This window comes from Actinomyces stomatis, assembly GCF_031292835.1.
Classification (GTDB): Bacteria; Actinomycetota; Actinomycetes; order Actinomycetales; family Actinomycetaceae; genus Actinomyces; species Actinomyces stomatis.
The window spans coordinates 1-57,671 of sequence record NZ_JASPEP010000005.1 but is presented as its reverse complement, the minus strand read 5'-3'; the positions used below and the strand labels follow the sequence as shown (position 1 = coordinate 57,671).

At 68.2% G+C, this 57,671-nt stretch carries 42 protein-coding genes and 1 tRNA gene (1 of these 43 running past the window's edge); 15 read left to right on the top strand and 28 right to left on the bottom strand.

Annotated elements, in window-relative coordinates; all coding sequences use genetic code 11:
• Both RIV12_RS04775 and RIV12_RS04770 read left to right on the top strand, forming a co-directional pair.
• Positions 1-405, top strand: the end of a protein-coding gene (locus RIV12_RS04775) for a ParA family protein (protein WP_003788519.1). It extends 498 nt beyond the left edge of the window; only the last 405 of its 903 coding nucleotides appear in the window; the start codon falls outside the window, past its left edge; the stop codon is at positions 403-405.
• Positions 405-1,991, top strand: coding sequence for a ParB/RepB/Spo0J family partition protein (locus RIV12_RS04770; RefSeq protein WP_309322537.1), 1,587 nt, complete (start codon positions 405-407; stop codon positions 1,989-1,991). Before RIV12_RS04775 ends, RIV12_RS04770 begins: the two co-directional genes overlap by 1 nt.
• A 3,597-nt stretch (positions 1,992-5,588) precedes the next feature.
• Here RIV12_RS04770 and RIV12_RS04765 read toward each other — a convergent pair.
• The 8 genes from RIV12_RS04765 to RIV12_RS04730 all read right to left on the bottom strand — a co-directional run bounded on the left by RIV12_RS04765 (position 5,589) and on the right by RIV12_RS04730 (position 18,424).
• Positions 5,589-6,536 carry a D-alanine--D-alanine ligase family protein gene (locus RIV12_RS04765; RefSeq protein WP_309322535.1) on the bottom strand — a complete coding sequence of 316 codons (948 nt, stop codon included), beginning with the start codon at positions 6,534-6,536 and terminating at the stop codon, positions 5,589-5,591.
• Between the two features lie 8 nt (positions 6,537-6,544).
• Positions 6,545-7,858, bottom strand: coding sequence for an aminotransferase-like domain-containing protein (locus RIV12_RS04760; protein WP_309322533.1), 1,314 nt, complete (start codon positions 7,856-7,858; stop codon positions 6,545-6,547).
• 226 nt (positions 7,859-8,084) lie between these two features.
• Positions 8,085-9,524 (bottom strand): threonine synthase, encoded by a 1,440-nt coding sequence (gene thrC / locus RIV12_RS04755; RefSeq protein WP_309322531.1) that lies wholly within the window; start codon positions 9,522-9,524, stop codon positions 8,085-8,087.
• 222 nt (positions 9,525-9,746) lie between these two features.
• Positions 9,747-10,073, bottom strand: a complete 327-nt coding sequence (gene trxA / locus RIV12_RS04750; RefSeq protein ID WP_309322529.1) for a thioredoxin — start codon at positions 10,071-10,073, stop codon at positions 9,747-9,749.
• An 83-nt stretch (positions 10,074-10,156) separates the two neighbouring features.
• A complete protein-coding gene (gene trxB, locus RIV12_RS04745; protein WP_309322527.1) occupies positions 10,157-11,083 on the bottom strand; it encodes a thioredoxin-disulfide reductase in 927 nt (308 codons plus the stop codon).
• Positions 11,084-11,169: 86 nt separating this feature from the next.
• On the bottom strand, positions 11,170-15,456 hold the full coding sequence (locus RIV12_RS04740; RefSeq protein ID WP_309322525.1) for a lipid II flippase MurJ: 4,287 nt from the start codon (positions 15,454-15,456) through the stop codon (positions 11,170-11,172).
• Positions 15,453-17,918, bottom strand: coding sequence for a DUF6049 family protein (locus RIV12_RS04735; RefSeq protein ID WP_309322523.1), 2,466 nt, complete (start codon positions 17,916-17,918; stop codon positions 15,453-15,455). The genes RIV12_RS04740 and RIV12_RS04735 overlap by 4 nt, the downstream gene beginning before the upstream one ends.
• Complete coding sequence (locus RIV12_RS04730; protein ID WP_075417924.1) at positions 17,915-18,424, bottom strand: NUDIX hydrolase; 510 nt, start codon at positions 18,422-18,424, stop codon at positions 17,915-17,917. The genes RIV12_RS04735 and RIV12_RS04730 overlap by 4 nt, the downstream gene beginning before the upstream one ends.
• A gap of 201 nt (positions 18,425-18,625) precedes the next feature.
• Here RIV12_RS04730 and RIV12_RS04725 point away from each other — a divergent pair, with 201 nt between their 5' ends.
• The 3 genes from RIV12_RS04725 to RIV12_RS04715 all read left to right on the top strand — a co-directional run bounded on the left by RIV12_RS04725 (position 18,626) and on the right by RIV12_RS04715 (position 22,991).
• The gene (locus tag RIV12_RS04725; protein WP_309322521.1) at positions 18,626-20,116 is read left to right on the top strand and encodes a CCA tRNA nucleotidyltransferase; all 1,491 of its coding nucleotides are present in this window, start codon (positions 18,626-18,628) and stop codon (positions 20,114-20,116) included.
• A gap of 10 nt (positions 20,117-20,126) precedes the next feature.
• On the top strand, positions 20,127-21,344 hold the full coding sequence (locus RIV12_RS04720) for a Gfo/Idh/MocA family protein (protein WP_075417922.1): 1,218 nt from the start codon (positions 20,127-20,129) through the stop codon (positions 21,342-21,344).
• A 138-nt stretch (positions 21,345-21,482) separates the two neighbouring features.
• Positions 21,483-22,991 carry a glycoside hydrolase family 36 protein gene (locus RIV12_RS04715; RefSeq protein ID WP_075417921.1) on the top strand — a complete coding sequence of 503 codons (1,509 nt, stop codon included), beginning with the start codon at positions 21,483-21,485 and terminating at the stop codon, positions 22,989-22,991.
• A gap of 398 nt (positions 22,992-23,389) precedes the next feature.
• On the opposite strand, the gene RIV12_RS04710 is transcribed toward RIV12_RS04715, so the two are convergent.
• On the bottom strand, positions 23,390-24,973 hold the full coding sequence (locus RIV12_RS04710; RefSeq protein ID WP_309322519.1) for a DUF4832 domain-containing protein: 1,584 nt from the start codon (positions 24,971-24,973) through the stop codon (positions 23,390-23,392).
• A 253-nt stretch (positions 24,974-25,226) separates the two neighbouring features.
• Between RIV12_RS04710 and serC the strand changes: the two genes are divergently transcribed.
• Together serC and RIV12_RS04700 are read left to right on the top strand one after the other, a co-directional pair.
• Entirely contained in the window at positions 25,227-26,306 is a 1,080-nt protein-coding gene (gene serC / locus RIV12_RS04705) for a 3-phosphoserine/phosphohydroxythreonine transaminase (RefSeq protein WP_309322517.1), read from the top strand.
• 84 nt (positions 26,307-26,390) lie between these two features.
• Positions 26,391-27,581: a phosphoglycerate dehydrogenase gene (locus RIV12_RS04700; protein WP_309322515.1), complete on the top strand. Its 1,191-nt coding sequence runs from the start codon at positions 26,391-26,393 to the stop codon at positions 27,579-27,581.
• 225 nt (positions 27,582-27,806) lie between these two features.
• Here RIV12_RS04700 and RIV12_RS04695 read toward each other — a convergent pair whose 3' ends face one another.
• On the bottom strand, positions 27,807-28,562 hold the full coding sequence (locus tag RIV12_RS04695) for a DUF4352 domain-containing protein (protein ID WP_309322513.1): 756 nt from the start codon (positions 28,560-28,562) through the stop codon (positions 27,807-27,809).
• 618 nt (positions 28,563-29,180) lie between these two features.
• On the opposite strand from RIV12_RS04695, the gene RIV12_RS04690 reads away from it, so the two are divergent.
• Both RIV12_RS04690 and RIV12_RS04685 read left to right on the top strand, forming a co-directional pair.
• Entirely contained in the window at positions 29,181-30,650 is a 1,470-nt protein-coding gene (locus RIV12_RS04690; protein WP_309322511.1) for a sensor histidine kinase, read from the top strand.
• Between the two features lie 134 nt (positions 30,651-30,784).
• Positions 30,785-31,546 carry a response regulator transcription factor gene (locus tag RIV12_RS04685; protein ID WP_309322509.1) on the top strand — a complete coding sequence of 254 codons (762 nt, stop codon included), beginning with the start codon at positions 30,785-30,787 and terminating at the stop codon, positions 31,544-31,546.
• A gap of 210 nt (positions 31,547-31,756) precedes the next feature.
• On the opposite strand, the gene pknB is transcribed toward RIV12_RS04685, so the two are convergent.
• Genes pknB through RIV12_RS04650 form a run of 7 tightly spaced genes read right to left on the bottom strand, consistent with a single transcriptional unit; the run spans position 31,757 to position 40,737 of the window.
• Complete coding sequence (gene pknB, locus RIV12_RS04680) at positions 31,757-33,811, bottom strand: Stk1 family PASTA domain-containing Ser/Thr kinase (RefSeq protein WP_309322507.1); 2,055 nt, start codon at positions 33,809-33,811, stop codon at positions 31,757-31,759.
• A complete protein-coding gene (locus RIV12_RS04675) occupies positions 33,808-34,935 on the bottom strand; it encodes a serine/threonine-protein kinase (protein WP_075417913.1) in 1,128 nt (375 codons plus the stop codon). The genes pknB and RIV12_RS04675 overlap by 4 nt, the downstream gene beginning before the upstream one ends.
• Entirely contained in the window at positions 34,932-36,434 is a 1,503-nt protein-coding gene (locus RIV12_RS04670) for a peptidoglycan D,D-transpeptidase FtsI family protein (RefSeq protein WP_075417912.1), read from the bottom strand. The genes RIV12_RS04675 and RIV12_RS04670 overlap by 4 nt, the downstream gene beginning before the upstream one ends.
• Positions 36,431-38,128: an FtsW/RodA/SpoVE family cell cycle protein gene (locus RIV12_RS04665; RefSeq protein ID WP_309322505.1), complete on the bottom strand. Its 1,698-nt coding sequence runs from the start codon at positions 38,126-38,128 to the stop codon at positions 36,431-36,433. The genes RIV12_RS04670 and RIV12_RS04665 overlap by 4 nt, the downstream gene beginning before the upstream one ends.
• 1 nt (position 38,129) lies before the next feature.
• Complete coding sequence (locus tag RIV12_RS04660; RefSeq protein ID WP_075417910.1) at positions 38,130-39,560, bottom strand: PP2C family protein-serine/threonine phosphatase; 1,431 nt, start codon at positions 39,558-39,560, stop codon at positions 38,130-38,132.
• The gene (locus RIV12_RS04655) at positions 39,557-40,033 is read right to left on the bottom strand and encodes an FHA domain-containing protein FhaB/FipA (protein ID WP_003788599.1); all 477 of its coding nucleotides are present in this window, start codon (positions 40,031-40,033) and stop codon (positions 39,557-39,559) included. Before RIV12_RS04655 ends, RIV12_RS04660 begins: the two co-directional genes overlap by 4 nt.
• Positions 40,030-40,737 (bottom strand): FHA domain-containing protein, encoded by a 708-nt coding sequence (locus RIV12_RS04650; RefSeq protein ID WP_003788601.1) that lies wholly within the window; start codon positions 40,735-40,737, stop codon positions 40,030-40,032. Before RIV12_RS04650 ends, RIV12_RS04655 begins: the two co-directional genes overlap by 4 nt.
• 257 nt (positions 40,738-40,994) lie before the next feature.
• On the opposite strand from RIV12_RS04650, the gene RIV12_RS04645 reads away from it, so the two are divergent.
• A tRNA-Leu gene (locus RIV12_RS04645) sits at positions 40,995-41,078 on the top strand.
• A gap of 287 nt (positions 41,079-41,365) precedes the next feature.
• Here the strand turns inward: RIV12_RS04645 and RIV12_RS04640 are convergent.
• The 3 genes from RIV12_RS04640 to RIV12_RS04630 all read right to left on the bottom strand — a co-directional run bounded on the left by RIV12_RS04640 (position 41,366) and on the right by RIV12_RS04630 (position 44,669).
• Positions 41,366-41,911 (bottom strand): VanZ family protein, encoded by a 546-nt coding sequence (locus tag RIV12_RS04640; RefSeq protein ID WP_309322503.1) that lies wholly within the window; start codon positions 41,909-41,911, stop codon positions 41,366-41,368.
• Between the two features lie 83 nt (positions 41,912-41,994).
• The gene (locus tag RIV12_RS04635) at positions 41,995-42,282 is read right to left on the bottom strand and encodes a YbdD/YjiX family protein (RefSeq protein ID WP_309322501.1); all 288 of its coding nucleotides are present in this window, start codon (positions 42,280-42,282) and stop codon (positions 41,995-41,997) included.
• Positions 42,279-44,669, bottom strand: coding sequence for a carbon starvation CstA family protein (locus RIV12_RS04630; protein ID WP_309322499.1), 2,391 nt, complete (start codon positions 44,667-44,669; stop codon positions 42,279-42,281). The genes RIV12_RS04635 and RIV12_RS04630 overlap by 4 nt, the downstream gene beginning before the upstream one ends.
• 263 nt (positions 44,670-44,932) lie before the next feature.
• Between RIV12_RS04630 and RIV12_RS04625 the strand changes: the two genes are divergently transcribed.
• Positions 44,933-46,516, top strand: a complete 1,584-nt coding sequence (locus RIV12_RS04625; RefSeq protein ID WP_309322497.1) for an aspartate:alanine exchanger family transporter — start codon at positions 44,933-44,935, stop codon at positions 46,514-46,516.
• Between the two features lie 260 nt (positions 46,517-46,776).
• Here RIV12_RS04625 and RIV12_RS04620 read toward each other — a convergent pair whose 3' ends face one another.
• Together RIV12_RS04620 and RIV12_RS04615 are read right to left on the bottom strand one after the other, a co-directional pair.
• Positions 46,777-47,205 carry a carboxymuconolactone decarboxylase family protein gene (locus RIV12_RS04620; protein WP_309322495.1) on the bottom strand — a complete coding sequence of 143 codons (429 nt, stop codon included), beginning with the start codon at positions 47,203-47,205 and terminating at the stop codon, positions 46,777-46,779.
• Positions 47,202-47,732 (bottom strand): MerR family transcriptional regulator, encoded by a 531-nt coding sequence (locus RIV12_RS04615; protein ID WP_309322493.1) that lies wholly within the window; start codon positions 47,730-47,732, stop codon positions 47,202-47,204. Before RIV12_RS04615 ends, RIV12_RS04620 begins: the two co-directional genes overlap by 4 nt.
• Before the next feature lie 88 nt (positions 47,733-47,820).
• Between RIV12_RS04615 and RIV12_RS04610 the strand changes: the two genes are divergently transcribed.
• Complete coding sequence (locus RIV12_RS04610) at positions 47,821-48,120, top strand: thiamine-binding protein (RefSeq protein ID WP_075417904.1); 300 nt, start codon at positions 47,821-47,823, stop codon at positions 48,118-48,120.
• 108 nt (positions 48,121-48,228) lie between these two features.
• On the opposite strand, the gene RIV12_RS04605 is transcribed toward RIV12_RS04610, so the two are convergent.
• On the bottom strand, positions 48,229-49,095 hold the full coding sequence (locus RIV12_RS04605) for an NmrA family NAD(P)-binding protein (RefSeq protein WP_309322491.1): 867 nt from the start codon (positions 49,093-49,095) through the stop codon (positions 48,229-48,231).
• A 65-nt stretch (positions 49,096-49,160) separates the two neighbouring features.
• On the opposite strand from RIV12_RS04605, the gene RIV12_RS04600 reads away from it, so the two are divergent.
• A complete protein-coding gene (locus tag RIV12_RS04600) occupies positions 49,161-49,508 on the top strand; it encodes a winged helix-turn-helix transcriptional regulator (protein WP_309322489.1) in 348 nt (115 codons plus the stop codon).
• A 124-nt stretch (positions 49,509-49,632) separates the two neighbouring features.
• Here RIV12_RS04600 and mtnN read toward each other — a convergent pair whose 3' ends face one another.
• The 3 genes from mtnN to RIV12_RS04585 all read right to left on the bottom strand — a co-directional run bounded on the left by mtnN (position 49,633) and on the right by RIV12_RS04585 (position 52,667).
• Positions 49,633-50,376 carry a 5'-methylthioadenosine/S-adenosylhomocysteine nucleosidase gene (gene mtnN, locus RIV12_RS04595; RefSeq protein ID WP_309322487.1) on the bottom strand — a complete coding sequence of 248 codons (744 nt, stop codon included), beginning with the start codon at positions 50,374-50,376 and terminating at the stop codon, positions 49,633-49,635.
• Positions 50,377-50,587: 211 nt separating this feature from the next.
• Positions 50,588-51,688, bottom strand: a complete 1,101-nt coding sequence (locus tag RIV12_RS04590; RefSeq protein WP_309322485.1) for a hypothetical protein — start codon at positions 51,686-51,688, stop codon at positions 50,588-50,590.
• A gap of 355 nt (positions 51,689-52,043) precedes the next feature.
• On the bottom strand, positions 52,044-52,667 hold the full coding sequence (locus RIV12_RS04585; protein ID WP_309322484.1) for a TetR/AcrR family transcriptional regulator: 624 nt from the start codon (positions 52,665-52,667) through the stop codon (positions 52,044-52,046).
• Positions 52,668-52,796: 129 nt separating this feature from the next.
• Between RIV12_RS04585 and RIV12_RS04580 the strand changes: the two genes are divergently transcribed.
• Positions 52,797-55,136 carry an MMPL family transporter gene (locus RIV12_RS04580; protein ID WP_309322482.1) on the top strand — a complete coding sequence of 780 codons (2,340 nt, stop codon included), beginning with the start codon at positions 52,797-52,799 and terminating at the stop codon, positions 55,134-55,136.
• 243 nt (positions 55,137-55,379) lie between these two features.
• Here RIV12_RS04580 and RIV12_RS04575 read toward each other — a convergent pair whose 3' ends face one another.
• Positions 55,380-56,348, bottom strand: a complete 969-nt coding sequence (locus RIV12_RS04575; RefSeq protein ID WP_075417898.1) for an AlbA family DNA-binding domain-containing protein — start codon at positions 56,346-56,348, stop codon at positions 55,380-55,382.
• A 394-nt stretch (positions 56,349-56,742) separates the two neighbouring features.
• Positions 56,743-57,225, bottom strand: a complete 483-nt coding sequence (locus RIV12_RS04570) for an S-ribosylhomocysteine lyase (protein ID WP_075417897.1) — start codon at positions 57,223-57,225, stop codon at positions 56,743-56,745.
• 40 nt (positions 57,226-57,265) lie between these two features.
• On the opposite strand from RIV12_RS04570, the gene RIV12_RS04565 reads away from it, so the two are divergent.
• The coding region (locus tag RIV12_RS04565; protein ID WP_309322480.1) for an alpha/beta hydrolase at positions 57,266-57,671 on the top strand (406 nt) is incomplete at its 3' end.

Below are 57,671 nucleotides of genomic sequence, written 5' to 3'. Positions count from 1 at the left end.
AGCCTCGGCATTATGACGATTAATGCCTTCGTCGCTGCGGATGAGGTTCTCATCCCCATGCAGGCCGAGTACTACGCTCTCGAGGGACTTGCCCTGTTGACGCGCTCCATTGACAGGATCGCACGCATTCACAATCCGGGACTGGGAGTCTCCATGATTGTGCTCACCATGTTTGACGGACGGACCACCCTGGCACGTGAGGTGGAGTCCGAAGTTCGTTCCTATTTCCCTGATGCGACGCTGGACACCAAGGTGCCACGTTCCATCCGTGTTGCCGAGGCCCCCTCCTTCGGTGCTCCCGTGGTGTTCTGGGATCCCCGGTCCACCGGCGCAATTGCGTACAAGAAAATGGCTCGTGAGGTCGCTCTGCGGGGCGCTCCCCGAATTGAAGGCGAGGAAGCCTGATGGCTCAGAAACGGCGCGGACTCGGACGGGGTCTGCAGGCGCTGATTCCAGAGGCGCAGAAGGAGAAAACGCCTGCTGCGTCTCGTCCTTCCGATGTGTTCTTCCCTGAATCGCGGAAGGACGAGTCGCGTCATGACGATGCGGCTGCTCATACCGAGCATGTCGCCCCGGAGCCTGAGCCGGCTTCGGAAGCACGGAGCACTCACGATCTGACTGCTGCTCTTCTGGCTCCTTCTCAGCGGAAGCGTGGATCCAAGGGTCGCTCGGCCCGTTCGACGACCGCATCCAAGACGACCGCACAGAGCAAACAGACGACGTCGGTTTCACGTGAAACCACGCCGAATTCGAAGGCTGCGACTCAGACGGAGGAGAAGAAGGCCTCGAAGGCATCGTCGTCGGCCAGCTCCGCGAAGCGGACTCGTTCAGCTGCCAAGGCTGCTCCCAAGCCTGTTGCTAAGAAGGCTACGGAGACTGTGTCCGCTCCGGTGGAGGAGCCGCCGCACGAGACTGTGGTCGTCGAGGATGAAGTGACGGAGGTGTCAGTCCCAGAACCGACTACAACGCCAGCCACTCCTGATGTTTCACGTGAAACGGAGGAGGAGCAGCCTGCGGTGACCGATAGCGAGCTCTCCGGCTCTGAGAATGAGCAGTCCACAGAGACTCCGTCGTCGGATGCCTCTGATGGTGGGGATACCGAAGTTGCCGCGGAGACCGATGGCGAGCATGACGCAGCGGATGCTGATGGTCTTGTCCCCGTGCCGGGAGCCCGTTTCGCTGAGATTCCGGTGGAACTGATCCACCCGAATCCCCGCCAGCCTCGTCAGGTCTTCGATGAAGAGGACATCTCCGAACTGGCGGCCTCGATTGCAGAAGTGGGTCTCCTGCAGCCGATCGTGGTGCGGCAGGTGCCGACTGCTCCGGGTGAGGAGCTGCGGTATGAACTCATTATGGGAGAGCGTCGTCTTCGTGCTTCCAAGGAAGCAGGCCTGGAGACGATTCCAGCAGTCGTTCGGGACACGGACGATGTCGACCTCTTGCGTGATGCACTGCTGGAGAACCTGCACCGTGTCCAGCTCAACCCCTTGGAAGAGGCCGCGGCTTACCAGCAGCTTTTGGAGGACTTCCAGTGCACTCACGCGGAGCTGTCTGAGCGAATCGCCCGGTCACGTTCGCAGATCTCCAATACCTTGCGCCTCATGAAGCTGCCCCCGTTGGTGCAGCGCCGGCTCGCAGCGAATGTCATTTCAGCGGGACATGCCCGCGCACTTCTGGGTCTCCCCAATGCGGCCGAGATGGAGCGACTCGCTCAACGCGTGGTGGCCGAGGGGCTTTCGGTGCGTGCGACGGAGGAACTCGTCGCCCTCCACGAGGAACCCGAGCCGGGACCGGATCAGCCAAAGGTACTGCGTGCTCGGAGTACCCCTCTCCCGGCCCTCTCGACTCGACTGTCCGATGCCTTCGACACCCGCGTGAAGGTGACACGGGGAGCGAAGAAGGGACGTATCACCATTGAATTCGCCGGAGATGAGGACCTCGCTCGTCTGGTCGATGCACTAGCGCCTGGGACATCTCTCGACGAGGAATAGCCTGAGCTCATAGTGTGAGCACAGTGGGGCCGAGACATTGAATGTCTCGGCCCCACCGTTGTCTCTGGTCGCTGGGGCGAATAGGGGACGCTGTGGGTGGGGGGGCCTCGTGTTTCACGTGAAACCAGCATGCGCCTGTGTGTTCTTCGACGATATCAGGAGGATCAACAGGCGCAGCGAACGCTACAGAACTTGGTTGTCGGTGGTTTCGAGGTCTCACGTGAAACACGTGAGTGTGCATCTCAGCGCGCATCTATTGGTCGTCGTCATAGGGGACGGATAGGGCGGTTTAGCGTACAGCGCCGGAATCGGATCATCATCAGTATCCGCGAGGTTTCACGTGAAACAGGTTCACGTATCACTGTTGTTGCTGCGATGCCGACGGGCACAGCAAAGCGTGGCGCTGGAGTCGGAACTGTAGTGCTCCCAAGGTTTCACGTGAAACAAGGGAATCAGAGCCTATAGGGCCTTGGGGTGTACCGAGAGATAGTTGACGCTCGGTGATATGGATATGGGATCACATGCTGACTGAACGGCTCACGCTGGACGGCCGGAGCGTTGCGACGTCAGCAGGTCTGGTGTGGTAGCGGACGAAGCCTCACCAGGATGATCTGTAGGGAGCCCTGCAGGCTACGCCTCAAGACACCCGATGGGACATCCATGCTCCTGTTCAGATGCTCCCGCATAGTGGTGGCGGGTACCCGACAGAACGCAGCGTAGGGAGTGGGAAATCCGATGACGCTCTCAAGCGTTCCGGTCTTGTCTACAGGTATGTCCTTGCGGGTCCAGCTGTTCCGGGAAAGGAACGCAGTTCCCTTTGGTTTCACGTGAAACCGAGGCGCGCCCTGCCCCATTCTCTCGGGGTAGGGGGCGGGTGTTCTCGGTGAGCCCCACTGCCTGGGCGTTGCAGACAGCTCGTGTGGAGAACACCGACTTCTCATCGCGCACCTGACCTACGTCGATATGCGGGCATTGATACGCGGTGCAGGAACCGTATTGGAGAGGTCAAGGCGATGCAGTCTCACGTGATGCCAACGGTTTCACGTGAAACCCAAGGCGGATGGTGCTCATCAGTACAGGGTAGGGGTGGGTTGTCCTGGCACCTGTCATGATCAGCATCCTGGCTGACCCCTCTCTTTGATGTGCTGACTTGTTACCTCCGTCCATCACCGAGGTTGAGACTTGTGTGCGGGTGCGCTTTCTAGAACCTGTGGGTCGGATGCAGTGAGGTCATGCAGCGTACTGTGACACTGGCAGTTTCACGTGAAACAAGGAGAGAAGAAGCGGTGGCACTCTTCCTTCAGACTCCTCAGATGGAACTGAATCGAGTTCAGATGAGGCCCACACCGTCGGGTGTGATGATCCGGTGATCCAGCCCCCTTCCCCAGGAAGAGAGACCAGCCACTGCCCTCACGTAGAAACAGGACTCAGGCCAGAATCGAGCTCTGTGTGTGCAAGGCCTGCGGTCGAATGATGCTGTGGGCATCGGGTAGGTGTGCCCGTGAGATGGATCAGTACGAAGAGAGCCGGGCTCTGGTTCCCTCGAATCGCGCGCTGGACATCAAGGAAGGACAGGCGATTCACGTGCTTCTGCGCGTACGGAGGTACGACCGGTGCTCTATTGCGGTACGCGGGGAACCTCTGTGGGGTTTCACGTGAAACCAACGGTGGGTATGGCTACCGCTCTTCTTTCGAACTCACACCGGCGGGCGGGTTCGAACTCGCGACCCCTTCCCAGAAGAAGAGAACGGTCCCCTTGTCGCGTACGAAGACGGCTCAGATCTGATGCTGATCCACCAGCGAGCGAGGACTGCTACCAGACGACGATGTCTTCATGGAATCGAAGGCCTACCGTGGAGATGCGTCTGCACGATGAAGAGTCTGGCTTTAGCCCCTCCTCGGTTCACATGCCGCGTATCAAGAAGGGACAGCTAGCTCATCCATCGCTTCGATGTGCTCCGGCAGAATGTCCTTTGCGTGTGGGCTATAGCGCTTAGTGCTTCTGAGCAGGTTTCACGTGAAACCATGAAGAACAACAGAGTGCGAAGGGCTTCGACACGTGCCGTTGCGTGTCAACGGCTTAGGACCTGTTTTGGAGGAGTGGGGCGGAGTAGGTGTCGCTCATGGCATCTTGGGCAGGAGCTCGTCTGTGGAGGCGAGACGCATTGCAGGGATAACGGAGACGCCGGCTCCAGTCGAGGAGTCCATCATCTATAGTGCACGAATTCAGGACCTCTCTCTGTGTTTTTCACGTGGGTGCACTCCCCGATGGTGGGCCCAGGGTAGTCCTGTTTCGAACGCTGCCGTCATATGGCTTCCGGAGAAAGGGGCAGGAGTCAGTCGACCAAGACCGGGGCCGGGCCTGGCGAAAGCTTCGAATACGCGGGCGGAACAGCAGCCGCCAGATTGCAATGAACGTCAGTACGGTCGCGCTGTCCGGGATGATAGTGCCCCGAACGTAGCCGCTGTTCTTGAACGCCTCGGCTCCTGGGAGAGGTTGTTCCTCTCAGGGTTCGGAGGAGCCCAGCACGAGCCGTTTCGCATGTGGTGACGAGATCTCCGTTCCTGGTTTGCACTGTGAGGTCATCTCCCCGCAATCAGGCGACCATATCCCCACGTTCAGAGGCGCGCATTCGGTGATGCCTCGGGCCCCGCCTGGTTTCACGTGAAACAAGGAAGGCCATGTCGACTGTTCATACTGGGTGCCGACACATGCCCGGGCCTCTCTTTACTGGAGAGACTGCCGTCGCCTCTGCCGAAACCGATGGGGCGTTCCTTCCATGCAGGACCGCACCAATCTCTTCAGTCTTCTTCGCCTTCTAGCGTTCTGGACATCCACTATCTGAATGGGAACACAATGCACTCCGAATGCGTGTCTGAGCTTCCTGAGCATCAATGAGTGCGCTAACAGGGCGGGACATGACGCAGCCTTCGGAGGACGGGCACAGGCGTTGTGAAGGCACGTGAGGCCCTGTCGGACGATACGGTTGACTCCTGGTTTCACGTGAAACCAAGCCAGCCGGTCTGTATTCATCAGCGCATGACGACGATTGAGACGCTCATCCATCGTCGATAGGGCCTCCGCTTCCCGATGTAGCGCGGGTGTTGAGCGCGCACCGAAAAGAGGACGGGTGGGCGAGGATGCGAACGGTATGAACTCGAAGCAGGTCGTTCTACGGGCGAAGGAAGCGAACCTCCTGCAAAGGGCATGGGCGTGCGGAAGTCGCGGAATCAGGTTTCACGTGAAACCAGGGAACCCCGCCTGCACTCATGCTCGTCCTCTTATCGTCTCGATAATATCGCCATGCCGATGAGGCAATGTAGGAAGCTCCTGCGAGAGTCAACCCCTACCCCGCTCGGGGTTGATGTGCTCCAATGAGGGGGAAGGTCTCGCTTCAGGGAGCGATGACCGACAGCTACCTGCTCTGGTTTCACGTGAAACCAGAGACCGTGTTGCTACCGTTGATGAAGTATCCCGGGCCAAGCAACGAGTGCTGTCAATATCGACAGAATGTCGCCGTGGGGCGGTGGCAGAATATGGCGGTGGCTCCACTCGATATGAGTGGAGCCACCGTTTCACGTGAAACTGAGCCGGAGTTACGGATGAACCAGCGGGTTCCTCACCAACGCGTCATACAGCTCGTCTAACGATCCCTCTGCTTCGGCCGCAATGGGCAGCAAGGACGTCTCTGTCATTCCTGGAATGACGTTGACGTCAATGAACCACGGCGTCCCGTCATCGTCGAGAATGAGGTCGGTTCGTGAAAGGTTACCCAGTCCAAGGGTGGTGTGCACCGTGACAGCAGTGGCTTTCACCGTCTCGATGACCTCGTCATCCAGCCGAGCAGGGACGAAGTACTCCGAGCGGCCAGGGTTGTACCGTGCGTCAAAGTCATACTGTCCATCGGTGACTACTTCGACGGGGGGAAGCGCACGTGGCCCCTCTCCTGTATCGACAACGGAGACCGCAAGTTCCGTCCCGGCGACATAACGCTCGATGAGCGCGCGCTCATCGTAAGCGAAGCAGGCCACCATCGCGGTGCGCAGCTCATCTGCCGTCGATGCGTAAGAGACACCGAGGCCAGAACCCCCCTGATGGGGCTTCACCACCACCGGAAGTCCCAGATGACCTGCGACGACGGAGAGAACCTCCTGCGCTCCCAGTTGACTGAAATAGGATTGTGGAAGCGTCAACGAATCAGGAGTGATCACTCCTCCGGTGCGGACGCTCGCTTTTGCCGTCGGTTTGAAGGAGGCCCGTTGGCAGCCGTCTGAGTGTGTGCCGACATACGGCAGCCCCAGGGAGATGAGCACATTCTGCAGGCCCCCGTCCTCGCCGGGGCCGCCATGGACCAAGGGCCAGACGACGTCGGGTCCGAAGGTCTTGAGTGATCCAATGGTGCGTGCGTCGATATCCAGGACGAGGACGGTATGCCCGAGGTGCTTGAGCACCTGGGCGACACGATGCCCTGAGCGCAGGGAGATGTCGCGCTCGTGGCTCAATCCGCCGGCGAGGACAGCGATACGGAGTGGAGACTGGTTCATCGTCAACCTCAGATCTGGTCGGGTGCGGGCGCGTGGACGCCTTCGGACGGATGGGGACTGTGGGTGGGGCCGAACAGATTCAGCAGCTCGAGATCACGGGTCACGACGCCGGATAGCCTCCGCACTCCTTCGCGGATATCAGCCGGTTCGGGATAGCAGAAGGACAGTCGCAGATGGTCCTGCCCCGCCCTACCACCGGCGTAGAAGGCGGTCCCGGAGACGTAGGCAACCAGGCTGGTGACCGCGCGTGGCAGCATGTCCTTGGCGTCGAGTCCCTCCGGAAGCCGTACCCACACGTAGAAGCCGCCATCGGGGACATTCCAGTGGCACATGGGCAGGAACTCTTCCAGCGCCGACACCATGGCGTCGCGTCGCTCCTGGTACATGGCACGGAAGTCCACAATCTGCTGCTTCCAGTCGAACTGGTCCAGGTACATGGAGATCGAGAACTGGCCCATCGACGACGGACACAGGATGGCTGCCTCTGAGGCCAGCTTCATCTTCTCCCGCACGGCCGGTGGAGCCACGGCCCAGCCCACGCGGTATCCCGGAGCGAAGATCTTGGAGAAGGACCCCAGGTAGACGACGTCGTCGGGCGCGAGGGTCTTGAGCGCCGTGTAGGTCTGCCCCTCGAAGCCCAGAAGACCGTAGGGATTGTCCTCCACGATGAGGATGTGGTGGCGCCGGCAGATCTCGATGATCTGCGGACGACGCCCCTCAGTGAGCGTCACTCCGGCGGGGTTGTGGAAGTTGGGCAGGCAGTAGAAGAACTTGATGCGACGCCCCTCCCGCTCGAGGCGGATGATCATGTCCTCCAGGGCCTCAGGGATGACACCTCCGGCATCAATGGGGACCTGCTGCACGTCGGCCTGGTAGGTCGCGAAGATCGACAGTGAACCGACGTACGTGGGTGCTTCGGTCAGGACGACGTCGCCGGGGTCGATGAAGAGCTCGGCGATGATGTCGACGGCCTGCTGAGAGCCGGTGGTGACGATGACGTCCTCCGGGTCGGCTCTGATGCCCTCCAGAGCCATGACCTCAGTGATCTGCTCACGCAGCTGTGGCATGCCCTGACCGTTCCCGTACTGCAGCGCCCGGCCTCCATCCTCGCGGATCATCCGCGAGGTCGCCTCGGCCAGATGCTCCAGCGGGAGGTCCTTGAGGTTGGGCATTCCGCCGGCCAGCGACACGACCTCGGGACGTGAGGCGACGGCGAACAGCGACCGCGTCTCCGAGGCACGCAGACCGTGGGCTCGTGCTGCATAGCTGTCCAGCCACGGATCGAGTCGGTTGCCCTTCACCTGGTTACTGCTCTCACTCACCTGAGGTCCTTCCCTGGTCGCCACTGCTGCGTCCGTGGACCCAAGTCTGCCACGGACGCAGCAGTGGTCAGGAGCCGGCGCGGCCAGGAGTATTCCGCGATGTTTCACGTGAAACACGGGAATCGCTACGCGTGGGTCAGGACGACGAAGCAGCCCGGACAAGGACGCGCCGCACATCGTGGGCACGATGTGCGGCGCGGTGAGGAGCCTTGCGTGTCGGCGCCGGTCAGCGCCTCAGGGCGCGCTCCTCAATGAGGGCTCGCAAGGGAGCCTCCTCGTTGTCGATCGTCTCCACCTTCTGGGGCTGAGCGAGCAGATCGGCGACGACGTCGGGAGTCTCCAGCTCGCTCCCGAGTGCCTCGGCCACGGTCTGCGGGAACTTCGCGGCCTTGGCGGTCTCCATGACGAGGGTGGGGAAACCGGGCTCCATGACACGCAGAGCGACTGTGACGCCGTCGGCCGTGTGCGGGTCGATGAGGCGCCCGGAGCGCTCCTTGACGCTGCGGATGGTCTCCAGCCGGTCGGCGTGTGAGGACGTGCCCGCCACGAAGCCGAACTCCTCGCGTAGCCGCGGGAGCTGATCGCGCAGGTCGAGCGTTCCGGTGGTCTCCAGCTCCGCCCAGCGCTGCTCGAAGGCCTCCGGCCCCAGCAGTGCCCAGATGAAGCGCTCCAGGTTGGAGGCCTTCGAGATGTCCATTGACGGGCTGGAGGTGGCCAAGGTGTCCTCCGCTGAACGTGGCCGGTAGACGCCAGTGGTGAAGAACTCCTCGAGCACGTTGTTCTCATTGGTGGCCAGGATGAGACGGCGGATCGGCACCCCCATGGACCGGGCCAGGAAGCCGGCGTAGATGTTGCCAAAGTTGCCCGAGGGCACGCACACGTCGACGCGGTGGTCGGCGCGACGCCCCTCCTCCACCGCGTCGGTGATCCTCAGCCAGGACCACACGTAGTAGACGGCCTGTGCGGCGATCCGACCGATATTGATGGAGTTGACGGCGCCCAGGTGATGGGCTGCCTTGAAGCTCGCGTCATTGCTCAGCGCCTTGACCAGCGCCTGGCAGTCGTCGAAGACACCGCGCACCGCGATGTTGTGAATATTGGCGTCCTGGAGGGTGTACATCTGGGCGCGCTGCACCGGGCTCATGCGACCGGCCGGCGAGAGCATGAAGACACTGACGCCGTCCTGTCCCCTGAAAGCGTGCTCGGCCGCCGAGCCGGTGTCGCCGGAGGTTGCTCCCAGGATGTTGAGGACCTGGCCGTGCTTGGCCAGAACATAGGGAATCGCCTGCCCCAGGAACTGCATGGCCAGATCCTTGAAGGCCATGGTCGGTCCCTCGGACAGGCCCACAAGGGCGAGACCGTCGGCGACGTCGTCGAGCCCGGTGACGGGAACGACCGGCTGCGGGAACCGCTCCTGGCCATAGGCTGCCCGGTTCAGCGCGGCGAGGTCGTCCCGGGGAATGTCCGTGGCGAACAGGCCGATGACCTCCGTGGCCAGGTCGGCGTACCCCAAGGACCTCCAGGCCTCGATCTGCCCGGGAGTCAGAACGGGCAGCCGGTTGGGTACCGCCAGGCCACCATCGGGTGCCAGGCCCGCCAGAAGAACGTCCGTGAACCCGGCTGCCGCCATCTGGCCACGGGTGGAGATGTACTGGGTGTGCTGCATGTGCCGCCTTCTTGCCGTGTCGCATGCCCTGGTGCCGCGTGCGATTCCGGTGCGATTCTACGGGGCGGTGGCGGTGGGTGACAGACGCGGTGACGACCGCCTGGCGGTGAGACCAGACATCAGACAACCAGTGGGACAGAACATCGGCCCCGCCGAGACACCTGGAGGGGTGCTCGGCGGGGCCGATGCGTGAAAGTGAGAGAAAAGGACGGGGCCTCGGGCTCAGGCCAGGACCTTCTCCACCTCGGCCTTGAAGGAGGCCTTCGGGCGTGAGCCGCTGAACTGGTGGAAGACCTCGCCGTCGCGCACCACCGCGAAGGTCGGGATGGAACGCACGCCGTAGGAACGGGCCGTGGCCGGGTTGGCGTCCACATCGACCTTGACGAACTTGACCTTGTCACCGAAGTCGGCGGCGACCTCGTCCACAATCGGCGCCATCTGGCGGCAGGGACCGCACCACTCGGCCCAGAAGTCAATGACGACGGGCACCTCGGACTTAAGGACCTCCTCCTCGAAGGTGGCGTCGGTGACGGCGAGAGCCTGGGACATGATTGTTCTCCTCGAACGTTGTGAATGGGTGAGTCGGGATGGGGCGGAGCCTGCCCGCCTGTGCCGGGTGGAGGGCGCTACCCTCAGGCCTGCAGAGTAGTCAGGTAGTGCTCGGCATCCAGGGCGGCGCGGCAGCCGGATCCGGCCGCCGTGATCGCCTGCTGGTAAGTGGGGTCGGCGACGTCACCGCAGGCGAAGACCCCGGGAATGCGGGTTCGCTGCGAGGGCACCTCGACCTTGATGTAGCCGGCCTCGTCGAGCTCGAGGACGTCGGCGACGAGCTCGCTGCGCGGCACCTGACCGATGGCGACGAACAGGCCCGTGGCCTCGAGCCGGCGGCGCTCCCCGGTGACGGTGTCCTCCAGGGTGACACCGGTCAGCGAGTCCTCACCGTGAAGCTCGACGACTCGCGAGTTCCAGGCGAAGGAGATCTTCGGGTCCTCCTGAGCGCGCTTGGCCATGACGGCCGAGGCGCGCAGCTCATCGCGGCGGTGGACCACCGTCACGGAGCGGGCGAAGCGGGTCAGGAAGGTGGCCTCCTCCATGGCCGAGTCCCCACCGCCGACGACGACGATGTCCTGGTCCTTGAAGAAGAACCCGTCGCAGGTGGCGCAGTAGGACACACCGTGGCCGGAGAGGCGCTCCTCCCCGTCGATCCCCAGGTGCCGGTACTCCGAGCCGGTGGAGATGATGACCGTGCGGGCCTCGTAGACACCATCGGAGGTGGTGATGCGCTTGACGTCGCCCTCCAGCTCGAGAGCGGTGACGTCCTCATAGCGGATGTCGGTGCCGAAGCGCTCGGCCTGCTCCTGCATCTGGTTCATGAGTTCGGGGCCCAGGATCCCCTCGATGAAACCGGGGTAGTTCTCCACCTCGGTCGTGTTCATCAGGGCGCCGCCTGCAGTCACCGAACCGGCCAGGACGACCGGATTGAGCTGGGCACGGGCCGCGTAGATGGCGGCTGTGTAGCCGGCGGGACCGGAGCCGACAATGACGACGTCGTGAATCATGACTCTCCTGACGAGCGGATGGGGGCCGCAGTGTGCGGTCACTTGGGGTAACTGGTAATCAATACGGCCTGTTCCCGGAGAAGATCTTATTTGAGTGTGATCTCCGTCATTGTGGCCTTGTAGTTGTCACGCGTTTCCGTCCTCTTCAAGTTTTGGGGAAGCTGTGTGATTCGAATGACGATGGTGTTGACCTCTTCAGGCTTATCGATCTTCAACGTGGTGTTACCTGCAGTGAAGGAGTTCGTAGCGAGTATCGTGCCATTGGCGTCCGATGCGTGGACCTCGACCTGACCTCCCTCACTGGTGCCCTGAAGATCGATCTCTGAGACCTTGGCTGGGTTCTTGAGCTTGATCTCAATGTCGACCGGCTCCGTGTCAGGAGTTGCCGAGTAATGAGAGGACCACTCATTACTCGTGTCGCCATCAGCGAGGAATCCAGCTTGCGAGGCAGCGAAGTTACTGGAGTTGTCCACAACGCTGACGCCGGCGATCTCGGGTGTGGCCGGGGGTGCCTGGGTCGCGGGCTGCTGCCCGCCACCGTCGGCCTGTTGAGCACTGGCCGAGGGAACGGTGTCAGCGGCCGCACGGTCCTTGTCCGCGAAGGGGATGCCGATCGTCTGGTACACGATGTAGCTGGCCACCACCAGCAAGACGATGACCATCAGGGCGAAGGTGACCAGGACCGAGCTCGTCGTGCGCTGCTCCCGGCGAGCGGCCTCGGGGTCGATCTCCTCGTCCTCGTCGTCCTCGAAGGCCGGGAAGCTGCCGGTGAAGGGCTCGGCCGGAACCGGCGCCGGCCCGGGGACGGTCTCCGAAGCGGTTGACAGGACATTCGGGATCGGGTTCGTCGGCCCGGTGACCTGGACGTAGACGTCGTCGGCGGACTGCTCCTGCACGGCCGTCGGTTCGGGCCGCGGATCAGGGATCGGCGTGGTCGGTGCTGCGGTAGCGGAGGCGGCCTCCATGACGGTGGTCTGCTCCGCAGGTGCATCGGTGGCGGCGGGCACGGATGGTGCCGGCTCCGGCTGAACCGGCGCAGGTGCCGTCTGCCCTGCCGAGGCGCTGACCGTGGCGCTCTTGCCGGCGCCACTGCGCCGCAGCCTGTCCAGGACTCCGCGAGCCGCGCTGGCGACACCGGCTCCCGCGGCACTGACCGCGGCCGTCGCACCTGCGGTGGCGCTGGCGCCGGTGCCACCGCCACCAGTGCTGCCGCCGCTCGATGCGGGGCGCTGGGACGAGGGGACCTGTGTCGGGCCGGACTCGTGGTAGCCGGTCACCTGGTCCCAGGTGCCCAGTGAGCGCGCCACCTCCGCCGAGGAGATGGGGGGCTGGTTGCTCCAGGTGCGTTCGCACAGCTCATCCAGGACCGGGTCGATTCCCGGCACGAGCGTGGAGGGCTTGACCGGGACGCCACCCAGGCGTGGTGCGGAGGGAATGCCGGGGCGCTTGCCCGGCCACCGGCCGGTCAGACCGTAGTAGAGGATCTCCACCAGGGAGCGGGCGTCGGCACGGTCGGCGGCCGACGGGTCATGGCCGGCGACTCGGTTCTCCAGATCGAGGGCGGCGGCCTCGATTCCCAGGCCGCTGACCTTGACCGTCCCGTCGGGAAGAACGCGGATGGACTCGGGAGACAGGTTGAGGTGATGCAGGCCCCTGCGGGCGCCGGCGTCGAGCGCCTGCGCCGTCTCACCGATGATGGCGCGCGCCTGCGCCGGGGGCATGCCCCGGGAGACCAGAGAGGAGAAGGTGCGTCCGGTCAGCGGCTCGGTGACGATGACGGAGGGCTCGGCGCGCTCGACGTCATAGACCTGCTGAAGACGCTGGTCCTCAACCAGCACTGCCCGGCTGGCCGACTCCAGGACGTTGTCGCGATGAAGCGTCGCGTCGGTGAGAACCAGGATCGTGACGTCTCGATCCAGGATCGTGTCGACGCCGCGGTGCCTGACAATGCGCGGCAGAGTGGTGGACAGCGTTCCCAGGAGCCCGTAGCGACCACTGCCGATAGGCGTCGCCTCCGACATGCGTCTCCTTCCTTGAGATGGTTGTCCCTCTGAACCAGTTGCCCCCATCGTAACTGTCTGAGGGCTCCGGACCGGGGTGATGTGGCCCGTGTGGGCAGAGGTGTGTGGCGGGTGGGGAGCGGACTGCCCTGTGGCCACCCGGGAAGGGGGAATGCTGGCCGGCAGCGACGGCGGGATACTCCCGGGGGCGTTGGGCGGGACGTGCCCCGGGGTCTGCCAGTGGTGGGAGGAGCCGGCCGTGGCATCGGCGCTCGTGGGCGGTGGTGGTGGCGCAGCCTGTGAAGGGGCCTGCGGGGGTGCCGGCGGCGGCGCGAGCGGGTGGCCCGCGATGGCCTGAGACGGGTGACCGCCCGCGTGCTGCGGCCCCATTTGACCCGGCTGTCCCCAGGAGTGGGTCTGTGCCTGAGTCGGCGGCGGGGGTGCGGGCGGCACCGCCCGAGCGCCGCCGGAGGTGTAGCCAACAGCACCATGCGCCGTCGCGTCCGTCGAAACGCCTGAGGGGCCTGAAGCCGCCTGAGCCGGTGGTGGCGGCGGGGGTGCCGGTGTCTGAACGGCGGCCATCTGAGCAGTCGCCTGAGCCGGTGGCTCCGGCGGTGACAGCCAGGCCGCCGCCGCCAGGACCGCTCGTCCGGGTGCGCCGGGCAGACGACGGCCGACCGTGGACAGGATCCGGGAGAAGGGCCGGAAGGCGACCGTGATCTCCTCGATCCTCACAATGCGCCCCATCAGCAGGTAGATGAGCGACATGACGGTGGCGACGACGGCGATGTGCCCGAGTGCCGCGGACATGTTGGCCAGGGAGGAGTCGGCGTCGATGTCGCCCAGCATCGCGTTGAGCAGGAGCCCGACGACCACCGCGGGCGCCACCGCCATGATGAGACGCAGGTGAGTGGTGACGATCCTGCGGCCGTCGAGGCTGGGCAGGTGGGAGCGCATCATGGGGATGACCACCACGCAGCCCCCGATCTGGCTGATCGTGTTGGCCGCGCCCGCCCAGGTCATCCAATGGTTGGCCGGAGCGACGAAGTAGGCCAGGACGCACAGGATCACGGGGATGATGCCGACGACGACGTCGGCCAGCAGCAGCCGCTTGGTGTCGGAGTAGGCCAGCATCACCCGCTGGGTCCCGAACCAGATCCCCTGCGGGATGATGCCCAGAGCCAGAGCGATGAGCATGGGGGCGCTGGCCTGGGCCTCGGGCAGGGAGATCGAGGGGGTGAAGAGCTGAAGGGCCGGGACGGACAGGACGCAGATGCCCGCAGTGGCCAGCACCGTGAAGACACCCGCCGAGCGCAGCCCCAGGGAGAGGTCCTCGCGCACGCCGGCGGCGTCACCGGCTGCGGCCTTCTCACTCATACGGGTGAACAGGGCGGTGATGATGGAGGTGACCACCAGGGACTGGGGCAGCATGTACACCAGGTAGGCGTTGAGCCACATGGTCGTCGAGGGCACGATGACGTCCGCGTACTCGGGCTGCTCGGAGGCCGTGACCGCGTAGGAGCCCAGGTTGGAGGTGATCCAGTTGCTCAGGCTGGCCACGCCCACCCCGGCCAGCGCCCACAGGGCCACCTTGACGGTCTTGCCCAGCCCCAGGCCCCGCACCCCGAAGATGATGCGCGGCCGGAACCCGGAGCGCACCAGGGGGATGTAGAGGATCAGCGCCTGAACCGCGATGCCCAGGGTCGTCGTCGCCCCGATGAGAGTGATCCGGCTCCCGTCCCAGACATCTGCTCCCTCACCGGTGGTGTAGCGACCGTAGAGATGGAGATAGAACAGGATCGATGCGATCGAGATGATGTTGTTGAGCACCGGGGACCACATGTAGGGCCCGAAGCTCGAGCGGGCGTTGAGCACCTGCCCCCACAGGGCGTACAGGCCGTAGAAGAAGACCTGCGGCATGAACCAGAACGCGAAGGCGAAGGACAGCGTGCGCCACTGCCCCTGAGCCAAGGAATTGGCGTTGAGGGTGAAGATGAGGGGCGCGGCCGCGGTCGCGATGCACGTGACCGCCAGCATGAGCGTGGCCGCGGCGGTCAGGAGGCGATTGACGACCTCCTCGCCGTTGCGTCGTCGCAGCGCCTGGACGATCTGCGGCACCAGGATCGCGTTGAGGATCCCGCCGATCATCATGTTGTACAGGTACGTGGGCAGGTTGTTGGCCGTGTTGAAGGCGTCGGCGGCGCCCGAGCCGGTGGCGCCGAGCGCCATGACGATCAGGGCGTTGCGCACCATGCCCAGGATGCGGGAGACCAGGGTCCCCGAGGCCATGATGGCCGAGGACCGCGCCAGGGATGCCTGGCTGCGCCCCTGGGAGGAGGAGCGCCCGGTCCGTACACGTTTGATGATGCTCATGCCGTCTCCTGTGCAGCCGGGGCCACTGCGGTGCGGCGGCCTCGTCGTACTGTCCTCACCGTACCGATCACCACGATGGAGACCAGGACCCCGACGATGACGCCGGTGCCTCGGCCCTCCCAGTCGGCGCGCACTCGCATGTTGACGGTGGTGGGTGTGCCCACGGTGGTGCCATCGGCGGCAAGCACCTGCACCGTCAGACCGACGTCGCCCGAGCCGACGGCCTGGATCGGCACCGTGACCTTGGCCTGCTGGTGAGCCGGGACCCTCACGGTGGTGGTGCGTGGGACCTGGAGGCGCTTGTTGTTCGAGACCAGGTAGACCTGGACGGTGACGTCCTGACTCAGGGAGGAGGTGATGCGCACCGGCAGCTGCGCCTCGGAGCTGATGACGTTGATGGTCGACGACGGTACCGCGGCCAGTGAGGAGGTGACGTTGGCCCCGGAGGCCTCGGCGGCCGGAATCTGGGCACTGCGGGTCTTGGGATCGGCCCGCCAGGATGCGGAGGAGACGACGGCCTCCAGGTCGGTGTAGTCGCCCAGCAACGCGGCCGGTTCGGAGAGCACCGAGGAGATCGACTGCAGGGTTCCGGCCGTACGGCCGGCAGCGGCGAGGGTGTCGGTGGACAGCTCGTCGTCGTCGATCACCGTGTCCGACAGCTCGGTGCGCTCGATCCGAGAGGTGCCCTCGTTGACGGCCGTGACCTCCTCCTGGGCCCGCTCCTGGAGGGCGCCCAGGGACTGGGAGCTGGCCCAGGGGACCGAGCGCAGGGCGGCCACCCTCTCCCGCACGACCGATGACTGCACGCCGGAGGCGGCCTGGCGGGGCATCGCCACGACGATGTCTCGTTCCAGCGTCGGGGCCTGGCGGGCCAGGATGGCACTGTTGCCGCGCAGCAGCTGGCGGGTGTCGAGCTCGGTCGCCTGGGCGCTCTGGGCAGCCTGGGGGTTCGAGGAGCTCTGGTCGGGGGCTGTGGGCTTGGCGCCCTCACCGGTGAGCGCCTCTGACAGTGACTGCTCCGGAATCAGGACCGCGTGATCCCCGGAGGCACCCAGACCGGAGGGGGTGTAGGTGAGCTCGTCGGGCGGAGGCAAGGACTCCGGTGAGGCGATGATGGTCGACGCCGGCTGTGCCAGCGCATTGACCGTGGTTTCGTCCGCGACGCTGGAGGCCAGCCAGGTCAAGGACGTCGGGGCCCCCACCTTGACAATGGCTGACTCCTGGGTGCGCCGTGCGGCGGTCTCGATGAGGCTCGTCTGCTGCAGATGCGCCAGGGCCGCGGTATCGGAGTCGCCCCAGGGCAGAGCCACCAGGCTGTTGGTGTGGATGGCCCGCGCGAGAGCGGCGGAGAGCTGGATCACCTCTTTGGAGGTGTGAGACGCCTTGTCCGACGGTGATGTCGTGGCGGTGCCCCCCGACTGCGGGGACGGGGTGGCGCTCGCCGAGGGCTCCGTCGTCGACGGTGTGGACGGGGCCGATGACGCGGAGGAGTCAGCGCTCTGGGGTGTCTGAGGGGCGGCATCCGGCGTCGCGGGCTGGGAACCGCCGTTGCGGTCGGCCTGCTCGAGGCTGGCCTTGGTGACGCCGAGGGCCTCGACCAGCGCCGGGTCGACGGCGGCGACGATGCCGTCACCGGCCATGCTCACCAGACCGAGGACTCGGCTGTGGATGCGGTTGAGGGCCTCCGAGCGCTCCTTGGTGCGCGGACCGGCCAGCACCGCCATCTCCTGCGCGGAGGCGGTGACCGGCAGGAAGACGGTCATACGCACCGGTGCGACGGAGGCGCCACTGTCCCACACCAGGATGCTGCGGTCCTGGGCCAGGGAGACGTCCTGGGCCGCCAGAGTGACGGAGACGCCGCGCGGCCCCCACTGGTCAGCGCTGCTCAGCGGCAGCTCGCCGGCGGGGATGGTGATGGAGAACTGGGTGACGCCCCCGGGTTGGAGGTCGTGCCCCAGGGGGACCGTGACCGGGTCCGACAGTCCCGACTCATCAGTCTCGGTCAGCCACGTGCTCAGACCCCGACTCGTGGCCTCCGTGGATCGCTGCACCCTGGTCACCAGGTCCGCCCCGGTGATGGCCTGACTGGTTCCGTTGGTGACGGTGCCGGTCAGAACGAGGTCCTGGTCGGTGTGCAGCACTTCGGGGGCCAGGGCGTCGATACTCACGGTCACCTGGTTGGTGGTCTTCTCGCTCGCCGCCGCCGGGGCCGATGAGGAGGCCGTCGTCGTGGACGGCGTCGCCGGGGCGAGCGGAGCGACGTCGGCGGAGAGCCCATCGGACTGCGCGACCAGGATCGCGTTGGCACCCTGGTCCGCCTCGGCCGTGGGCAGAGCGATCACCGGCCACATCACCAGGCCCGCCACACCCAGTAGGGCGGCAATGGTCACCATCGCCCTGCTCCGCAGCCGGGAGCCCAGCGTGGTGACCACCTTCGCGCACAGATAGGTGGTGCCCGTCATCCATCCCCCACGAGGATGTCCCAGGCCGCGGCCACGATACGGCGCTCATTGGGGTAGGCCAGGCGGTGGGAGACGTCGTCGAGGGCGACCCACTCGACGTCCTCGGCCTCATGGTCCGGATCGTTCTCTGTGGTCAGCGTGCCGCTGACCGCCTCCAGCAGGAAATGGTGCACCACCTTGTGGACGCGGTGCTCGTGGCCGGCGAACCAGTAGTCGATGGTCGCCAGGTGCCGAAGAACTCGACCGGTGATCCCGGTCTCCTCCATGATCTCGCGGACTGCGGCCTGCTCGGGGGTCTCAGTGCCCTCCAGGTGCCCCTTGGGCAGGCACCACTCCAGCCGCCCGCCCCGGTTGCGCCGAGCGATGACCGCGGTGAAGGCCTGCCCGTTCTGAACGTCGACGACCAGGCCGCCGGCGCTGGTCTCGTTGACGATCGGCAGGGCGCGCGCACCCGCCCGGTGGGCCGGGTTTCCGGCGCGGGGCGTGCGAGTGCGTGGAGAGGGCATGGGGACACTCTAGGGCGTTCGGACCGCCGAACGCCTCTGGCCGAGTACGTCGTCGCACACAACTGCGCCGTGCGCGGACGGGTGTGAGGACGGCGGCGGTCGGTGGCGGCCGTGGCCGCGGTGCGGGATGGTCCTCACCACAGGGATGCTGAGGCCGACGACGACGGCGCGCCGGTGAGGGTTCATGGCAGGCTTGGGCCGATGACTGCGCACCCCGCTCCCGCCGATCCCGTCAATCCTACGGACGACTCCGCTGAGAACCGGGGCCTGACGCCCAAGGCCCGTCAGGCACTCGAGGGTCTGCCCCCCGCCCTGGCGGCCCTGGGGTACGCCTTCGTGCGCGCCGGGCACGAGATCGCCCTCGTCGGCGGACCCGTGCGGGACGCCTTCCTCGGCGTGGCCCCCCACGACCTGGACCTGACCACCTCGGCCCGCCCCGAGCAGACCGAGAAGATCCTGGCCGCCTGGGGTGAGACCACCTGGGACGTGGGCCGGGCCTTCGGCACCATTGGCGCGCGCAAGGGCTCCACCATCGTGGAGGTCACCACCTACCGCACCGAGGCCTACGAGGTGGGCTCGCGCAAACCCCAGGTCACCTACGGCGACACCCTCACCGGGGACCTCACCCGCCGCGACTTCACCGTCAACGCCATGGCGCTGCGCCTGCCCGACCTCGAGCTCGTCGACCCCTGCGGCGGCCTGGCCGACCTGAACGCCGGCATCCTGCGCACCCCCGTCAGCGCCGAGCAGTCCTTCGACGACGACCCCCTGCGCATCATGCGGGCCGCCCGCTTCGCCGCCCAGCTCGGCTTCGACGTCGAGATGGACGTCATGACCGCCATGGAGGAGATGGCCTCCCGCCTGGAGATCGTCTCCGCCGAGCGCGTGCGCGCCGAGCTCGAGCGCCTGCTCATCAGCCCCTGGCCCCGGCGCGGACTGGAGCTGCTGGTCCACACCGGCGTGGCCGACGTCGTCCTGCCCGAGCTGAGCGCCCTGCGCGAGACCGTCGACGAGCACAAGCGCCACAAGGACGTCTACGAGCACACCTTGACCGTCCTGGACCAGGCCATCGACCTGGAGACCGGCCCCGATGGACCCGTCCCCGGCCCCGACCTGGTGCTGCGCCTGGCCGCCATCCTTCACGACATCGGCAAGCCCGCCACCCGCCGCTTCCTGCCCGACGGCACCGTCACCTTCCACGGCCACGACCACGTCGGCGCCCGGATGACGGCCAAGCGCCTGCGGGCGCTGCGCTTCGACAAGCAGACCATCAAGGACGTCTCCCGGCTGGTCGAGCTCCACCTGCGCTTCCACGGCTATGCCGACGCCGCCTGGTCGGACTCGGCCGTACGCCGCTACGCCACCGACGCCGGTCCCCTGCTGGAGCGCCTCCACCGACTCACCCGGGCCGACGTCACCACCCGCAACCGCCGCAAGGCCGCCATGCTGGACCGCGCCTACGACGACCTCGAGGAGCGCATCGAGGCCCTGCGCGCCGCTGAGGAGCTCGCCGCCATCCGCCCCGACCTCGACGGCGGCCAGATCATGGCCGAGCTCGGCGTGGCCCCCGGGCCTGTCGTCGGCGAGGCCTACCGCTTCCTCATGGACCTGCGCATGGAGAAGGGACCGATCGGCGAGGACCTGGCCCGCCAGGCACTGCGCTCCTGGTGGGCGGCCCGCCAGAAGAGCTGAGGGCGAAAGAATGTTTGAAGCGTCAAGGGAGCTGCGGGTCGGCGTCGTCGGCATTGGGGCCCGTTGCTACCTGGCCGCGCTCGCGGACTCCTCACCGGTCCCGGCCCGGCTGGTCGCCGCGGCCGATATCGCCCCCGACGCCGCCGAGCGCGCCCAGCGGCTCCTGCCCGAGGGCGTGGCGGTCGTGGCCGACCACCGCGACCTGCTGGGACACGGGATCGACGCGGTCGTCCTGACCACCCCCGACGACACGCACGAGGAGCTGGCCCGCTTCTTCCTCGAGGCCGGCATCCCCGTCTACCTGGAAAAGCCCCTGGCCATCACCATCGAGGCCGCCGACCGCATCCTGGAGGTGGCCCGGCGCACCGGCACCCGCCTCTACGTGGGCCACAACATGCGCCACATGGAGGTGGTGCGGCTGCTGAAGTCGATCATCGACTCCGGGCGGATCGGCGAGCTCAAGGCGATCTGGTGCCGCCACTTCGTGGGCAACGGCGGCGACTACTACTTCCGCGACTGGCACGCCGAGCGCCGACACGTCACCGGCCTGCTGCTGCAGAAGGCCGCCCACGACATCGACGTCATGAGCTGGCTGGCCGGCTCCGCGCCGGCCCGCGTCGTCGGCATGGGCGGGCTCATGGTCTACGGGGAGGCCGGGCGGCGCCCGGCCGGGACGAGCGCCGGCACCGTCATGCAGGACTGGTTCAGCCTCGAGCACTGGCCGGCCGACGAGGTCGACGACCTCAACCCCGTCATCGACGTCGAGGACCACTCCATGCTCATGATGACCATGCGCAACGGGGTCATGACCTCCTACCAGCAGTGCCACTTCACCCCCGACTACTGGCGCAGCTATACGGTCATCGGCACCCGCGGCCGGGCCGAGAACCTCGGTGACGGGGCCGGCGACGTCGTCAAGGTGTGGACCGAGCGCACGGAGCACTACGCCGAGCGCGGCACCCAGGAGTACGTCATCGCCGAGGAGGGCACCGGGCACGACAGCGCCGACCAGCTCGCCATCGACGAGTTCCTGCGCTTCGTGCGCAACGGCGGGGCCACCGACGTCTCCCCGGTCAGTGCGCGCGACGCCGTCGCGGCGGGCGTGCTGGCCACCCGGTCCCTGCGCTCGGGCTCCGTGCCCTACGACGTGCCCGAGCTCGACGCGGACCTGGCGGCCTACTTCCACCGCGGCCAACACAATCCTCACTCACCGACGGTTTCTTCATAGGCGACGCGGCTCCGCGTCATCTTTGAAGAAAATGTCGGTCTGGACGGTCGGTAGCACGTACAGTGCGAGCCGGGCGGTGCTGGTGTCTCGAGAGGGACCCGACCCGCGGGCAGGACAGGCCGGAGCCGAGGAGAGCGCATGATTCACCACATCACCCTGACCGGGCGCAGCATCGCCCTGGCCTGCGACGGCACGGTGACCACCCAGCACGGGGCCGGCGGCGCCACCGGCGCCGTCTACGTCGAGGCCTCCCACCTGACCCTCCTGCACGACATGCGCGACGGCGAGTTCTACCGCACCGGCCAGAACTCCTGGTCGCCGTCGGGCTGGCGCCGCCTGAGCGAGGCGCCCATGCGCATCGCCGATGAGCAGCGCCGTCGGACCGCCGACGACGCCCCCTGGGATGATCCGGCCCGGCACCACTCGGCCTGGATGGCGGTCCTGGAGGACTCCGCCGGGGCACTGCTCGTGGGCTGCCTGGACGGGCGCACGCCGCGCCTGCGCGCCGACACCGCGGTCCTGGAGGCCTTCACCGAGTCCGGCGACCCGGCGCGCTGGGTGATCCTGCCCGGCCCGGCCACCGCCGTCATGGCCCGCTACGCCCGCGAGCTCGGCGAGAGCCTGGGTGGCCGCGAGATCGAGCCGCAGAGCGTGTGGTGCTCCTGGTACTCCTACTACGAGAGCATCTCGCAGGAGGCCCTCGAGCGCGAGATCCCGCAGGTCGCCGACCTGGGCTTCAAGACGCTTCAGATCGACGACGGCTGGGAGGCCGCGGTCGGTGACTGGGAGGCCGGCGAGAGCTTCGGCGACGGCATGGAGGCCGCCGCGGCCCGGATCCGTGAGGCCGGCATGCAGCCGGGCCTGTGGGTGGCGCCCTTCATCGCCCTGCCCGGCTCCCGGGCGGTGCGCGACTACCCGGAGATGTTCGTCCACAACGCCGACGGCGGACTGGCCGTGGCCGGCTCCAACTGGGGCGGCGACTACTACGCGCTGGATACGACCCACCCCACCGCCCAGACCTACGTGCGCAAGCTCATCGCCAAGATCGTCCACCGGTGGGGCTTCAGCTACCTCAAGCTCGACTTCATCAACGCCGCCGCCATCCCCGGCTACCGGCACCGCCAGATCGACCGGGAGGAGGCCTACCGCACCGGGCTGCGCCTCGTGCGCGACACCGCCGGGGAGGAGACCTTCCTCCTGGGCTCCGGGGCGCTCATCATGCCATCCATCGGGTTGCTCGACGCCGTGCGGGTGGGACCCGACGTCGCCCCCATGTGGGAGAACTACGCCTCCGACGACCTGTCCGACGCCAAGGCCTACAACGCCCTGCACGCCGGCATCAACCGGCTCTGGCTGGGGCGGGTCATCGGGGTCGATCCCGACGTCGTCTTCTTCCGCCACCGCCGAAACCTCCTGGACGACACCCAGATGCAGTGGCTGCGCGACGTGGCCGAGGCCAGTCGGTACCGGTGCCTGTCGGACCAGATGACCTGGCTCGACGACGAGGAGAAGGAGGCCGTGCGCGCCTACCTGGCCGCCGAGGACGAGCCCCTGGAGATCCTGGGCCGCTACCGCTTCAGCCTGGGCGAGCGCGAGATCGACCTCACCGAGGCCATCGAGGGCAAGGCGTCGGCCTACCCGCTGTGAGGCGGGGCGGAGGCGGCGTCGGGGCCGGGCAGGAGTCAGGCGGCGGGAGGTGAGGGCGCGCAGCCTCACGACCAAGACCACGCGGAGTCGAGCATGTCAGCAGCTCAGTGTCCACAGTGCTGACATCAGAGGTTCCGCCGTCGAAGCGCCCAGCGGGAATCGTTGGAATCCCAAGGCTCCTTCTCGGCCCGCGATGCCGGTGCAGGGTTGATGTCAGCGCCATGGACACCGACGCCCCGCCAGGCCGCCGTCAACGTCCCGCTCCTCAGCCGGCCGTAGGCCCCACACGTCTCGACGCACTCGACGGCGGGATGGGTGGTGCGCGAGCTGTCGGCGCAGCCCCGGGCCGGGAGGCCGGCTTCAGTCGAGCCCAGCTGGGACTCCGCCGTCGGGCCGGCCTACTGGGTGGGGGTGCGGCCCAGGGTGAGGTAGCCGGGAAGCGTCTGGTCCTGGCCGGCGCTGGAGAAGCGCAGCGGCTGGCCCGACTCCAACGGGTTGACCACGCGCACCAGGATCGTGTTCTCCCCGGCCGGGTCCGCCGGGAGCTGCCCGGAGAAGGTCTGGGTCTTGCCGACCTGGATCTTGCGCAGGTCGCCGCTGAGCCTGGTGCGTCCGACCTCCATGCCGTTGGAGGTGTTGATGGCCACCGCCTCCACGTTCCAGTTGTAGTAGAAGGGGGCCACCCCGTTGTTGGCGATCTGCACCTCGACCTTGCCGTTGCGCATCCGCCAGCGCGCCACCGCCAGGTCGTAGCCGGTCTCGGCGGAGGCCTGCGCGGCCCGCTCGCGCTCGGTGCCGTTGAGCGTCGTCGTGAAGGCCCAGTTGTCCACCAGCCAGCTCGCGTGCGTGGCCTTGATGGAGGCGTTGATGTCCACCGTTCCTCCGTTGGATCCCGAGGCCATGCAGCTGCCCGGGTTGCGCACGGAGCACTCCTGGATGCCCGGGTAGACCTCGCCACCGATCGGGTGCTGCTGCCAGGCCTGGTCCGCCTTGGCCTGCTTCAGCTGCGGCAGGAAGTGCCAGTCGGCGGTGTCCATCGTCGCGTAGCCGAAGGAGTCGTCGTGGTAGCCCACCCCGCGCTTGACCGTCTCCGCGGACGGGTAGCGCGCCAGCGTCGGCGTCACCTGGAAGGCGCCGTCCCAGGTGTCGATGAGGGTGTTCTGGTTCGCCGTCGACGGCATCCAGTTCTCGCCGGAGGGGTTGTCCCCGGAGACCTTGCCGTTCATCGGGAAGGTGTGCCCCTCGCCCCAGAAGCCCACCAGGCCGTGGGTGATGAAGGCCAGGCGCGGGTCGCCGTCGTACTGCTGGCCGAGGGCGGAGACGAAGCCGGTGAGCATCGACATCATCTCGGGGTCGTTGTAGTCCGGCGCCAGCGACTGGCCCGGCGCGTTGCCGTTGACCGTGTACTCGTGGGTCGTCACCGCGTGGGAGGTCAGCAGGTAGGCCGGGATACCGCTGGGGCGCCCGGGGTAGTCGACGTAGAAGCGCAGCACCGCCTGGTGCCCGCGCGAGGCGATGGCGTCGAGGTGTGCATCGAGCTTGTCCCACGCGTACGAGCCCGGCCCGGTGACGACGTCGCTGACCGGCAGCGTCAGCCACTCCATCGTGTGGGGCAGGGCGTTGTCCTGCAGCGCCGGCGAGTGCGAGGCGTCCGCCGGCGCGAAGGGCATCATGCCCTTGAGCGGATTGGCCTCCGGCGTGGCCGCCGCGGAGACCTCGGTCCAGGCCCGGTTGCAGTTGCAGGCCCGGAACCCGGTGGCCAGGGAGACCACGGCGACGAGCGCCACGAGGATGGCGCCGAATCGCGGCTTGCGTCCCCTGCGGAGCCGGTCGAGCACCTGACGGCTCAGCGGGTGCCGACGCGCTCCCGCTCCGGATGCGCCGGACGCGTCGTCGGCGCCGGCGTGAGATTCCTGCGCGGCTCGGACGACGGGGGCCGTGGAGCCGGCTGAGGGGGTGTTGTCGTTCTGTGAGTCGATCATGAGAACTTGTCGGTAGGGACTTAAGCGTGAAGGTAACCCTAGCGTTCAGTTGAGCGGTCCACCTGTGCTATCGCCGACAACGTGCTTGGTTGACAGGGTGAGGCGGCTGTGTCACCCATACTTTCGGCGGACGTGAGAATTTCATGCAGCGTTGCGCCCTGTTGCGCCCCGTTCCGGTTGCGGGCCGACGTCGGTGGGCGTCGCCAGGTGGGACGAGATTGCCGCCGCGCGTATAAGCGGCAATGATGACTCCGTGCGCGTCTTCAATTTCTCCGCCGGTCCCGCCCAGCTCCCCCTGCCCGTCCTCGAGCAGGCCGCCTCCGAGCTCACCAGCTGGGGCGGATCGGGAATGTCCGTCCTGGAGGTCTCCCACCGCGGGGCCGACTTCGTGGCCTGCGCGGCCGACGCCGAGGCCACCCTGCGCCGACTCCTGGGCGTCCCCGAGGGCTACCGCGTGCTCTTCCTCCAGGGCGGGGCCAGCGCCCAGTTCGCCGGCATCCCCCTCAACCTGACCGCCCCCGGTGACACGGTCGCCTACCTCAACACCGGCCAGTGGTCCGCCAAGGCCATCAAGCAGGCCGGCGCCTACGAGATCGACGTCGTCGTGCCCGCCGACGAGGCCGCCTCCTCCTACACGACCACCCCCGAGCCCGGCTCCTTCACGGTCCCCGAGGCGGCCCGCTACCTGCACTACACGCCCAACGAGACCATCGGCGGCGTCGAGTTCGACTACGTGCCGGATACCGGCGACGTCCCGCTCGTGGCCGACTTCTCCTCCACGATCCTCTCGCGGCCCATCGACGTCTCCCGCTACGGCCTCATCTACGCCGGCGCCCAGAAGAACATGGGGCCCTCGGGTCTGGCCGTCGTCATCGTGCGCGAGGACCTGCTGGGGCGGGCCCGCCCGGTGACCCCCACCGTCCTGGACTACCAGAAGATGGCCGACGCCGACTCCATGCTCAACACGCCCCCCACCTTCGCCATCTACCTGCTGGGACTCATCGGCCACTGGATCGAGGACGGCGGCGGCCTGGAGGCGATGGCCGAGCGCAACCGCGCCAAGGCCGAGCTCCTCTACGGCTTCATCGACTCCTCCGACTTCTACGCCAACCCGGTTCAGGAGCGCTCGCGGTCCTGGATGAACGTGCCCTTCACCCTGGCCGACCCCGCTCGCGACGCCGACTTCCTGGCCGGTGCCGAGGCCGCCGGGCTCACCAACCTCAAGGGGCACCGCTCCGTGGGCGGCATGCGCGCCTCCATCTACAACGCCATGCCGATCGAGGGCGTGCGCGCCCTCATCGACTACATGACCGACTTCGCCGCCCGGGCCTGAGCGCCCGCCGTCCCGGCCGGCCTGCGGGCCCGGCCGTCCGTCACACCCCTCCTCCACCCGGACCGTCCTGCAGAAAGTACCTCCGTGACCAGCAGCAGCGTTGACCACAAGTTCCGTATCCGCACCCTCAACGCCATCTCCGGGGCCGGCCTGTCCCGTCTGCCCGACGATCTCTACGAGGTCGGCGGCTCCGTGGAGCGCCCCGACGCCCTCCTGGTGCGCTCGGCCAAGCTCCACGACACCCCCATCGACGAATCGGTCCTGGCCGTGGCCCGCGCCGGCGCCGGCACCAACAACATTCCGGTCGAGGCGCTCACCGAGCGGGGCGTGCCCGTGTTCAACACCCCCGGCGCCAACGCCAACGCCGTCAAGGAGCTGGTCCTGGCGGGCCTGTTCATCGCCTCGCGCAACCTCATCCCGGCGGCCCGCTTCGCCCACACCCTTCAGGGGGACGACGCCGAGATCGCCAAGGCCGTCGAGGCCGGCAAGAAGCAGTTCGTCGGATTCGAGCTTCCCGGCCGCACGCTCGGCGTCATCGGACTGGGGGCCATCGGCGTGCAGGTGGCCAATGCCGCCCTGGGGCTGGGGCTCAACGTCGTCGGCTTCGACCCGGGCATCTCCGTGGAGCACGCCTGGCACATGAGCGCCGAGGTCGAGCGGGCCGACTCCATGGAGGAGGTCTTCCGCCGTGCCGACATCCTCACCGTCCACGTGCCCCTCATCCCCGCCACCCGTGGACTGGTGAGCACCCAGCGTCTGGCCCTCATGAAGGAGACCGCGGTGCTGCTCAACTTCGCGCGGGCCGAGATCGTCGACACCGACGCCGTCGTGGCGGCCCTGGACGAGGGCACGCTGGGCGGCTACGTGTGCGACTTCCCCTCCACGCAGGTCCACAAGCACCCCAAGTGCATCTCCCTGCCCCACCTGGGCGCCTCCACCAAGGAGGCCGAGCGCAACTGCGCCATGATGGCAGTGGACTCCCTGCGCGGCTTCCTCGAGGACGGGCAGGTCCACAACTCGGTGAACTTCCCCGAGGCCGTCATGGCGCGACAGGAGGGCACCCACCGGCTCGTCATCGTCAACCGCAACGTGCCCAACATGGTCGGCCAGGTCTCCACGATCGTGGCCCAGCACGGGCAGAACATCGCCAACCTGCTCAACAAGTCCCGCGGCGAGCTGGCCGTGACGCTGGTCGACGTCGAGGGCGAGATCGAGCTCAAGGTCCTTGAGGAGCTGCGCGCGATCGACGGCGTCCTGTCCGCCCGCTGCATCTGAGCCGGTTCCCCGCGAGATCGGGGACATATCTGCACGGCCGGGGACATGTGACGCGTGCGGGGACATTCCTGTGCGGCCGGGGGCATTCGACGCCGTCGGGGACCGGAATCCTGTCCCCGACGGCGTCGAATGCCCCCGGCCGGAACGACACGCACCTGGCCGCGCGGAATGTCCCCGGCCGATGGGGCCCACACGCGCCAGATGCACCTGTGGGCCCCTGGGATATCAGAGGTTGTTGATCCAGGCCCGGCGGTGCCCGAACAGCGAGAGTGTGGGCTTGTAGAGGAGCACGTACTGTCCTCCGGCCGACACATCAGTATCGAAGCAGACGTCGCCGCTGACCGAGCCGCCCGCGATGAGCGTGGACGAGGACAGGTGGTTGCTCGACCCCAGGAAGCCGCTGTTGCTGATCGCCCCGGCCGGGTTCTGCAACGTGAAGTCCAGGGCATTGACGTCCAGGGTGTTCTTGGAGCCGTTGGTGATCGTGATGGTCGAGCAGGCGGTGGGGCCCAGGGTGGCGTCGCCCGCGGCCACGGTCGTGGCGCTCACCTTGACGCCGTCGTCGTCGATCGTGTCACCGGCGTTTCCGACGACGTCGCCGCTCTGCTTCCCGGGGAAGCTCAAGCCTGAGTTCGAGTCCGCTTTGCCGGCATCGTTGGTCGGCGTCTGCTGCTGCGGGCTGGGGGCGGCCGCGGAGTCCTGGCCGGCGGTCTCCTGAGCGGGCGCGGTGGCCATCGCCTGGACGGAGGGCGGGGTGGCGGTGGCAGTGCCCGAGTCCCCTGAGCCTCCACCACCGTTGAGCGCGGAGGCGATCATGCCGACGGCGACGAAGGCGCCGATACCGGTGAGGATCTTGTGCCGGGCGAACCAGGAGCGCTTCGGCTCGGGGGCTGGCATGCTCATGCCTGCGGCCGGGGCGGGGAAGCCTGCGGCGGGGACACCGGCGGGCGAGGACGGGACTGGGTTGACTGGGCTGGTCATGATGGGTCCTTCGAGATGCGGGAGGTGAGGCACTGAGCGGGATGCGGCAGCGCCCTTCCAGATGGTGAGTGGTCACTGGAGCTGACGGGATCAGCTGACGGGAACAACGATGGCCCCGGTCGTGCTGCACGCACATCGACCGATGAGTCCGAGGAGGCCATCCGAAAGGGCACTCATGGTGACTGTCCGAAAGGACAAGGCCTCCCGTGTTGTAGCCCCCGAATCGTGTCCTATCGGGCGATCATGCGCGTCAGTGCCCGGATCTACAGTGAGCACATGTCAGTCCCCGGCCACCCGCCCACTCCTGCCCTCGGCACCCCAACCGTGTCGGGCAAGAGTGCTGGTTCCGGGGGCGGTCGGCCCGGGGGTGGTCGGAATGAGCCCGCCTTCGGGGCGCCGGTCCTGCCATACCGGTCGAGTCCGCCCGCCTACCCCTATCCCACCTATCCGAGACATCTGGGATACCAGGGGCCCGCGGGATACAGCGGGCCGTCCCCGTATCCCGCGTTGCCCGCTCATCCCGCTCCTCCCGGCACTCCTGCGGCGATGGGCCCGTACGTCCGCCCCCCGATGACGGCGGCGCCCGCCGGTCCCGCATCGTACGACCCTGCGAGACCGGTGCCCTCGTTCAAGGACTCCCTGTCCCCGTCGCAACGCCGTGCCCTCGAGGTCACCCAGAGGATTCTGCGATCCCTGGGCCTGTTCATCCTGTGCGCCATGGGGTTCCTCATCGCACTGGGAACACGTTTCGATCATGAGCGGCTTCTCAAGGAGAGTCACCCACTGCTCGACGCCGCAGGAATCCTCATGGGGCTGGCGCTTCTCGTGGCGGTCTTCCTGCGTCGGCGCTGGCCTGTGCCCATCACGGTCGCCTCGGCGCTCGCGGGTGCCGCCGCCGCCCTGGACACCACCGTGGGACTCATCGCCTTCACCACCGTGGTGCGCCGGTCCCGGTCCCTGCGCGACCCCGTCCCGTGGGCCACGGGCGCGCTGCTCGCCGTCGGTACCCTGGCGGCGCTCTTCCGGGACGCGAGCTACGGATCCACCGGGAGCTCGATGATCGGCGTCATCACCTCTCCCTCCCCCGACTCCCATGCCGTGACCCATGTGTCGGCGGTGCCGGTGCTGTTCCTCGCGGTGGTGGTCATGTCCCTGCCGGTCACCGTCGGACTGTGGCTGCGCATGCGTGACGGTGAGGAGGAGGCCCGACGCCGTGCTCAGGAGGCCGCCGACGCCTCAGCCCGGGCCGAGCGCACCGCTCAGGAGCAGACCCGAGCCTCGACCCGGTTGGCCGACACCGTCAGCCTGCAGGCCGAGCGTGAGCGCGTGGCCCGCGAGGTGCATGACGGACTCGGCCACCGCCTGTCGCTGCTCGCCCTCCACGCCGCCGCCCTGGAGCGCGGGGTCCTGACGACGTCGGAGAGCTCCCCTGTCCCAGACGGCTCGGAAGCCTCGGACTCAGCAGGTGCCCTCGATGAGGAGGATCCGCGGGCCGCCGCTCAGCGCGTTCGGCAGGAGGCCCAGGACGCCATGCGGGACCTGCGTTCCCTGCTCGCCGTACTGCGCGAGCCAGTGGGGGCGGTCGAGCCCGCCCCGCGCCTGGAGGACCTCAGAGAGGTGGTGGACGGGGTCCTTGCCGCCCACCAGCCGCTCAGCTCGTCGATCTACCTCGACCGGGCTGCGGAGGCCGACGAGGTGCTCTCCCGAGCCGTCTACCGGATCGTCCAGGAGTCCCTGACCAACGCCCGCAAGCACTCACCCGGTATGAGCGTTCAGCTGCGCGTCGAGGGCGGTCCGGACACCGGTATCGACATCACCTGCTCCAACCGGATCTGCCGGCCTGAGCCGGAGGCTCACGACGCGGAGTCCTGTGAGGCGCCTCGGGCCGCCGGCGTCGACCGGGGAGCAGTGTCAGGACCCGGAGTCGTGGCCGGCGACCTCCAGAGCGGCTCGGGCCTGCGCGGCATGGCCCAACGGGCGGAGATCTGCGGCGGCTCCTTCCACGCCGGCCCCGACGGCCAGGGCAGGTTCGTGGTGAGCGCGCACCTGCCCTGGCGCTCCGCGGAGTCGCCTCAGACCGGCCACTGAGCGGTCACCTACCGGCTCTGCACGGCCCGAGCCGGGAGATACCGGCCGGCGCGCAGTTCACCGGCCTGAACAATCCGGGCGCCTGGGCCGTTGGGATGGTGATTGTGTCGGCGCGCGCACCTAGGCTGGTCCCCGTGCCCGATCCCTCCACCGTCCCGGCCCCCGCAGCCTCCCGGCCCGCGTCCCCCACACCGGCCTCCCCGGTCCGTGTCATCCTCGTCGACGACGACCCCCTGACCCGCGCCGCCATCAAACCGCTCCTGCGGCCACGTGAGGACTACGTCGTGGTCGCCGAGGCCGGTGACGGCCGTGAGGCGATCAACGCCGTGGGCCGTATCGAGGCCGATATCGTGCTCATGGACCTGGGCATGCCCGTCATGGACGGGATCGAGGCCACACGCCAGATCTGTGCCGCACCGCGCCACCCCCACGTCGTGGCGCTGACCACCTGGGACGTCGACGACGCCGTCGTGCGCGTCATTGAGGCCGGCGCTGTGGGGTACCTGCTCAAGTACTCCGCCTCCGAGGAGCTCAATGCCGGGCTGCGTCGGGTGATGGCGGGTGAGTCGGTGCTCTCGCCGGGGGCGCTCGCCGAGCTGCTGCGATACGTGCGTTCTCAGCCGATGGCACCGACGTTGGCGGCCTACGACGCCCGCTCCGAGGAGCGTCAGCATGCCGTGGCCCAGGCCCGGCAGGCGGCGGCGGGGCTCAGTCGGCGCGAGCTCGAGGTCATTGCGGCGGCCGCCGAGGGGCTGACCACTGAGGAGATCGCGAGCCGGCTGTACATCTCGGTCTCGACCGTCAAGGCCCACCTGCGCAGCGCGCAGGAGCGGGTAGGTGCCCGCAACCGGGTGCACCTGGCGGTCCTCGCCGAGCGCGCCGGACTGCTGGGGTAGGGGCGAGCCCACCCTGAGCGGTGAGGGCCGGTGGCTGCGGCCTGCCGGATCCGGGTGCCCCGAGGTACGCGCGGACGCACCTTAAGGCTCGCGGACTGTCACCGCGAGGCCCGTGCTCGCAGGCTCAGATGCGTCCTCGACGCAGCATGGGGCCGGCCATCCGGGCGGAGGGCTCAAGCTCGAACTCGAGACCACGGTTAACTCAGGCGCTCAGCCGCCGTTGTTGTTACCTGCTCCGCCTGGATTGGGCTGCTGGTTGTTATTGCCCTCTCCGTCCTTGTCCTTACCACTACCACTGGAGACCGTGAGGTTGACGGTGGAACCGACGGGCACCTGAGTGCCGGCCTTCGGTTCAGTGCCAATGACCTTACCCTCTTCCACATCCTTGGAGGGTTTATCGATTTGGCCACCGACGTTGAGGCCGGCATTCTTCAGTTCGTTCGTCACCTCCTCGACTGTCTTCCCGTTGAGGTTATTGGGAACCTTTACTGTGCCGTTCGGCGTCGGCGTGGCCGCGGCACCACTGGAGAAGTGCACGGTGATCGTGTCTCCCGCAGAGGCGCTGGAGCCCGCGGCCGGGTCGGAGGAGACGGCCTTGCCCTGCTCGACATCGGCGGAGGTGACGTCGTCGCCGCGCTTGAACTTCAGGCCGGCGTCCTCGATGGACTTCTTCGCCGTGGCCTCGTCCTGGCCGGCGACATCGGGCACGGAGGTATTGCCGGTGGAGAGCACCAGGTCCACCGCGGTACCGCGCGCAACGGAGTTCCCCGCCTGCGGGTTGGTGTAGATGACCCGGTCCTTCGCGACCGTGGCGGAGTCCTCCAGGGAGGTGTTTCCGCCCTCGAGTCCGGCGTCCTTGAGGGCCTTACGGGCGTCCTCCTGGGTCTTGCCAGTCAGGTCGGGAACCTTGACCATGGCTGATCCGGTGGAGAAGTGGACGGTGACGGTGGAGCCCTGCTCGACCTTCGTGCCCTTCTCCGGGTCGGAGGAGACGGCCAGGCCCTCACTGACCTCGTCGTTGGCGACCTCGTCCTTGGCGAACTTCAGTCCGGCGTCCTCAATGGTCTTCTTGGCCGATTCTTCATCCTGCTTGGAGATGTCGGGGACCTCCACCTTGCTGATGGTGGGGCTCGGCGTCGGGGTGGGCTGGTTGTCGAAGCCCCCGGCGGCCCACAGCCCGGCGACGACGGCTAGGGTCATGAAGAGCAGGAACATGAGGATCCAGACCCAGGCGTGGCTCTTGGGCTTCTCCTCGGGCTCTTCGGCCTCCTTGGCCGCCTGCATCGGAGAGGCCCCGGAGGGCACCTGGGCGAAGGAGGAGGTGGGCTGAACCGGTTCGGCGGCCGGTGAGGCCATGACCGAGGTGGCCGGGGACCAGGAGTCGGCGGCCGGCGCGGCCACGGACATGCCCCGCGCGGCCGCCTGCAGGTCGGCGCGCATGTGGGCGGCGTCCTGATAACGGTCCTCCCGGCTCTTGGCCAGCGACTTGAGGATCACCCGGTCTAGGGACTCGGGGACATCGGCCGCCAGCGAGGAGGGGCGCTTGGGGATCTCCCGCACGTGCTGGTAGGCGATGGCCACGGCGGAGTCGCCCTGGAAGGGCGGCTGGCCGGTGAGCAGCTCGTAGAGGAGACACCCGGTGGAGTACAGGTCCGAGCGGGCGTCCACGGACTCGCCGCGGGCCTGCTCCGGGGAGAGGTACTGGGCGGTGCCCACCACCGTGTGGGTCTGGGTCACCGTGGAGGCGGAGTCCTCAATGGCCCGCGCGATGCCGAAGTCCATGACCTTCACCGCGCCGGTGGAGGTCAGCATGATGTTTCCGGGCTTGATGTCACGGTGGACGATCCCCACCCGGTGGGAGTACTCCAGGGCGTCCAGGACACCGGAGACGATCTCCGCCGCCTCCGCGATCGGGACGGCCTCGCCCTCGCTGAGGAGCTCGCGCACCGTGTGCCCCTCGATGTACTCCATGACGATGTAAGGGACGGTGCGGCTGGCGCCACCGGGCTGGAGGAGCTCCTCCTCGCCGGAGTCGTAGACGGCGACGACGGCGGGGTGGTTGAGCGCCGCCGCGGACTGGGCCTCGCGGCGGAAACGGGCCTGGAAGGTGGGGTCGCCGGCGATGTCCGAACGCAGCAGCTTGATGGCCACGACCCGCGACAGGCGAGTGTCGTAGCCGAGGTGCACCTCTGCCATACCACCACGTCCGATGAGGTCGCGGATCTCGTAACGGCCCGCGAGGACCTGGGGGAACTGACTGGTCACAGTACCTCCTTGACAGGGATGCTCAGCATCAAGGCTGGCACGACCTGATGCGCATGGGCAAGCGTACCTGTGCTGTGCAGGGTGATGAGCGCGAGGGCCGGGATGAGGACTCTCAGGGTCAGCAGGTTGAGACCGAGGAAGGACCGTCCTGAGGCGTGCCGGGCGGTGCGCGACGGCGTCGGCTCCTGGGCCGCGTGACGGCCGGGACGCACCGTGGCCGGCTGGGGCAGCTCGCGGGTCTGCGGGCCACGGCGGCCGGTGGACTCCCAGCTGAGTGCCTCACGGGGATCCCACGCATCCGTGGGCAGGTTCACCACCGCCCGGTCCAGGGCGCGGGCCACCTCGCGGGCGGAGTGCGGCCGATCGGAGGGCTTCTTGGCGAGCAGCTTGAGGATGATGGCCTGGACCTGAGGCGGGACGGCGTCGGGAAGTGCGGGAACCTCCTCGTTGACATGCGCGAAGGCGATATCCACCTGGGTGGCTCCGCTGAAGGGGCGCCGCCCCACCAGGGCCTCGTAGGCGATGATGCCCAGACCGTAGAGGTCCCCGGCCGGGGTGGCCATATTGCCCATGGCCTGCTCGGGGGCGAGGTACTGGGCGGTGCCCATCACCATGCCGGAGGCCGTCAGCGGGCGCTGGTTGATGCCGGTGGAGATGCCGAAGTCGGTGAGCTTGGCCAGGCCCTCGCGGTTAATGAGGATGTTGGAGGGCTTGACGTCCCGGTGCACGACGCCGGAGTCGTGGACGACCTGCAGGGCGCGGGCGACCTGTGCCAGGACCGGCAGGATCTCGGCGGGAGACAGGGTCCCCTTCTCGGCGATGATGTCCGACAGGGCGCGCCCCTGGACGAGCTCCATAATGAGCCAGCCGGTCCCGTCCTTCTCCCCGGAGTCCAGGACGACGGCGAGGTTCGGGTGGCGCAGGCCCTGAGAGTTCTTGGCCTCCGCGCGCAGACGGGACAGGAAGATCTCATCGCCGGTCAGCTCGGGGCGCAGGATCTTGGCGGCCACTGCCCGGCCCGAACGCAGGTCGGTGGCGCGCCACACCTGGCCCATACCGCCCAGGGCGATCTGCTCCACCAGCTCGTAGCGGCCCTGGAGCTGGAGCCCAGCAACAGGTTTCACTGGTCCACCGCCGCATCGATGACCTTGGCGGCGACGGGGCCGGCCACCTTGCCACCGGTGGCGCCGTCCTCGGTCTCGGCATTGCCGTCGAGCACGACGGCCAGCGCGATCTGAGGCTTGTCGATGTCGGTGCCGGCGAAGCCCACGAACCAGGTGGTCGGGCCACTGTCCGTGCCGGTCTCGGCGGTACCGGTCTTGCCGGCCACCTGAACCCCGGCGACCTGGGCGCTGGTGCCCGTGCCGTCGGCGACGGCCTTCTGCATGAGGGAGGACAGGGAGGAGGCGGTGGCCGAGTCGATCGGGGTGCGGGCCACCTTCGTGGAGGTGGCGCTGACCTCGTTGAGATCGGGGTCCAGGGTGCGTGAGACCAGGTAGGGGGTCATCTGCTCACCCTTGTTGGCCACGGTGGCTGCCACCATCGCCATCATGAGCGGGGTCGCCTGTACCGATGCCTGACCGATGCCGGCCATCGCGGTCTGCGCCTGCGAGTCGTTGTCCGGGTAGGTCGACGGCGTGACCTTCAGCGGGATGGACAGGTCGGAGTCGAAGCCCCAGTTCTTCGCCTCCTTGGAGAGCTCCTTCTCGCCGACGTTGATGGCGAGCTGGGCGAAGGGGGTGTTGCAGGACTCGGCGAAGGCGTGGGAGAAGGTGGTCCGGCCGCCGCCGCAGGACTCTCCGCCGTAGTTCTCCAGGGAGTGGCTGGTGCCCGGCAGGGTGATGGTGTCGGGGGCGTCGACCTCCTGGTCCGTCGTGATCTTGCCGGTGCGCAGCGCCGCCGCCGTGGTGATGATCTTGAAGGTCGAGCCCGGCGGGTAGCGGTTGCCGGCGATGGCCCGGTTGTCCAGGGGGCGGGAGGAGTCCTGGCTGAGGGTCGTGTTGGCCTCATTGGCGGCGTTCCCGTCCCGAGTGGCGAAGGCCGAGGGATCGTAGGAGGGGCTGGAGACCAGGGCGAGGATGGCCCCGGTGCTGGGGTCCAGGGCGACGACGGCGCCCTCGCGCCCGGCCAGGGCGTCGTAGGCGGCCTGCTGGATCTCGGGCTTGATGGTCAGCTCAACGGCCCCGCCCCGCTGGGAGTCACCGGTGATGAGGGTCTTGATCCGGGAGGAGAACAGGGAGGGGTCGTCCCCGTTGAGTACGGAGTTGCCCTCCTTCTCCATACCGGTCATGGAGGCGAAGGCGGGCGAGAAGTATCCGGTCACCGGGGCGTAGAGCGGCCCGTTGGCGTAGACGCGCTGGTAGTCCTCGGAGCCCTGACCGTCGTCGGACTTCTGGGTGCTGGCGATTGTGGTGCCACCGGCCAGGAGGATCGGGCCCCGCTCGGTGTCGAAGTTACGGCTGACGGTGCGGCGGTTGCGCGGGTCGGAGTTGAGGGCCCCGTTGGCCGACCACGATTCCCACACGGAGGGGCGGGCCAGGCCCTGGACACTGGTGACGGACAGGGCCAGCGTGGTGAACATGACCAGTACCAGGAAGGCGACTTGACGAATCTGTCGGTTCATGGCTGCTGCCTCCTGTCGCTGTCCTCAGTGAAGCCCGGGGCGCGCGATGAGCGCAGGGTCTCCCCGCCCGGTGCGGTGTACGGCGGAGACGGCGCCTCCGGACTGACGGTGACGGCGGGGCGGGCGTCATCCGACGGGCTGCCGGGGCCGGGTGCGGCTGATGGGGACGCGTAGCCCCCGACGTCGGCCTGCTCGGCTCCGGTGGGCGCGTCGTCGACGTCCTCGGCCATTGACTCCTCGGCTCCGGCGTCCTGGACCTGGCGGCGCAGGGAGAGCGGCAGCTCGGCGGTGTCGATGATCCGCGGTGCGTGGGTGGCCGGACGCCGGGCGGCGTCGGACAGGCGCAGCAGGAGGGCCAGGATGACCCAGTTGGCGAGGAGTGAGGAACCGCCGTAGGCCAGGAAGGGCAGGGTCAGTCCCGTCAGCGGGATGAGCCGGGTGACACCGCCGATGACCACGAAGATCTGCAGGGCGATGGCGAAGGACAGGCCCACGGCCAGGAGCTTGCCGAAGCCGTCGCGCAGCGAGACGGCGGTGCGCAGCCCCCGCTGGATGAGAACGAGGTAGAGCATGAGGATGACGAGCGTGCCGGTCAGGCCCAGCTCCTCACCCAGCGAGGCGAAGATGAAGTCGGAGTTGGCGAAGGTGACGAGAGTCGGTGACCCCTTGCCCCATCCGGCCCCCATGAGTCCGCCGGTGGACATCCCGAACATGCCCGTCAGCAGCTGCCAGGAACCGCCGGCGGCGTTGTACACGGCGTTGTCGGTGGCGTGGAGCCAGCCGTTGATGCGCTGCTGGACGTGATGGAGATGCGTCGCCGCGAACCAGGCCGCCGGGAGGAACAGGGCCGCTCCGATGAGCAGCCAGGAGGGCCGGTCGGTGGCCACGTACAGGACGACGACGAACAGGCCGAACAGCAGGACCGAGGAGCCCAGGTCCTTCTGGAGGACCAGGACGCAGATGCTCACGCCCCACACGATGAACAGGGGGCCCAGGTGGCGAGCCCGCGGCAGGCTCATCCACAGCACCTTGCGGCCCGCCAGGGCCAGGTTGTCCCGGTTGGCCACCAGGTAGGAGGCGAAGAAGACCGCCAGCAGCACCTTGGAGAGCTCGGCCGGCTGGAAGCTCATGGGGCCGATCCGGATCCAGATGCGGGCGCCGTTGATGCTCTGGCCGATGCCCGGGATGAAGGGAAGGACGAGGAAGACCAGACCGGACCACATGGCCCAGTTGTCCCAGCGCCTCAGGCGCCGGTAGTCGCGCAGCAGGAGGAGCACGGCGCAGAAGAGGATGACGCCCAGCAGCGTCCAGACGAGCTGCTTGGAGCCCACGTAGAACTGCCACTGCTCGTTGGCCTCATAGGCCAGGTCCAGGCGTCGGATCATGGCCAGACCGATCCCGTTGAGTGCCACCGCCGTTGGCAGGAGGACCGGATCGGCCCACGGGGCGTGGTAGCGCACCCACAGGTGCATGAGGACGGTCAGGGCCAGGAAGGCGGTCGCCACGACCACGGTCTGTGTCGGGGAGGAGCCGGTGCGGTTGAGAGCGGTGAGCACGAAGCCGCCCAGGCCCAGGACCAGGGCGACGCCGAGCAGTGCCGCCTCCGCCCACCGTCCCGAGTATCGCGCGGAGCCGGCGGGCTGGATGGTCGCGACGCCCGCGGGGGCGCCCATGGGGCCTGGAGCAGCAGTCATCTCACCCCTCCTGCCCGGTCTTGCCGGGCTGGGTCGGTGTGGCGGAGGCCGGCGACGGGGTGGAGGTGGGTGAGGATGAGGGGGATGAGGGCTTGGCCGTGGGGCCCGAGGTGCTCTGCGGGGCGGCGGCCGGCTTGCGGTAGGAGCGAACCGTCTTGTCCACGTAGGTCTCCGCGTCGCTCATCGACGACTGGGTGACGGTGGCCTCCAGGCGCTCGCGGATGTTGTGATCGAGCTCCTCCACCGGCAGGTCCGCGTAGGTCTTGACCGAGTGGCTCAGCTTGAGGGGGCCGACGGACTGGGGGATCCCCTGGTAGATGGCGACCTCGCCCTTGTAGGTGGAGACGTAGTAGCGGGTCTGGGTCCAGCGGTAGAACAGGGCGCTGGCCCCGACGAGCGTGGCCAGCAGGACGAGGCCGCCCACGAGGACCCGACGGCGGTGACGGCGTCGGGCCTTCTGCTGGGTGGCGGCCTCCGCGGCGATGGCCTCGTTGGCCTCGGAGGACTCCTTCGTAGGGGTGGAGCCGGCCTGCTCCTCCAGGGTGGCCATGAGGGCTGCGGCCTTGGCGGCGGGGCTGGTGGCCTCGGTGTCCTTGGCCTTGGCCTCCCCGTCACCCGCGCGATGGGCGGCGGCGGCACGCTCCTGGGCCAGGCGCTCGGTGGCGGCGCTGCCCACCACCTGCGGGACGGTCTGCGGTTCGGGGTCGTCCTTGACGACGTCGAAGACGACGGCGGTGACGTTGTCCGGTCCGCCGGCGCGCAGCGCCAGGTCGATGAGCTGATCGGCGGCCTGACCGGGGTCGGCGACGCCGGCCAGGACCTCACCGATGGTCTCGGCGGTCACCGGGCCGCTCAGGCCGTCGGAGCACAGCAGCCAGCGGTCGCCGGGAACGGCTTCGCGGATCGACTCGTCGAGCTGGACCTCGCCCTCGGTGTCCCCCAGGACGCGCAGGAGGACCGAGCGCTGCGGGTGCTGGCGGGCCTGGTCCCGGGTGAGGCGCCCGGTCTCCACGAGGTACTCCACGAAGGTGTGGTCGGTGGTGACCTGCGTGAGGGTGCCGTCACGCAGCATGTAGGCGCGCGAGTCACCCACGTGGACCATGGCGAGCTTGTTGCCGCTGCGCATGACGCCGATGCAGGTGGTCCCCAGACCGGCGAGGTCGGGATCCTGCGAGGACAGGGTGACGAGCTCGGTGTGGGCGGCCTGGACGGCGTCGCGCATGAGGCCCAGCAGCTCACCGGCCTGGTGGGAGTCTGCGTCCAAGGGCATGAGGTGCTCGACGGCGACCGCCGAGGCGATGTCTCCGCCCGCGGGCCCGCCCATCCCGTCGCACAGGACGCACAGGTGGGGGCCGGCGTAGCCCGAGTCCTGGTTGGACTGGCGGACCAGGCCGACGTCGGAGCGTGCGGCGAAGCGCAGGGAGATGGTCATGAGCGCAGCTCCAGCGTCGTTTGGCCGATTCTGACAGGAATGTTCATGGGGAGCTCCACGGCGCCGTGCACGGGGCGGCCGTCCATCATGGTTCCGTTGGTGGATCCGAGGTCCTCCAGCCACCAGGCGCCGTCCTTGGGGAAGACGCGGGCGTGGCGCGATGAGGCGTAGGAGTCGTCAAGGACCAGGGTGCAGGAGGGTGAGCGGCCGATGATGATCGACGACGGGCTCAGGGGCACGGTCGAGCCGGCCAGCGGGCCCTCGGTGATGACCAGGCGGGTGGCGCTGCGTCGTCGGCCCCTGGGGGGCGGGCCTGAGGGCTGCTCGGAGCCGCCCGCGGAGCGTCGACGTGACGGGCCGGCGACGGGGGAGTCGGCCATATCGCGGCGCATGACGCGCACGATGAGGTACAGGAAGAACCACAGCAGGACCAGGTAGCCCAGCCGTAGGATCGTGAAGGCGAGTGCGCTCACCCGTTGACTCCGCTGTTCTGGGTGCCATCCCAGAACAGGATCTGGGTGCGGCCGATGGTGAGGGTGTTGCCGTCCACGAGGGTGACGGCGTCGACCCGCTGGCCCTCGACGAAGGTGCCGTTGGTGGAGCCCAGGTCGCTGGCGATGGCGTTGCCGTGCGTCAGGCGGATCTCCAGGTGACGGCGTGAGACGCCGGAGTCGTCGACGATGATGTCCGCCTCCGAGCCGCGCCCGATGACGGTGACCGGTCCGGTGAGCAGGTAGCGCTGGCCGTTGATGTCGACGATCGGGTGCGCCGGGGTGGCGGTGGCGGAGGCGGCCGGGGCGGCGGCGCCGCGCCGCGTGGAGGACTCGATCTCGATCGCCGGGGCGTTGGGGTTGTTGTTGACGAGGAAGGAGACCTCGACCGGGCCGACGAAGGAGTAGCCCTGGTCCGCGGCGTGCGAGGTGGCGACCTCCTCCATCTGACGCACCATCTCGTCCTGGCCCCAGGCGGTGATGCGTTCGATGCTCGGTGGGGTGAGGTGGATGCGGAAGATGTTGGGAACCACTGAACGGTCGCGGGCGAAGGACGCCGCGCGCTTGTCCATGGTCTCGCGGAGCTTCGAGGCGATCTCGATGGGCTCGATGTCGTCCGAGAAACGGGACATGGCGCGGTTCGTGACGTTCTCGACGCCTTTCTCGAACTTGTCCAGGAATCCCATGGACAGTACCTCCCCCAAATATGGTGTGGCGGCCCCCGGGATGGAGCCGGGAGACGGGACTGTCCCGCCTCGCTATGGGCCTGCACGGTCCTGCGTGCAGGCCGATACCGTTCCCATCGTAACGGTAGCGAAGCGATTGCAGGGGAGACGGCCCCCGCTGTGTGAGGTAATTGTGTCGTGAGCGGTCTCACGGCCGGATGTGGCGGTGAGGATTGGACGGCGGCGGGGGTGGCAGGCTAGTCTCATGCTCGCTTCTCGCGCGAGTGGCGGAATTGGTAGACGCGCACGGTTCAGGTCCGTGTGATCTTACGATCATGGGGGTTCGAGTCCCCCCCCGCGCACAGAACGGAAAGGCCCGGGCCGCATGGTCCGGGCCTTTCGCTGTCCCCGTTTCCGGGTCGGCCCTGCTCCGGATCCCGCGGGTCGGCCCACTGCACGAGGGCCGGGATCTACTGGCCGAAGGTTGTGCGTACTGCACGAAGGCCCCGCCTACGTGGAGTATCCCCGACCCTCTTCCAGTAGCACCCCACCCTCGTGTGGTGCGCGCACGGTGCCTGAGCGTCCCCGCCCTTGAAGGGACGCGGTCCGCTCGTGACGGTGCGGCGTCGTTCCGGTGATGACGGGGGAGTCAGGCGGCGGGCCGGGGGTGCAGGCGGCGCAACAGGTACCAGGCGGTCAGGGCGCCGGCCCAGGCGCCGACGGCGTTCTGGCCGACATTGGCCAGCGAGGGGCGCCGCTCCAGCATCGGCAGGAGGCTCTGGAGCACCTCGGCGCTCAGTCCGACGACGCAGCCCACCAGCGCCCATATCCACCAGGGTATGTCCCGCCATCCCGCGACGGCGCAGAAGGTGGCCGGCGCCAGCATCACCAGGTTGAGGACGACGTCCTTGCCCTCGGAGCTGAGGAAGCCCGGTCCCATGGTGTCCTTGAGCTCGGCGACCTCGCGTCCGGAGGGCCATGTGACCGCCACGCAGATGACGGCCAGGAGGATGACCGCCGCGACGCGGGCGATCCGCTCATAGGAGGAGGGGCCCGGGGGGAGGGCCTCGGGCGTGTTCGGGCCCGTGGTGCGGCCGGCGGACGGCGCACCGGCCGACGCCGGTGACGTCCCCCAGGAGGTGTCGGGGGAGTCGGCGGAGGTCAGTGCTTCGGGCGCGGGCTGCTGGGCGGGCACGCTCACGACGCTACCGCCCGCCCTCCGGGAACCCCGGAAGGCGGGCGGTAACGATCGGAGCACAGGGGCGAGTTCCCCGGGACTCAGCAGCAGCTGGCGTTGATCTCCGTCTCAGCCTGCTTGGCCCGGGCGCGCCAGAACTCGCGCTCACTCATGGGGCCGTGCCCAGAACCGTGCTCGGAGCCGTGGGCGCCCCCGTGCCCGTTGGGGCACTGCGCGTGCTCGCGGGCGTAGCGCTCCAGGTAGCGGTCATAGGCGGACTCCCCGGTCATGTCCCGCCACAGGGTGCGGGCCCGGGTCAGGACCTGGTGCACCCGACGTCGGGCGCTCACCCGATCCGCCGGCTGCGGTGTCGGAGGAGTAGCCGTCATGACTTCTCCGCGTGGGCCTTGTGGGGGATGAGGGCCGGGTCGCCCACCTGCTCGTACTCCCGGGAGACCTTCTTCATGAGCGAGGAGGCGATCATCGTCTCAGGCGCGTAGAAGTTGGACTCCTGGTACGGGTCCTCCGACGTCGTCGTGTCCCGGTTGCGGATCGTCTGGACGATGCGGATGAGGGCGCAGACCATGACGAAGGCGACCATGACCAGGAAGACGATCGACAACGTCCCCTGAATCATCGTGTTGCGCACGATCGCCTTGGTCTCCTCGATCTTGGCCGGGTCGGAGAGCGTGCCCAGCTTGGCGACGGCCTCGCGATGCTGCTGGAAGTAGCCCACGAGCGGATCGGTGGAGAAGATCTTCTGCCACGAGGCCGTGAAGGTGACGGCCGTGTCGAAGACCAGCGGGATCGCGGGGATCCACACCCACTTCGTGTAGCCCTTGCGCACCACCATGACGGTGACCACCAGCAGGGCCACGGCGGCGATGAGCTGGTTGGCGATGCCGAACAGCGGGTAGAGCGTCTGGATGCCGCCGCGCGGGTCGGTGACCCCCATGAGGAGCAGAGCCCCCCAGGAGGCGACGACGACCGCCGTGGTCCCCCAGGCGCCCACGTGCCAGGACGGGTCCTTGAACTTGGGGAAGGCGTTGCCCAGCGCGTCGGAGAGCTGGAAACGGGCCACGCGGGTGACGGCGTCGACGGCCGAGAGGATGAACAGGGCCTCGAACATGATGGCGAAGTGGTACCAGAAGCCCATCATGGCCCGGCCCCCGCCGATCTGGTGGAGGATGTGGGCGATGCCCACCGACAGGGTGGGGGCGCCGCCGGTGCGCGAGACGACGTTGGGCTCGCCGACGTCGCTGGCCAGGCGCTCCAGGGCCTCGGCGCCCGTGTAGGTCTTGGGGGTGCCGTTGTCATCCCAGGAGTCCCACTCGGGGGTGAGCTTGCGGCCCTGGGCGTCGGTGACGCCGAGCTTGGCGACGGCGGCCTCGGCGAGCTTCTCGCAGTGGTGCTCCGGGTCGTCGGTGGTCTTGCAGGGGGCGGCGGCCACCGTCTCGGGGCCGGCGAGCTTGTTCATGGTCGCCGTCGAGGTGTTCATGGAGAAGTAGATGCCCGGGCTCAACGAGACCGCGGCCGCCAGCGCCATGATGGCCACGAAGGACTCCATGAGCATGCCGCCGTAGCCGATCATGCGGACCTGGGTCTCCTTCTCCACCATCTTGGGGCTGGTGCCCGAGGAGACCATGGCGTGCATGCCGGACAGGGCGCCGCAGGCGATGGTGATGAACAGGAAGGGGAAGAGGGTGCCGGCGAAGACGGGGCCCGCGGTGTTGAAGGCGAACTCCGTGACGGCGGCCATCTCCACCAGGGGGCGCACGATGATGATGCCCAGGGCCAGGATCGTGATGGTGCCGACCTTCATGAAGGTCGACAGGTAGTCACGCGGGGTGAGCAGGACCCACACCGGCAGGACCGCGGCCAGGAAGCCGTAGATGATCATGGCCCACACCAGGGTGGTGGGGGACAGGTGCAGGTAGTGGCCGAAGGAGGACTCGGCCACCCAGCGCCCGCCGATGATGACGGCGATGAGCAGGCCGAAGCCGACGAAGGAGACCTGGGTGATCTTGCCGGGCTGGACGAAGCGCAGCCACAGGCCCATCCCGATGGCGATCGGGATGGTCATGCCCACCGAGAAGACGCCCCACGGGGAGGCGGCCAGGGCGTTGACGCAGACCATGGCCAGGACCGCCAGGACGATCATGAGCATGACGAAGACGACGATGGTCGCCACGATGCCGCCGATCTTGCCGATCTCGTCAGTGGCCATCTGGCCCAGGGAGCGGCCGCCGCGGCGCATGGAGAAGAACAGGACGAGCATGTCCTGGACCGCGCCGGCCACGAGGACGCCGATGATGATCCACAGGGTGCCGGGCAGGTAGCCCATCTGGGCGGCCAGGACCGGGCCGACCAGCGGGCCGGCGCCGGCGATGGCCGCGAAGTGGTGGCCGTAGAGGACGACACGGTGGGTGGGGTCGAAGTCGCGCCCGTTGTTGATGCGCTCGGCCGGGGTGGCGTTGGTGTCGTCGGGGCGCATGATGCGCCGCTGGATGTAGAGGGCGTAGAAGCGGTACCCGATCGCGTAGGTGCATACGGCGGTGACCACGAACCAGATGGTGTTGACGTGCTCGCCGCGCACGACCGCCAGCATCCACCACCCCAGGACACCCAGGGCGGTGATGACCACCCATGTGGCGATTCGTGCGGGTGTCCATCGATTATCAGGACGTATGCCGACGGGGACGCCGTCGGCGTTGCGGATGATCCGTTTCTCCTCCTCCTGTGAGTAGGTGGGTAAGGAGGCTTCTTTCTGGGGCATCGGGATTCCGTTCTCGTCGTCGAGAAAAGGTGTGACGTCATCGTCTCCGGTGACTCCTCCAGGGTATTCCTCCTGGTGGCGGAAGGGAAGTAACGGTGAGTCCGGTGGCGGGGTGCATGTCTTTCACCCCCGACATCAATGCCATTTATCCCACCTATTGAATACTACTTCTAGTGGCCGCTATCCGGCGTCACACATGACGTTCCCGGGCCTCGCCGGGAACAACGTGCAGTGAGCTCTGGGCGTACGGCTACCCTGGCGTCGTGTCCGTGCTCCATCCCGTTCTCGACGTCCTTGCGCAGGCGCCGATCCTCACCGTCTTCCTCGTCATCGGCCTGGGGACCGCCGTCGGGCAGATCCCACTGGGACCGATCCGCTTCGGCGCCGCCGGGGCGCTCTTCATGGGCCTCGCGGTGGGTGCCCTCGACCCCCGGCTCGGCGCCGACCTCACCCTGCTGCGCAGCCTCGGCCTGGCCCTGTTCTGCTACACCGTGGGCCTGGCCGCCGGCAACACCTTCTTCCGCGACCTGCGCAGGCAGCTGCCGCTCATGGCTCTGTGCGTCGTCGCGCTCGTGATCGCCGGCGGAGCGGGCGGCCTCTACTCCCACCTGGCCGGCGTGAGCCCTGCGATGGACTCCGGCGCCTACGCGGGCGCCCTCACCTCGCCGGTGCTCGACGCCGCCATCGAGGCGGCCGGCACCCAGGAGCCCGCCGTCGGCTACGCCCTGGCCTACCCCGTGGGCGTGGCCGTCGCCATCCTCATCGTGTCCGGAGTCGTGGGACGCTCCTGGCCCGGGCGACGCGACCCGCGGCCCGCCAGCGCCGACGGCATCACCGCCACCAGCGTCTACCTCCTCCAGCGGGTGGCGCTCGGCGAGATGAAGGCCTTCAAGGAGGGGAGCATCCGCATCTCCTACCTGGAGCGCGACGGCGAGACCCGGGTCGTGGCCCCCGGTGAGGAGCTGCTGCCCGGCGACAAGGTCGTCATCGTCGGGGCGCCGGCCGCCGTCGAGTCCGCCATGCACGACCTGGGCACCGGGCTCCACAACTGCCTGGCCAAGGACCGCACCGCCGTCGACTTCCGGCGCCTGACCGTCTCCTCGACACGGGTGGCCGGTCGCACCATCGCCGAGGTGGACATGCCCGGGCGCTTCCAGGGCGTCATCACCCGCGTCAAGCGCGGCGACCTCGACCTGCTGGCCCGCGAGGACCTCGTCCTGGAGCTCGGCGACCGGGTGCTGGCGGTCGTCCCCAGCGACGAGCTGGAGAAGGCCGCCGACTGGTTCGGCGACTCCGAGCGCTCCATCGCTCAGATCGACGCCTTCTCCGTCGGGGCCGGTATGGCGCTCGGCGTGCTCCTGGGGCTGGTGGCGATCCCGCTTCCCGGAGGCATCACCCTGCGGCTCGGGGTGGCGGCCGGGCCGCTCGTCGTCGGCATGGTCCTGGGGAGGGTGGGGCGCACCGGGCCCTTCGTGTGGGGACTGCCGCACGCCGCCAACTCCACCATTCGCCAGCTGGGGCTGCTGTTCTTCCTGGCCGCGATCGGGCTGGCCTCCGGGCCGGACTTCGCGGCCTCGGCCTTCTCGATGACGGGGCTCAAGGTGGGGGTGCTCGCCGCGCTCGTCGTGGCGGTCAGCGCCATCGTCCTGCTGACCGGGGCGCGGTGGGCGGGGGTCTCCGCGCAGCGCGCCTCCGGCGGCCTGGCCGGACTCGTCGGGCAGCCCGCGATCCTGGCCTTCGCCCTGTCCAAACGCGATGACGAGCGCATCGAGGCCGGCTACGCGACCCTGTTCGCCCTGGCCATCGTCGTCAAGATCGTCATGGTCCAGGTCCTCGTGGCGCTGTAAGGGGTGACCTGACGGCGGTGGGCGGGGGAGTGCCTCCGGGGCCGCCGGATCCGGGCCGAGTGAGCCCAGAGGTGTCCACATCGGTGACAAAGGAACCTGCAGCCCGATCAGGCCGTCAACAGAACCGCGGAATCATGCGGTTTCTTCGCGGCGATGTGCACCCGGAGCCCGCCTTTGTCACCGATGTGGACACGCTGCCTCATTTTGAGCCCCGCGCTGCGACCTGCTGAGGCCGCCGCGATACGAGCCGATGTGGACGATCAGTCGGTGGCGTCGCGTTCGGCGAAGACCTCGCGTGCCACGAAGGTCGCGTTGAGCGCCCGCGGGAAACCGGCGTAGACCGAGGCGTGCAGGATCGCCTCGATGATCTCCTCGCGGGTCAGCCCCACGTTGAGGGCAGCCCCGATGTGGATCCTCAGCTGCGGCTCGCAGCCGCCCAGGGCCGTGAGCACGCCGATCGTGACGAGCTGGCGGCTGCGCGGGTCGAGCCCGGGGCGGGCGTAGACGTCCCCGAAACCGAAGGCCGCGATGTGGTGGCCGAGCGCCGGGCTGATGTCCGCCAGCGATTCGATGACGGCCTGGGCCGCCTCACCGTCGACCGAGCGGGCGACCTCCAGGCCGCGCTCGCGCCGGGCCAGGTTCTCGGGGCTGCTGACGTCGTGCTGGGGGTGAGAGGTTTCAGCGGTCATGAGGGGTTCTCCTTGTCAGTCTCGGAAGTGTCGATGTTGTCCGTGGCGGCCTGCCCCTCCAGCTCCCGCGTGTAGGCGGCGATCTTGTAGTCGGTGGCGGCCAGCGCGAGCCGGAGCTCGTCGATGCGGGTGCGCAGGCCGTAGCGGTGCTCGGTGAGCAGGGACAGGCGCTCGGGCACCGTGTCCCGGCCGGCCTCGACCATGTCGACATAGCGCCGCAGATCGCGGATCGGCATGCCCGAGGCCCGCATCCGGGTGAGGAATACCAGACGCCGTACGCCGGCGGCGTCGTAACGACGATGTCCCGAGGCGTCACGGTCCACCCGCACGAGTCCGATCCGCTCGTAGTAGCGCAGCGTGTGGGCGCTGACCCCCAGGCGATCGGCAGTGGTCGCAATGTCCCATCCGGCTGCACCAGGCCCGGTTGCCGGCCCGACGTTGTCACTGGGTGGGACGGAGTCGAGGCGGAGCGCCTCGCGGAGCCGGACGTTGTCGGGCTCGCTGCGTGAAGCGGTCGAGCTGGTCATGACGCAGACCGTAGGACTTCGAGTGCGCTCAAAGGCAAGAACGGACAGAGCGGCGGCCCGGATGGTGCCGCGAGGCTAGCCTGGCCGCATGCTCATCGCCTTCTCCGTGTCCCCGACCACCACTGACGCCCCTGACGGATCGGTCTCGGAGGCGGTGGCCCGAGCCGTGCGTGTAGTGCGCGATTCGGGGCTGCCCCATGAGACGACGTCGATGTTCACCACGGTCGAGGGGGAGTGGGACGAGTGCATGGACGTGGTCAAGCGGGCCTGCGAGGCGGTCGCTGAGGTGAGCCCGCGCGTGGCGCTCGTCCTCAAGGCCGACATCCGTCCCGGTTGGACCGACCAGATGACCGCGAAGGTCGAACGCGTCGAGGCCCGCCTGCGCTAGGCCGACTGAGTGGCGTCCGGCAAACCGACCAAAACTTCATAAACGACGGGGCTCCGGGTCATCTATGAAGAAGAGGTTGGTCTGTGAAGAAAATGTCGGTGAGTCCGGTTATGAGACCGCCAGGTCCTCAAGCCATTGCTCGATCGGGCGCGGCCGGAGTCCCAGGAGCCCCTGGGCGCTGCTGTCCTCGGCGATGGTGTTGCCGTCCTGCGCGTTGAGCGCCCGGTAGAGGTCAACGACCGGCGCCGCGGCCGGCCCGAAGAGCGGTGTGATGAGCTCGCCGAAGGTTTCGGGCGTGATGACCTCGAAACGGACCTCGCGGCCCAAGCGGCTGGAGAAGGCCGTGGCCAGATCCGGTCCCGTCAGTCCGGGCAGGTGGCCGACGCCGACTGTGCCCGTGGTGGGGGAGTCGTCCGTGAGCAGGCGGGCGACGACCTCGGCCACATCCAGGTGCGAGCTCCAGGAGACCTGGAACGACGCCGAAAGCGGGTAGCGCAGCACGCCCTCCTCGAGCACGGGGCCCAGGACGACCGGCAGGAGCAGGTTCTCCAGGTAGAGGCGCGGGGCGACCACGGCCGTGGGGACGCCGCTGCCGGTCACGCCGTCGATGAGCGTCATGATGGGGCTGTCCGCGGGCGCCTGCAGCGGTGAGTCCGGCTGGTCGACGATCTGCCCGCTGGTGGAGATGACGACGCGGCCGGGGCGGGCCCGGGTGATCGCCTCGACGACGGCCCGGGCCTGGGCGGCCACCGCCTCGGCTGCGCCCATGGGCAGGTGGACGAAGACGCCGTCGGCGCCCTCATAGGCGGCGGCGAGGGAGTCCGCTGAGGCCAGGTCGACCTGCCGGGCGGCGATGCCGGCGGGGACTGCCTCAGGGTGCCGGACCGCAGCGATGGCAGTGCGCCCGGCGGAGGTCAGAGCGGATAGGACGGGAGAGCCTTGAGCGCCTGAGGCGCCGTGAACGATGTTAGCCATAACTCCATTAGTGCATACGAAACACCAGTTACGTCAACTGCACTATTGGGGTAGGTTTCGATGTCATGAGTGAGGTCGATCTTCCCGAGTGCGGGGTGGCGAGGTTCCTGCTGCTGTTCGACGGGCCGTGGGCGACGCTCATCGTGCGCGAGCTCATGCACGGCCCGCAGCGTTTCGGGGAGCTGCGCGACGCCCTGCCGGGGATCAGCGCGCACACGCTGACCAACCGGCTGCGGATGTTCGAGTCGCGTGGGATCGTCACCCGACACGCCTACCCCGAGGTGCCGCCCCGCGTGGTCTACGAGCTCACCGACCTGGGCAGGAGCCTGCGGCCGGTGCTCGATGCGATGTATGAGTGGGGCATCAGCTGCCCGACGTCGGCCTTCACGCCGCAGTCCGACTCGTGCCGGTGAGGCTCGCTTGCGCCAGGCCGACTAAACCGACCAAAACTTCATAAACGACGCGGCTCCGGGTCTTTTCTGAAGAAAAGGTCGATCTGTGAAGAAAATGTCGGTGAGGCTCGGGGCCGTCAGTGGATCAGCCGAGCAGAGCCAGGACGACCGCGGCACTACGGGCGGCGGCCTCCTCAGCGGCGATGTGGAAGTCCTGGCCCGCCTCGGGGCCGCACAGGTCGGACACGCCGCGCACCGAGACGAAGGGGACGCCGGCGCTCGCCGCTACCTGCGCCAGCGCCGTCGACTCCATGTCCGTGCTCAATGCCGCAGGGAAGACCTCGCGGGTGTCGGCCACGTTCGCGGCCGTCACAAAGGAGTTGCCAGCCAGCATCTGACCGACGCGCAGCCGCGCCGAGCCCGACGACGCCGTGGCGCCGCGCACGGCCTGCGGGCCCACCTGCTCCAGGCGCTCCAGCAGGGCCGGGTCCCCGGTGAAGGTCTCTGGCTGGCCCGGGGTCTGGCCGCGGGCGTAGCCGAAAGCGGTGGCGTCGGCATCGGTGTAGGCCAGGCTCGCTGAGGCGCACACGTCGCCGACCTCGACCTGTCGGCCGAGCCCACCGGTGGTCCCCGCCGAGACGACGGCGCCGGGGTGGACCTGAGCCAGGACCGTCGCCAGCGCGCTCGCGGCCGCCACAAGCCCGATACCGCTGCGCATGAGGATGAGCTCGCGCTCGTCGTCGGGGAGCTGAAGGGACCAGGCGCGCGCGGAGCCCGGCAGGGTCGGCGCCTGGGCTGCCGCGCGCTCGGGCAGGGCGTCCAGGAAGGGCTGGGCCTCCTCAGCCATGGCGCAGGAGACGATGACGGGCGCGGCACTGGTGCGACTCACACGCTGAGCCTACAGAGGGTGCCCGAGCCCTGAAAGTGTCCAGATGGGACGGCTTTGACGGTTGATCGAATCCGGTATCTGTGAGTAACAGGGTGATGACCTGGGCCTTTGTAAACCGTGGTGCGGCTGCTGTGATTCAAAGTCGTCCCGTACGGACAGATTCGCCGTATGGCAGCTCTGTCGAGGTCATGCCCCTGAGGACATGCTGTGTTCATACGTCCATGGGCCAGGAGTCGGAACGTCTGACTCCTGGGGCGGACGGATGCGGCAGACTGCGTCCGCCAATGATCCATGTGGCGACTTTCCCAGTTTGTCTGCCGTTTCCGTCCTGCTTGGAACCTATGGGGTTGAGGGCGCCATCGCCCCACCTGGAGTGGATGACCGGGATGATCCCCATGCGCATGGCGACGGGGGCGACAATCTCGACCGTGCTGTGCTGGAGGACCTGTCGGCTGGTCAGATGCAATGGGATGTGGCTTGCGCTGATCGCGGCCTGGTCGCGCAGGTGGTCGCGCTCCCAGTCGAGACGGGAGGAGTGGAAGGCGTAGCCGTCCGCCTCAATGAGAAGCGCTGGGTGGCTGCCTGCTCGAAGCGCCGTGGTGTCGGGCGTGAGGCCGGAGACGAGGTCTTGTGGGTGAGCTGTCAGCACTAGGTCCACTTCTCCGACGCCGGGGACGGACACTGCTGTCGCTGGCCGGTATCCGGCCTCTTCCAGTTCGTAACGCGCGATCGTCTCCAGGAGAGAGCGAGCATCGGAATGCGAGCGCGACACAAGCGTACGGGTGCGGCGGTTTCGCGGACCCTGTAGGAGGCTCTCGAGCTGAGGGCGGGTAGTCAGACCAAGTCGAAAGGCTGCATCGAGTGCGATGAGTGCATCAAGCTCATCCGCGCAACGCAGGTAACAGATGAGTGCCTGTTCCACGGGTGCCACCGGTGCCGCATCTGCGGCGGGGAGAATGAGGCCGCTCAACCGATGGGTGACGACGCGCCCGATTGCGTCCGGTATGTGACCCTGGTTGCAGGGGATGGCGATGTGCAACGTTGTGGGCGCTGATTGCAGTGGCAGGCCGTAGTGCTGCATCGCATGGGCGCAGGTGATAACACCCCTGATGCGTCGGCAGAGGATGAAACGAGGGTCGGCACTCTTCAGCGCGACCACGCGGTTCGGGTGAAGATTGATGAGCCCATCGGCGGCGGCTCGGGTGGCAAGACGCCGTTCGGTCCGCGTGCTGCACAGCGTGCTCAGGCGCGCTGCTCCCTGGTGAGCGGCGAGACGCGCCAGCAGCTCCTCGATTCTGGATGACTTATCCATACGTAAATGATGTCAAACATCATCAAAGTGTGTCTCGCTGGAGTGGGTGCTTGTGGATTGAGGTGTGTCCGTTTTGTCCAGATGGGACGGCTTTGACGGTTGATCGAATCTGGTATCTGTGAGTAACAGGGTGATGACCTGGGCCTTTGTAAACCGTGGTGCGGCTGCTGTGATTCAAAGTCGTCCCGTACGGACAGATTCGCCGCATGGTGGCTCTGTTGGGGCGCTGTAGAGAGCGTGCAGTGGGGGTCGGCTGGTAGCTGTGGCCTTCTGCCGCCGGGGATGGTGTCGATGTGCACCTTGTGAGGGGGCGGGATCTGGCTTCGACGGGAGGCGGGCTCTGGTGCGGAGCGACTCAGGCGTCGTCAGCGTTCGTCGGCGTGCTCAGCCCGATGATGACCGCCTCGATGAGGTCGCGCAGCCTGCTGCCGTCGATGCTCTCGGTGATCGAGTCCATGAAGAGCAGGCTGACGAGATCAGCCAGGCTTGCCGTGGGGACGGTGGGGCGGCGTCCCATGCGGATGAGCACCTTCTCGACCGTCCCGGACAGTCTGGCGGTGAAGTCGGCGCGAGCCGTCCCGGGGATCTTCGGGCTGTCGGGGTTGCGCAGCTGGAAGAGGGAGTACTCCGTGGTCAGTAGGTAGATGGTGCGGGCCTCGGGGCGGATGGCCTCGAGCAGCTCCATGAGCGAGTCCATTGTGGGAGCGCCCTCGAAGGAGTCGATGGCCTGCGTGACCCGTGACAGCAAGGTGTTGGAGCGCGTGACGATGGCCTCGGTCAGGATGTCCTGGAGCGAGGAGTAGTTGGAGTAGAAGGCGCCCCGGGTGAAGCCGACCTGCTTGACGACGTCGTCAATACGAGTGCTGGCGATGCCCTTGGAGGCGATGATGTCCGCAGCCGCCTCGATGAGACGGGCGCGGGTGTTCTCCCGCTTGCGCAGTGTGCGCTCGGCGGCTGGCGGGTCGGTGCTCGGTGTCATGAGACCGCCCACCTTACCGGCGCTGTGGGGGTGCGAGGAGTCACAACGTCCTGGGTTTCAATACATACATGTATCCAGTACGTTTGCGTATCGAATTCGATCATCTCCGTACCTTCTGAAAGGGCTGCCATGTCCAACTTCCTCCTATCCCTGGGGCGATGGTGCGCTCGTCACGCCACCCGGGTCCTCGCCGCCTGGGCGCTGCTCATCGCTGCCCTCGGTGGCGTCGTCGCCACCACCGGTATCCAGCTCGACGACACCTTCACCATCTCCGGTACCGAGTCGATGCGGGGCCTGGAGGTCCTCTCCGACCGGCTTCCCCAAGCGGCCGGCACGAGCGAGCAGGTCCTCATCACCAGCTCCAACGGCCGCATCGAGAACCACGCCCCGGCCGTCAACGCCTTCGCCCTTCGGGCCTCGCAGATCGACGGCGTCGCCACGGTCTCCCCGCCCTTCGGGGACAAGGCCACCGGGGTGGCGTCGACCGTTTCCGCCGACGGCACCCACGTGCTCGTCCAGGTGCAGGCGGACGCCTCGGTCGGCTCCATCACCACCGGAACCACGCCGAAGGCCAAGACCGTCGCCCAAGACCTCGATACCCTCGCCGAGCGCACCGAGGCCATGGACTCGTCTCTGACGGTCCAGCGCAGCGGCAACATCGACCAGGAGGTGGGGATCGGTATCTCCGCCGTTGAGCTCGTCGGCGTCGCCATCGCCGCGATCGTCCTGCTCATCTCCTTCGGTTCCCTCGTGGCTGCGGGCACCCCGCTCATCGCCGCTGCCGTCGGTGTGGGAACCGGCATGCTCGGCATCCTCGCGGCGGCGAGCATCACCGACATCAACTCCACCACCCCGGTCCTGGCCGTCATGATCGGACTGGCGGTCGGCATCGACTACGCACTGTTCATCGTCTCGCGGGCGCGTGAGTACCTCGCCGACGGCGTCGAGCCGGCCGAGGCCGCAGGGCGGGCCACCGCCACCTCCGGAGGGGCCGTCGTCTTCGCCGGTACCACGGTCATCGTGGCCCTGTGCGGTTTGAGCGTGGCCGGCATCAGGTTCCTGACCACGATGGGACTGGCCTCGGCGGCGGTCGTGGCGGTGGCCGTGCTCGTGGCCCTGACGGTCGTCCCGGCTCTCATCGGCATCCTCGGGAAGCGTCTGCTCCCGCGCCGCGGCAAGGTCGCTGCCAGCGGCGTGGACGCGGACCGGAGGCCGGCGTCCCGCTGGGCGCGCGCAGTGACCCGCCGCCCCTGGATGACCATCGGCGCCGTCGTCGTCCTCCTGGGACTGTGCGCCGTCCCCGCCAGCGGCCTGCGCCTGGCCCTGACCGACAACGGTTTTGCCGAGAAGGGGTCGCAGCAGCGCGAGACCTACGACGCCGTCGCCGTGGCCTACGGCGAGGGCTACAACTCCCCCATCGTCGTGATTGCCGACGTCTCTCAGCCCTCCGGTTCCGTCGCCGCGGTTCAGGGCCTGGCCCGTGACCTCTCCCAGCTCGACGGCGTTGAGGGAGTCTCCCTGGCCACCCCCAACGAGGACGGGACCCTCGCCTTCGTCCAGCTCCGTCCCGAGAAGTCGCAGGCCGACCCCGCCACGATGGAGCTCGTGCGTAACATCCGCTCCCACGCCGGCGACTATGAGAGCCGCTACGGGCTCGACAACGTCATGGTCACCGGCCAGACCGCCGTCGCGATCGACGTCGCCGAGGAGCTCAACGCCGCCCTCATCCCCTTCGGCATCGTGGTGGTGGGCCTCTCGCTCATCCTCCTCATGGTGGTCTTCCGCTCCGTCGCCGTTCCTGTGACCGCGACCCTCGGGTACCTACTGTCGCTGGGGGCGGGCATGGGCGCGGTGGGCGCCGTCTTCGGTTGGGGGTGGGCGGCCGACCTCCTGGCCGTCTCCAAGGTCGGCGCCGTCATCTCCTTCCTGCCGGTCATCGTCATGGGAGTCCTGTTCGGGCTGGCCATGGACTACCAGGTCTTCCTCGTCTCGCGCATGCGCGAGGAGTGGAGCCGGCGGCGCGGTGACGCGACTTCCGTGACGCCTGCGGCTCGTCGTGAGGCGGCCGCGGCGGCGGTCGAGACCGGATTCCTGGGCAGTGCGAAAGTCGTGGTGGCGGCGGCCGTCATCATGGTCGGCGTCTTCATGGCCTTCGTTCACACCGACAACGTTTACGTCAAGCCCATCGCCCTCGGTCTGACCGTCGGGATCGCCGCCGATGCCTTCCTCGTGCGCATGACCCTCATTCCCGCGCTCATGGCGGCGCTGGGGGAGAAGGCTTGGTGGCTGCCGGCATGGCTGGACCGGCTGCTCCCTGTCGTCGACGTCGAAGGGGAGGGCCTGGAGCAGGCACTGGAGCAGAAGGAGGTCGACGCCGGCCAGTCGGCCCGACCGGAGACGGACTGCGCGGACAATCAGGCCGAGAACGCTGAGGATGCTGCGGATAAGGAGGCCGCTGTCGTGTCCTGAGTCCGGTGCTCGCGGTGGCCGGCGAGGGCGGGTCAGGCGGATTCCCGTCGGCCCGCCCTCACGGGTGGGGACATTCCGCGCGGCCGGGTGCGTGTCGTTCCGGGCGGGGGCGTTCGACGCCGTCGGGGACCGCAATCCCGTCCCCGAACGCGCAGGATGTCCCCGGCTGTGCGGATATGTCCCCGAACGCGCAGATTGTTCCCGCCTGTGCGGGTCGCCCCGCCGGGCCTGGCCTATGACGGCCTACTTGCCCGCAGCCTCGTCGTCCCGGGAACCCGTGGCGGCGGTGACGGCCGCGGCCGGGTTGATGGGCAGTGCCCTGCGCGACTGGTCGCGCCGCAGCAGGAAGTTCCCCAGCCGGATCGGCCAGGCCACGTGGTTGATCCGCGGCCAGCGCAGCATGACGTAGTCGACGGCGTCGTCCACCTCCAGGCGCCGCGTCGAGTTGCCGACCCGTACCCACAGCGCCGCCCCGTCGCGTCCCTTGGCCGGCTTGAGGTAGACCGGCAGTGGGGACGGGGGCGCGGTCACCCGGCACACCTCCGCGGTCCCATCCGGGGTCGGCGCGAAGTCCACCTGCGGCAGCGCAGCCGCGTTCGTGCCCATGCGTGTGCGCCACATGCCGCGCAGCCACAGCTCGAAGCGGTCGGCGTCGGGCTGTTTGAGGGTCGTGTAGTCGGGGCCGAGCCCGATGAGATTGCCGCCGTCATCGACACCGAGCAGGAGTGTGCCGCCCGCGGAGTTCATGAAGGCCGCCACCGTCTTGGCCACGACCTCCTCCATGGCCTCGTCGCGCTTGTCCGTGCGTAGGTTCCAACGCGCTGAGGACTTGAACTCCAGACGGTCGGACTCGCCCATCTGGGCCACCTCCGCGATCGGCAGCAGCGTGCGACGGTGCTGGACGCGCGCCAGCACCGCGGAGGTCGCCACCAGCACCACGACCGCCACGCCGCAGGAGGTCGCCAGCATCTTGATCGAGAACAGGTCGCCCTCGTCGAAGATCCATCCCGCCAGCAGCAGCCCCAGCCACAGGCCGACGAGCGCGATGAGTGTGGCCGCCGCATCCGACACAGCGACCCGCCCGCGCAGCAGGAACCGCGTCAGCCGCCCCACGAGGAAGGACAGCAGGAGCAGCAGCGGCTGGGCGATGACCCACCAGATGAGGACGGGGTTGGCGGGATTGGTGATGGTGACGGTATCGATGCTCTCCACGTGCGTCAGGTTCTCTTCGGGTCGGTGCCTCGCGGCGCGGGCACGGGGTGGGCGGGGGGTGGGCTGAGTGCGATTCAGGATGCGGTTGGTGCCGGTGCTGGACCGGGCCCGACGTCGGAGCCCGGTGACGGCGCACCGTCTCACCCCGTCACTCTGCCGGCCACGGTGTTGCCAGGATGTGAGGACTGGCCTCTCCTCGGCTTCTGCCCTCACCGGCGGGGACATTTCGCGTGGCCGGGTGCGTGTTGTTCCGGACGGGGGCATTCGACGCCTGCGGGGACTGCAATCCCGTCCCCGCAGGCGCGAAGTGCCCCCGGCTGGGAGCGAGTGTCCCCGCACGCGCGGGATGTCCCCGACCGCGAGTAAAAGTCCCCGGCCGGGAGAGGCGGATGCCTCAGGCCATGACCCGCGTCCACTCCTCGCGGGCGGCGAGGAAGCCGCGCACCGCCTCCTGGGCGGCGGCCAGCGAGTGGTTCGCCCCCCAGCCGCACTGGACCTCATTGGCCGCCGGCACCTCCTCGGCAGTGAGGATGTCGCGGAAGGTCGCCTCCAGAAGCGGCAGGAACTCCTCGGTCCCCACCCCCAGCATGAGGGCGTAGAAGCCGGTCTGGCAGCCCATGGGGGAGAAGTCGATGAGCCGGTCGGTGTGGTTACGCATGAGCTCGGCGCTCAGGTGCTCGATGGAGTGCACGGCCTCCATCTCCAGGTGCTCGCGGTTGGGCTGGCAGAACCGCACGTCGTACTTGACGAGCACGTCCCCGCCGGGCAGCTCCTTGCGGTCGGCCACGCGCACATACGGCGCGGCCACCTTCGTGTGGTCCAGGTTGAAGGACTCGACGTTCATCCTCGGCGTGCTCTGCTCGCTCGTCTCGCTCATGGGGTCAGCCTACGGGCCGGGGACGAGGCAGGATGGGGGCATGACTTCACTGGCGCGCATCGTCACGGGGCCCGACGGCGCCCCCACCCTGGTCCTGCTCCACGGCATCACCGGTTCCGCGGTCTCGCTGGCCGAGGCCATCGACCACTGGGCGGACCGCGGGTACCGGGTCGTCGCGGTCGACGCCCGCGGGCACGGCCTGTCCCCGCGGTGGACGCAGGCCCAGCTCGAGCGCGCCGGGGAGGTCCTCGTGGAGGACCTCATCGCCGTCCTGGAGGACCTGGAGGCCGCCTCGCGCGGACGGGACGCCCTGGGACTGTCGACGTCGCCCGCCCCGGTCGTCATCGGACACTCGATGGGCGCGGCCACCGCCATGGTGGCCGCCGGCCGCCGCCCGGACCTGGTCTCCGGCGTCGTCCTGGAGGACCCGGCCCGCTTCGGCACCC

Coding starts and splice junctions, on each gene's coding strand:
- RIV12_RS04635 (WP_309322501.1), bottom strand. CDS start 42,282: ATGACGGCTACTCCTCCGACACCGCAGCCGGCGGATCGGGTGAGCGCC.
- RIV12_RS04670 (WP_075417912.1), bottom strand. CDS start 36,434: ATGAACCGACAGATTCGTCAAGTCGCCTTCCTGGTACTGGTCATGTTC.
- RIV12_RS04715 (WP_075417921.1), top strand. CDS start 21,483: ATGATTCACCACATCACCCTGACCGGGCGCAGCATCGCCCTGGCCTGC.
- trxB (WP_309322527.1), bottom strand. CDS start 11,083: ATGATTCACGACGTCGTCATTGTCGGCTCCGGTCCCGCCGGCTACACA.
- RIV12_RS04710 (WP_309322519.1), bottom strand. CDS start 24,973: ATGATCGACTCACAGAACGACAACACCCCCTCAGCCGGCTCCACGGCC.
- RIV12_RS04600 (WP_309322489.1), top strand. CDS start 49,161: ATGAGTGAGGTCGATCTTCCCGAGTGCGGGGTGGCGAGGTTCCTGCTG.
- thrC (WP_309322531.1), bottom strand. CDS start 9,524: ATGCAGCACACCCAGTACATCTCCACCCGTGGCCAGATGGCGGCAGCC.
- trxA (WP_309322529.1), bottom strand. CDS start 10,073: ATGTCCCAGGCTCTCGCCGTCACCGACGCCACCTTCGAGGAGGAGGTC.
- RIV12_RS04610 (WP_075417904.1), top strand. CDS start 47,821: ATGCTCATCGCCTTCTCCGTGTCCCCGACCACCACTGACGCCCCTGAC.
- RIV12_RS04590 (WP_309322485.1), bottom strand. CDS start 51,688: ATGGATAAGTCATCCAGAATCGAGGAGCTGCTGGCGCGTCTCGCCGCT.
- RIV12_RS04765 (WP_309322535.1), bottom strand. CDS start 6,536: ATGAACCAGTCTCCACTCCGTATCGCTGTCCTCGCCGGCGGATTGAGC.
- RIV12_RS04735 (WP_309322523.1), bottom strand. CDS start 17,918: ATGACGGGCACCACCTATCTGTGCGCGAAGGTGGTCACCACGCTGGGC.
- RIV12_RS04665 (WP_309322505.1), bottom strand. CDS start 38,128: ATGACTGCTGCTCCAGGCCCCATGGGCGCCCCCGCGGGCGTCGCGACC.
- RIV12_RS04740 (WP_309322525.1), bottom strand. CDS start 15,456: ATGAGCATCATCAAACGTGTACGGACCGGGCGCTCCTCCTCCCAGGGG.
- RIV12_RS04770 (WP_309322537.1), top strand. CDS start 405: ATGGCTCAGAAACGGCGCGGACTCGGACGGGGTCTGCAGGCGCTGATT.
- RIV12_RS04730 (WP_075417924.1), bottom strand. CDS start 18,424: ATGCCCTCTCCACGCACTCGCACGCCCCGCGCCGGAAACCCGGCCCAC.
- RIV12_RS04580 (WP_309322482.1), top strand. CDS start 52,797: ATGTCCAACTTCCTCCTATCCCTGGGGCGATGGTGCGCTCGTCACGCC.
- RIV12_RS04650 (WP_003788601.1), bottom strand. CDS start 40,737: ATGGGATTCCTGGACAAGTTCGAGAAAGGCGTCGAGAACGTCACGAAC.
- RIV12_RS04585 (WP_309322484.1), bottom strand. CDS start 52,667: ATGACACCGAGCACCGACCCGCCAGCCGCCGAGCGCACACTGCGCAAG.
- RIV12_RS04660 (WP_075417910.1), bottom strand. CDS start 39,560: ATGACCATCTCCCTGCGCTTCGCCGCACGCTCCGACGTCGGCCTGGTC.
- RIV12_RS04630 (WP_309322499.1), bottom strand. CDS start 44,669: ATGCCCCAGAAAGAAGCCTCCTTACCCACCTACTCACAGGAGGAGGAG.
- RIV12_RS04620 (WP_309322495.1), bottom strand. CDS start 47,205: ATGACCGCTGAAACCTCTCACCCCCAGCACGACGTCAGCAGCCCCGAG.
- RIV12_RS04570 (WP_075417897.1), bottom strand. CDS start 57,225: ATGAGCGAGACGAGCGAGCAGAGCACGCCGAGGATGAACGTCGAGTCC.
- RIV12_RS04720 (WP_075417922.1), top strand. CDS start 20,127: ATGTTTGAAGCGTCAAGGGAGCTGCGGGTCGGCGTCGTCGGCATTGGG.
- RIV12_RS04615 (WP_309322493.1), bottom strand. CDS start 47,732: ATGACCAGCTCGACCGCTTCACGCAGCGAGCCCGACAACGTCCGGCTC.
- RIV12_RS04605 (WP_309322491.1), bottom strand. CDS start 49,095: ATGGCTAACATCGTTCACGGCGCCTCAGGCGCTCAAGGCTCTCCCGTC.
- RIV12_RS04695 (WP_309322513.1), bottom strand. CDS start 28,562: ATGACCAGCCCAGTCAACCCAGTCCCGTCCTCGCCCGCCGGTGTCCCC.
- RIV12_RS04725 (WP_309322521.1), top strand. CDS start 18,626: ATGACTGCGCACCCCGCTCCCGCCGATCCCGTCAATCCTACGGACGAC.